This window comes from Paenibacillus sp. 01T443 (genome assembly GCF_056398325.1).
In genome coordinates, this window is the sequence record NZ_JBFTPE010000005.1 from 173,015 (window position 1) to 230,685 (window position 57,671).

Consider the following 57,671-nt stretch of genomic DNA (forward strand, 5'->3'; position numbering starts at 1 on the left):
GAGCCAGCGTGTCGGCGACGGCAATAAAGCTCGCGCGAACCCGCCCATCGGCGCCGCGCGGCGCTTTTGCATACCGCGGCGCAAGCTCCGCTGCGGCTCTGCTGTCCGTCACAGGTTCATGTGACGGGTAGGGCGCGGCTGCGCCGGCGAGCTTCGCGACGCCGGCGTAAGCCGCGCCATAACGGCGCAGTGCCAGCGAAAGGCGAAGCCGCTGGCGCTGCGCCGCAGCAATGGCCGCGGCCGCAAGCACCAGCGCGGCCGCGCCTGCGGCAGCTGCAGCGGCGGGCGATGCCGCCGCCGCGCTCTTGGCGGCGCTCTGCGCCGCTTGCGCGAGGGCGTCTGCCCCGCGCGCAACAGTTGAGGCGGCTTGCTCTGCCGCCGCCTCGGCCCATGCTGCGAGGCCCGCTATGCTCGCCTCGCTAAGCCCAAATGCATCGCTGCCGACGCCGCTCGCCAAAGCTGCTCCCGCTGCACCCATCGCGGGAGCAGCAAGCGCTCCGCCAACAGAACCGGCGGACGCAACATTCAAGACGCCTCTAATTCCCGGCGTCGGATCAAAGGGTACCCAGCCTGCGCCTGGGAAATAAACCTCAACCCAAGCATGCGCATCAGAGCCCCTCACCTCATAATTCACAAGCTTCGCGCTATCCTCATTTGAAGAATTATCCGTTTTCCCCGCGCTTAGCGCATCACTGCTCGCACTCTCACGAGTACTATCATCCGCGCTTAGCGCATCCCTGCTCGCACTCTCTCGAGCACTCTCATCCGCACTCAGCGCATCACTGCTCGCACTTTCTCGAGCACTCTCATCCGCGCTCAGCGCATCACTGCTCACTCTCTCTCGAGCACTCTCATCCACGCTCAGCGCATCACTACTCGCACTCTCTCGAGCACTCTCATCCACGCTCAGCGCATCACTACTCGCACTCTCTCGAGCACTCTCATCCGATCTCAGCGCATCACTGCTCGCACTCCCACGAGGACTCTCATCCGCGCTCAGCGTATCCGCGCCCAACGAATCATCACTGCTTAAACCATCATCACCGCTCAAGCTCTCCCCTACCGGGGTTCCGGCAGTGAAGCCCTTTACCCATCTAGCGGGGATGCCCTGCGAGCGAAGCAGGACCACCATAGCTGTCGAGAAATGAACGCAGTAGCCTTGGCGCTGCTCAAAGAGAAAGTTATCGACAAAGTCGCTGCCCTCCGGAGGCAGCGTACTGCCGTCTAACGTGTAGGAATAGCTCGTTTTCAAAAAGTCCTCAATGGCTTTGACTTGATCATAACGGCTCGTTACCCCGCCACCTGCCACCTCAGCGGCTAAAGCCACCACTCGGCTGGGCAAGGTTGAAGGCAGCTGCAGGTAAGGCTCCAGCTCCGCTTCGGTTTTCTCGGCACCGGAAGCTTCCGTGCTTCCACCGGCAGCAAGACTGCCTTCCATTCCGCTGCCCAAAGCCCGCAGCTGCGCACCGTCTGTTACCGGGAGCACGCTTTCTACGGTATACCTTTCCACCTTCGTCTTATCCGACTGGGCATACAAGGCGCTTTCAACCTCATTGTAGACGTAGCTTCCGAGCTTGCGACGAGGATCAGCCGCGATCAACTCAGTAACATGTCCATGGAAGCCCGATGAAAAGAGCGGCATTCCCGCTGTTGGCTCAGACCAGACGACCGTTTGCCAAATAATAGGGCCAGTCAGCTTGTTCCCTGCTTCCGAGGAAGCTTCAGCCGACGCTGCCGTACCTGCGCTTTGCACCGGCATCAGCACGGAGCTGCCTGCGGTATCCGCCCAGCCGCGGCCGTCATACACATGCTTGGATTCACCGCGCCAATAAGCTTTTGCCGTGGAGCTCCCCGTGAATAGGACATTGTTGTCCTTCCGTACGGGTGCCCCCAGCTGGCTGTCATCGAAGCCGTAGCCCGTAAATGCGCCGCCAAGCTGGTCAAAGCCTGTTTGTCCCATCACCGTAATTGACCCTTGTTGATTGCCAAGGGATTGAATCGTTTGTTCAAGGCGTTCATTCAGCGCTCCCGTCCAGCTCGGGGGAGTCATTGCAGCTTCACGTCCACCCGCGAACAGCAAGCCGCAGCCGAGGATCATCACCACTACAAACGCCGAGCCTGACAGCCAGCGCATATCCAGTCGCTTAAGCTTACCGACACCCGTCTCAATGATGCGCTGCACACGCGGCACGGACACCACGCTGCCCAGCAGCAGTCCTTCCGCGACTGTCCGCATTAATCCTCCCATCACATCGAGGCCAAGCCAAACATGCAGCGTAATTAAATAAACCAACGTGATGCATGCAATGCCAAGTGCAGTTTGGCGCATCCATAATAAAGCCTGGAGAGCAGGAGCAAGCATCGCCCAGCCAATAAACAACAGCAGCGTCCGCAGCTCACCCGACATCGCCCATAGCCCGTTTTGCATAAGCAGGACGAAATGCTCCTTCAGCATCGCCGGAAAACCAATCAGCCATTGCAAACTGCTCTGATCAGCGCCCTTGTAAAGCCACATAAGGCTCAAGATGCACAAAAACGTATTCATAGGAAACGTGACCGCAAGCGGCATACGAAACAAGCCAGACAGCAATACAAAGCCGATAACAAGCAGCAGAGGCTGCGGATTATAAATAATCGACCACTCTCCTGCGTTTACCCAAGGTAACAGCCACTCGGCAAGCAGGCCAAACAACAGCAAGCTTGTAATGAATCGGTAGCCCAGAGATTCTTCGGGTGCTTCGCCGTGCATCGGCCTGCGATCAGCCTGCAGACCTTTTCCCGCTCCCGTTCTTCCTGCCACATCGCTTTTATGCAAACTCATGCGCGTCGCCCCCTTCCTCGGCATAAGGAAGCGCTGTCATGCCTGCAGGAACATGCAGCCACGTCAACTTGACGCCGCCGCTTTCCAGCCATTTTTGCTGCTCACGCATGGCGAAGCTTGGCACCGTGCTGCGCGTCACAATAAACAGTTCCAGTCGGCAGCCCTGCTCGGCTGCGTATCCGGCCAGCTCGCCCCAGCTTCGTCCTCCCCGCCAATCCGCCGTGAATACAAGAATGGTACAGCCGCGGGAAAGCAGCTTCGAATCACGAATAAAACTTCCGGCCAGAGAGCCCTTTCCTTCTGCACGAATCAATGCCATCGCCCGCAGCATGCCGGATAAGCCCTCCTGCGTGCCGCCATCTATAGGGGATTGAATCACTTGCCCGCCTTGTCCAAGCAGAAGCGTTACACCGCTTCCCATCCCTGCTGCCTTCGTCACGGCTAACGCTGCCCAGCCTAAACAAGCATCAAATAACTGATCATCCCGTTCATAGGCAGAGGCCAGCGTATCGACCGCAATATACGTTTGAACAGGCTGCTCCAGATTATGAATTTTGGTCTGCAAACCGCGTCCTTTGGCTGCACTTCGCCAATCCAGATGTCGAAGCGAATCGCCTTCCCGGTATGGACGGCTATCCGGTCCGAGTCCGGCTGCTCGCACCGCCGCTTCGATTTCTTCCCGTCCCGCTTCCCCGCGGCGGTCCTGCGCTTCGCCTGTCAACGCTGAAGGCACAGCGTAAATCGCTGCCCCTCCCGCACGCTCTGCTTTTGTGCCATTCTCCAACTGCGGGAGTCCCGGCAGCACAACAAATTCCGACTTGCACTCCAGCTGCTTGTGAATAGCCGTCAGGCCTAACCAATCTCCAACCGTAATCGATACATGTTCAAAGGGATGCCTTCCGCGCCGCAATTTATGCAGTGTATAACGGTAGGTCGTCTCTTTGCGGAATGCAGGGGTGAAAACCGTGCGTATACTAATTTTACGATTCGCAGCCGAGCTCTCGTTTATCGTTTCATCATGGATCGCTATCCAAACGAAAGGAATCAGATAGGACCGCTTTAGCGTCAAGCTGATCACAAGCTGTCCGCCCTCGCGTGTCAGTTCCTGAGACAAAACCCGCGCTGCGCTTGAACCTGCTGCAGCCATAACAGGCGCTATTCCGCTGACTGCAATGATCATAGTCAGCACGGCGGCCATAAACCATTCCACAGCGCCGCCCCTCAGCAGCACGGCTGCAACGCTCCCTATCCAGCCTGCGCTGATAATGCCCCAAGCGAGCCATCTTGTTCGATAAGCCGGAGTATACCGCTCCTCAGGATGGTTCGCTGGCTCCCTTTTATTTATTGCATTTGCTGCTCTTGATTGAACGGCCGCTGATTGATTCAAAGCAGCATCGCCTTGCGGATTGATGCTGCCAGCGACAGCATCTTCCTGTGCTACGCTCTGCAATACGCCATCTTGAAACGGTGCATTCATCGGCGCTTCCCGCTTCCTGCAGCAGCCGGCATAGGACAATCGCGAATCGTCCGCTTAATGACAGCAGCCGCATCAACGCCAGTTGCGGCCGCATTGAATCGAAGCGAAAGCCGATGCGGCAGCACAGCGTCCGCTGTCGCCAGCAAGTCATCCGGCACCGCATAGCTGCGTCCTTCCATATAGGCGTTAGCCTGCGAAGCCCGCAGCCAATCGCGCAGCGCACGCGGACTTAAACCAAGCACAACCTCCGGGGCACGGCGGGTCGCGTCAGCTACCTGCACCATATATTCGAGCAGCGCGGGATGCATATGGGTCTGCCTAGCTTCCGCCTGCATTTGCAGCCATTCCTCTGTCGCGATAACGGGGCGCAGACGTTCAGGCTCGATACGGTTTCCGTCCGCGTATTGCTCCAGCATCCGCTTCTCTTCCAGCGAGCCGGGATAACCGATGGTCAGCCGCATCATAAAACGATCCAGCTGTGCTTCCGGCAGCGTATTCGTCCCCTCGAAGCTCAGCGGGTTTTGTGTCGCAATCAGCATAAAAGGAACCGGCAGCTTGCGGGTTTTACCTTCCACCGTGACTCGTCTTTCCTCCATCGCTTCAAGAAGCGCAGACTGCGTACGCGGCGATGTCCGGTTAATTTCGTCGGCCAGCACCACATTGCCCATAATGGGTCCAGGACGATACACTAGCTCGCTCGTGCGGGTATCAAGCACGACTCCGCCGACGATATCAGCCGGGAGCATATCGGATGTAAACTGTATTCTTTTGAAATCGCCGCCTACTGCTCTAGCAAATGCTTGAGCTAGCAATGTTTTACCAACGCCAGGCACATCTTCTAAGAGCACATGTCCGCCTGCCAGCAGCGCGGTTAACGTATTACGAATGACCTGCTGCTTGCCTAGCAATACGCTCTCTACCTTTACTAGCAATCGGTGCAGCAGCACCTGCGGAGCTTCCGGCCAATGACTATAACGGTCTTCTTTTGCATCCTCTGAGAATTGGGGAGAAATCATCGTATAAATCGCCTCCTGAAAAATAAATCTATCTATTTTTCAGTTTCCCCAGCTTTCTCTCTCTTTAGACCTGCTAGAAGGCCTTTCTGTTACTCCGAAAGCCATATTTCTCGTTGTTGATCGTTATAAACATATTTTGCGATCTGAATTTCGAATTTTTGCAGCGCTGCCCGCACAGGGACAATGACCTGGCCTTCACGTGAGGTATGAATTTCTTTACTGGTCAGCGACAACACTCGGTTTCCATCGTAATAAGCATCGATCAGTCCATTTTCCACATCAAGCAATAGGCTTCCGCCAACCCATTCCGTCAGCTTCCGCAGCGAAACCTCGATAGCTCCGCTCGTTATGCCGTATTCGCCTGATTTTAATACTAATTTGCCCTCTCCGCGGTGAACAATAAGCTCAGGCTCATTCTTCGCCGCTTGCGCCAGCGAGCTTTCCCTGCCAAGCTTCTCCGAGAACTTGGTCAGCTTCGTTATTTCTGTCTTTGTAACATGGGCTCTGGTCCATTTCAGCTTACCTGCTACCTTGAATTGTATCGGTGCTACCTCATCCGTTATCTTTGCAAAAGCGTAACCTTTGCTTTTGTAATATTTAATAATTGCAGGCAGCGCCTTAACCGACTCCGTATGCCCCGCGCTGTCATGCAGCAAAACGCTCAGCTTACTCGCCAGCTTAGAGCCTTTGATCGTCGTCAAAATCTCAGAAGCGGGCACGCCCTGCCTTTTCGAATCTCCGCTGTCCACATTCCAGTCATGCACCTGATAGCCTGCAGCATCCATCGCATCGAAGTAGCCCTGATCAAAGTTGGTGTATGTCCCGCCAGGCGCTCGAAAAAGTATCGTCCTGACACCTGTTGTTTGGTATATGGCCTTATCGGTTTTCATGACCTGCTCTGCAAACTCGGAAAAGCGCCCATATACACGCTCATATTTATGATCATACGTATGATTGCCGATCGCATGGCCTTCCGCTATGATTCGTTTGGCTATTTCCGGCTGCCCCAGCACATGCTCCCCCAATACAAAGAAGGTCGCCGAAATGCCTTCCTGCTTCAAAATATCAAGCACCTGCTCGGTGTTTTTGCTCGGACCGTCATCGAATGTCAAATATACGATTTTCTGATTCGCCTCTGCCTTTTCTGCCGATACGGAATCACTTGGCTTCACCTCGGTGGCGGCCGGCTGGTCTTTCCCCGACTGCTGCTTTGTTTCAATGGACGCATGCGCTGCCAAAAGTGGCTTAGCCTCATAATGAGCTGAGGTTGCGGCTTCACTTGCCTGCGCAGTCTCCCGCTCCTTTGCCGCATTGCTCTGATCACCCGTAAAGCTGCCAAGCTCTATCAAGCCAAACCACATGATCATCGCACAAATTGCCACCTTCAACATACGCCGCATTCGATGTGCCACCCTTCTCTACCTATGAATAGGAACTCTCGTGTATTCTGATAGATTATATGAGCCGCTTCTCTATTAAATGACTGCTTCTCTTAAATGATGGAATACTATCTCGTCTATCAAAATAAAGCCAAACACAGCTGCAGCTTGCCGTGTTTGGCTTAAGTCTTGTATTGGTCTAGGATTATTAATTCGCAACGCTTATGCTATAGGTATTATTGTCCTTGTCATAAGGAAATTCATTTTTGAAATAAAGAAGATCGCCTTCCCGTTTGATGAATTTAAGCATATCGCCACGGTATGGCGTATCATTATACGCTACATACTCTTGATGCTTGGCATCCAGCAGCTCCTTATATAAAATCGTAACCGAGCCGGTATCCCGGTCAACCAGCTTTAAAATACCGTTGATATTCGCCCTAAGCAGAAATACATCCTTGTCGATGTACTCGACGAAATACTCATCCGCTTCTTCGCCAATCTTCACTAAATCAATTGTTTCAAGCAATGTTCCCGTTCCATCCTCGATGATTCTCATCGTTTTTCCGTCTATTAATAACAGCTGGCTTCCCAGCTTCGTAACATTCGTTTCTAAGCGATTCCAATAATGTACGCTTGCTTGCTGAATAACCTTGCCGTCTTTCACGACAAGCGTGAAAAATTGATTATTCAAATGCGGCTCTCCGTAGAAGTCAGCCAAACGAAACACCGTCAATCCTCCTGATGTCTTCTCAGCCGTAAAAGATAAGCTCTCTTTAATGGAGGTCCCCAGTCTTGCAAACTCGCGCTGAACGCCTTTGCTGTCCGTGACATTAACAATACCGCTTCTCCCTTCAACCGTGTACTTCATTCCCTCATGGACAAAATCATATTTCTTGAAGGTTTTCAAATGGTCTGCTTTTACCGTTTTGGTACGGGCATCCCATGTCAGATTACCCCCGCCCATTGCATACACAACAAAACGAGCCGGTACGTAAAGCACTTTCTCGAACAGGAAGGGCGCTCCCTCCAGCTTCACGATTTTCCCGTCCAGCATGCCGGTTAAACTGCCTACCCGGACAGCAAACGATTTGTTCCAGCCGCCATACTGCGCCCGTTTGCCGGAGGAGTCCCAGCTTAGGTCATTCACTACATGCGTCAAAGGTACAAAAGTGACCCCATTTTTCAAAAGAGCTGTTCCACCCCCACTCCCGCCTTCTTCCCAGCTAAAATAATATTTCGCTTGAGCCGCGGCACCAGCCGCAGCCGGAAGAATAAGCAATAAGGCCAGAATGAAGATTGTTATGGTCCGTTTCACTTTCAATCATCCCCTCATCTTCTAGTAAATGGGTTTTATAATGATTAGTAACGCTTATAGGGATGGAAAAGTTGCGCACTTATCCTAAAGGATTGAAAAGCAAACAGCCGAGCAGAGATTGCTTCTCTGCTCGGCTGCTTATGGAATGATCATCGGGCGCTGCGCTTAAAACGCGGCTACGATCGCGCCTTTATACTTATCCTCAATAAACTTCTTTACTTCCGGCGAACGAAGCGCCGCTGCAAGCTTCTGCATCGCTTCGGAATCTTTGTTATCCGGACGCGCGACAAGAATGTTTACGTAAGGAGAATCATTGCCTTCAATAAACAGCGCGTCTTCCGTCGGAACAAGATCAGCCTCAAGCGCGTAGTTCGTGTTGATTAGGGCAAGATCAACCTCGCCGAGTACACGCGGAAGCGTAGCTGCTTCCACTTCTGTAATGTCGAGCTTTTTCGCGTTTTCCGTAATGTCAGCAACGGTTCCGTTAACGCCAACGCCGTCCTTAAGCTTGATCAGACCATTTTCCGCCATCAAAGCAAGTGCGCGGCCGCCATTCGACGGGTCGTTCGGAATAACGACTTTTGCGCCTTCCTTAAGCTCTTCAAGCTTTGTGATCTTTTTCGAGTAAGCGCCGAATGGCTCAATGTGAACGCCTGCTACATTTACAAGATCATAGCCTTTGTCCTTGTTAAACTGCTCTAGGTAAGGCATATGCTGAAAAAAGTTCGCATCGATTTGTTTTTCGAAGAGCTGCGTGTTTGGCTGCACATAGTCATTGAATTCGATGATTTCCAGATCAACGCCTTGCTCTTTCAGTATCGGCTTAACGAATTCCAACAGCTCCGCATGCGGTACTGGAGACGCTCCAACCTTCAGTTTAACCTCCGACGGCGTTTCGGCACCCGTGCCATTCGTGTTGTTCTCTGCATTCTTGTCTTGTCCGCAGGCTGCTAACGCAAACATCAGCATCATCGTTAAAATCAAATAGCTTGTCTTCTTCATGTTCATTCCTCCAATGTTGTCATTGCTTTCTAAGCTGTAATGCTTTCAAAAATATCTACTTCCTGCTGTAACGCCGAACCAGCGCATCGCCAATCGTCTGCAGCACCTGGACAAGCACGATAAGCAGCACCACCGTTACCAGCATCACATCGGTTTGGAACCGCTGATAGCCGTATCGCAGGGCCAAGTCACCAAGTCCGCCGCCGCCGATTACGCCTGACATTGCCGTATAAGAGACGAGTGTAACCGCCGTTATGGTGACGGCAGCAAGCAAGCTAGGGCTGGATTCACGAAGCAGCACGCGCCGCACAATGTCCCATTTCGAAGCGCCCATCGCTTGAGCGGCCTCGATAACGCCGCGGTCCACCTCGCGCAGCGACGTTTCCACTAGCCTTGCGAAGAATGGTGTTGCTGCTACGACTAGCGGCGGAATCGAGCCCTCTACACCAAGCGTCGTTCCGGTAATCAGCTTCGTAATCGGCATGATCATAATCATCAGGATAACGAAGGGAACGGAACGCAGCACGTTGACGATAAAAGAAAGCACCCCGTAAACAATCGGCTGCTGCAGCAGCTGTCTGCGAGAAGTTAGAAATAAGATAATGCCGAGCATTAAACCGAAAATAATCGTAAATACAAGCGAGGCGGACAACATATACAGGGTATCCTTCGTCGCGTCCCATATTTCCGGCCAGCGCACGTTTTCAAAGCTCATCATATCGCCTCCACCTCCAGCCCGTCCTTACGCAGAACTTCAATCACGCTCTCGATTTCAGCATCACTGCCGATCAACTCGACAATTAGCTGGCCATATGGCGTTTGCTTCATGCGTGATACCGTTCCTTGCAAAATGGCAAATTGCACAGCTGTCGGCTTCACGGCATTATAAAGAATCGGCTCATACGTCAAATCGCCGATATAGGTCATGCGCAATAGACGCCCTGTGCGCTGGCGCAGTAGCTGTCCGTTTACTCCGCTTTCTGCTACTTGATCAACAAAATCGCGGGTCACCGGATGCTCCGGCTTCAGAAAGACATGCAGCACATCGCCGATCTCGACGATTTCGCCTTGGTCTATGACGGCTACGCGGTCACAAATGGAACGAATGACATTCATCTCATGCGTAATAAGCAAGATCGTAATGCCGAGCTTCGCGTTAATATCGAGCAGCAGCGACAAAATCGAATTCGTTGTTTGCGGATCGAGCGCCGATGTCGCTTCGTCGCACAGCAATACGTCTGGATTGTTCGCAAGCGCCCTGGCAATGCCGACTCGCTGCTTCTGTCCCCCGGAGAGCTGCGCGGGATATTTATCCGCATGTCCCTCAAGCTGCACGAGCTTCAGCAGCTCGTCCACCCTTTTGTTAATCTCTGACTTAGATAGCTTGGCAAGCGCAAGCGGGAACGCAATATTATCTCTAACCGTAGACATCGACAGCAGGTTAAAATGCTGAAAAATCATCCCGATGCGTCTACGCTGCTGCTGCAGCTGCCTTTCAGACAAGCCCGTAAGCTCAACGCCGCCTACCGTTACCTTGCCCGTCGTCGGCTTCTCTAGCAAATTGACGCAGCGCAGAAGCGTGCTTTTTCCCGCACCGGAATGGCCGATAATGCCGAATATTTCACCCTTATGGACCGTTAAACTAACGTCACGGACTGCTTCTACCGAAACCGCCCCTACTCGATACGATTTTTTGATGTTGTTTAGCCTGATCAGTCTAATAACCCCCTATCGAACAAGCAAAACCATATTGTATAAATGTGTCAGCATCTCGTCAATGGATAAAATATTCCATTTCTTTCATATACCCCGTCCATAAAGTGATTAAGCGGCTTAAGTGAATTTTCTCTATTGTTTCCATAACCCAATTTATTACTCTTTCATGCACGGCCTGAGCAGCAAAGAAGCCTATTCAGCCGGTAAGCTGGATAGGCTTCTTTATGTTCGTGCATAGCTTGCCGATTAGCGAAGAGCAGCCGACTGCAACTGCTGTACGGCTTCAAGCACCTGCAGCGTATGTCCTTTGACTCTAACCTTCCGCCACTCTTGCACCAGTTTGCCCGCTGCATCGATTAAAAAGGTTGACCTAACGAGTCCCATATACTCTCTGCCATAAAGCTTCTTTAGCTGCCAGACACCGTAAAGTTCGCATACGGTATGCTCGGTATCCGCCAGCAGCAAGAAAGGCAGCTCTTTTTTGGTGATAAAATTCTGATGCGATTTTACCGTATCGATGCTGATTCCCAAAATAACCGTATTGTGTTTAAGCATTTCTGCGTTCGCATCGCGAAAGTCACAGGATTCTTGGATGCAGGCTGTCGTCATATCCTTAGGATAAAAATATAGAACGACATTTTTCCCGCGGTAATCGCTTAATGAAACGTTCTCTCCGTTTGAAGCCGGCAGGACAAAATCCGGAGCGAAAGCTCCCACTTGAAGCTGTGTCATTGCTAAACCTCCATATAGCACTCTTTTTTGCTGCCCTACACGAGCTGAATGCGAAAGCTAAGAGCCAGCTCCGCGGTAACGTTTTACGCCATGGTTCCACAGCCACAGCCCTAACGAGAATACGACAATGCCCATAACGGGCGTCAAAAGCGCGAGCTGGGATAGATCATCGGCTTTTTTCTCGAGAAAATAAGAGGCTGGAATGACGCCGACGAATGCAAACGGCAGCAGCCATGTAAGGACAAAACGAATCATCTTGTTATAAATGTTAACCGGATAGCGCCCATAGTTTTGAATGTTGTACATAAGCGGCACGATACCGGTCGGCGCATCCGAGTAAAAGGAAATCGCGCTGAGCGCGGTATAAAGTCCCGCATAAATAAGTACTGCGCCTAAGATGAGCAGCAGAAGCACGAGTACGTCGAGCACTTGAAACGGCAGATCAAGCTGCGTCCAGCAAAGCGCCATAATGATTGCACCGACGAAGGAGCCGATCAAGGACGGCGGATCTACGTTTTCTAGCAGCACTTGATAAAGACTATGCGCCGGCCTTGTAAGCACGCGGTCCATTTCACCCTTTACGATATAACGCTCGCTGAAATTCCAGATGCTGAAGAAGGTGCTGAATACGCCGTACGGAATCATGAAGAAGCCATAAACGAATACAACCTCTGCCTCCGACCAGCCGCCGAGTGACGGCGTATGCTGGAACACGATCAAGATGAAGATCAGGTTCATCCCTTGGAACAATAAATCGGACAGCACCTCGATCCAAAAATCTGCCCGGTACGTTAACCGCGTTTTCGCGTAATTTTTAATATATTCCCAAAATAAAGATGCATATCTCATGTCTGTTACCCCCCTTGCACGAACAGCCGTCTACGAGCGGCGCGCCACGTCAGCCATATCGGCACCAGCAAACCTACAAACCATAACACTTGAATGCCAAACACATGCAGCACCTCGCTGCTTGGCGTTCTCCCCGTAAAAACAGAGCTTGGCAAATAAGTGATCGCTTGGAACGGCAGCCACTGCATTACAGCTGACAGCCACCCTGGGAAGAAGGCAATCGGCACGACTACGCCGGAGAACAAATCGACCATTACCCGCTTCATTCGCATCATGCCCTCGTTGTTTTCGACAAAAAACGCGAACAAGCCGGTCAAAATATTAATTTGCGAGTTAATAAGAAAGCTAAAGAACAGCATGACTAAATAAATAAGCCATGTCATGGGATCTGTCGGAAGCTTGACCGGGAAGATGAGACAAACGATAATCATCCCCGGAATCATGAACAACAGCATGCGGAAGAGCCCTTCGCCGAACCCCTGCATCATTTTTACGAATAAATAGGAATACGGCCTTATTAATTGAACCGCCACGCTGCCGTCCCTAATCTCATTTGCAATCTCGCGATCCAAATTATTGAAATAAAAGGCACGCGCCATCCACGATACCGCCACATAGGTCGTCATCTGCGTCACCGTGAAACCGGCGAGCGTCTCCTTGTCCCCGTAAATCGCCTGCCACAGAAAATAATAGGCGCCGATGTTAATGGCGTAAATAATGATACCGCTGTAATAATTAACGCGGTAAGCAAGCATCATGATAAATCGAATCCGAATAAAATCGATATAAGCGCTCATCATGATTGAACCGACTCCTTGGAGGTTGACGCGGAACCGGAGGAGTAAATACTACGGACGATATCATCCGTATTCGTCTCAATAATTTTGATATCGCGAATTTCTACGCCGCCTACCACGCAGGATAAAGCATCGGAAACGTTAACCGCATGGGGCAGCCACATTTTTGCCGTAACCTCGTTTTCCATCGTCCATGTGACATCGAGAGATTCGGTTAGCTGCTGCAGCTTGGCTAGCTGTGTATGACCTGCGAATTGGAACTGAATTTCACGGCCCTTGCTCCAGCGGTTCTTCAGATCGTCCAGACCGCCGTCATAAATGATGCGGCCGTCATCAAGCATGATGACACGCGAGCAAAGCGCTTCGATATCCTGCAAATCGTGTGTCGTCAGCAAAATGGTCGTTCCTTGTTCTCTGTTCATTTGCATGAGGAAGTCACGGATTTCCGTCTTCACGACAATGTCGAGACCAATCGTCGGCTCATCTAGAAAAAGGATTGACGGATTATGAAGCAGCGAAGCGACAAGCTCGCAGCGCATCCGCTGGCCCAGGCTTAGCTTGCGTACCGGACGATTGAGCAAATCGCCCAGCTGCAGTCTTTCGACAAGCTCGTTCAAACGTTTGCGGAAATCAGCCTCCGACACCCGGTATACCTTGCGCAGCAGCTGGAAGGATTCGATTACTCCGATGTCCCACCACAGCTGAGAACGTTGTCCGAATACAACGCCAATCCCGTTAACGAACTTCTCGCGGTCCTTAAACGGCACGTAGCCGTTTACCTTGAGTTCACCTGACGTTGGTACCAAAATACCTGTCAGCATTTTAATCGTTGTCGATTTGCCTGCTCCGTTTTCTCCGATATAACCGCATATTTCGCCTTGCGGAATTTGAAAGGAAATATCTTTAACCGCCGTGACCTCGTTGTACTCGCGTTTAAACAAGTCCTTGAGCGCGCCGGATAAGCCTTCTCGATTTTTCTGTACGCTGAATTGCTTACGTAAATCCTTTACATCAATGGCTAGCATTTGCTTCTTTAAGCCCCTCTCGCTTCGACATTTCCTAGGAAATACCGATCTTTATTTACCTAAAACGATAAAACTTGCTTCTGCATGTCGTTCAGCTTTATAATTTTATGATATGTAATCATACATTAGTTCACGCCTAGCGTAAACGGCTGACTATGCCCCCTGGTACTGCAGCTTTCGTTCGCGGATGAAATATAAGTTATGAAAGAAGCTCATACTTATACGTTCTTATATTTCTAGCGTAAACGGCTCCGCTCGCCTTTTTATTTAGAAGCGGACCATTCGCTATGCCATCATTGTGCATGCTTACATTGAAATTTACCCTCATTGACACAAAATGATCCTGCAGCATCTGAAAGGAGCACGTCAAGCGTATGTCTAAACAGACGAACCAAGTGCCTAAAGAAAAGAACAAGAAGAAAAGATGGAAATGGTTTTTCATCAGCCTCTCCGTAATACTAGGCGCAGCAGCAGCGTTTCTTATTTACTGGAGTGTAGGCATATATAGTGCACTAGATAACTTCAGTGACCCTAAAGAAACGAAGGTACCCGTAGAGGACGCCGAAGCTACGCCTGTTCCCATTCCGGATTGGGAAGGGAAGGAACGTGTTAATATTTTGCTGCTTGGCGGTGACGCGCGCGGTTTAGACGAGGGACAGATTGCCCGTTCAGACTCCATATTAGTCGCTTCCTTTGATCCCGTAACCAAGAAAGCGCATCTGTTCTCTGTGCTCCGTGATACGTATGTCAACATTGAGGGTCATGGCAAAGGCCGTATCAATACGGCGCTTGCTCTAGGGGATTACCCGTTAGCCATGAAGACAGTCGGCGACCTCCTAGGACTCGACATTCAATATTATGTATATACAGACTTTGAAGGCTTCAAGAAGCTGATCGATACGATTGGCGGCATTTACTTTGATGTCGAGAAGGATATGCATTATACCGATAACGCAGACGGCAACCGCTACGATATCGATCTTAAAAAAGGCTACCAGCTGCTCGATGGCGACAAAGCGCTGCAATATGTCCGCTTCCGCCACGATGCAATGAGTGACTTTACGCGTACAGAGCGTCAAAGAAACTTTCTTCAAGCGGTATCCAAGGAGCTTCAATCCACTTGGAACATCGTTCGCATGAAGAAAATTCTTGAAAGCGTTCAGCCCTATGTCAGCATGAATATCAGCGTTATGGATATGCTGAAGCTCGGCCAGCTAGGTGTCAAAAGCCACGTAGCCAGCACCACGCAAATCCCGCCGATGGAGCTCATTGCGGAAGACCGCGTTGGCGGCGCATCCGTCATCGGTATCAGCGACGAAGAAGAGCTGCGCGATTTCGTGCAAATGACGCTGGAGCAGGACGATACCATCCCTACTCCTTCCGAATCGACAACACCGACAGACGGTGCAGAAGCAACGAATCAACAGCAATAACCTATACGTACACGCAACGGGCTCCAGCAAGTTGCGTGTATTTTGTTTCCCATATAACAAGCGTAAACGGCTGACGCCGTCCTTGGCGGCAAAAGCTCGTTTCGCGGTGAAATATAAGCAACGTATAAGGTTGAATTTTATACTTTCTTATAATTGAATCAAAGACGGCGATGCCGTTTACTTATGTCCAAATCCGAGCATTCATGCCCGGCTAACATTACTATTGGAGGCTGAATTCCATGACGACAAAACGACCCAATTCCGAGAAGCTTTATGAAGAAGCGCTGCAGCATATCGTCGGCGGCGTTAATAGCCCCTCCCGCTCTTATAAAGCAGTAGGCGGCGGCGCTCCGGTGTTTATGAAACGCGGGGAAGGCGCTTATTTCTGGGACGTCGACGATAACCGTTATATTGACTATTTAGCAGCTTACGGTCCCATCATTACGGGACATGCCCATCCGCATATTACAGAGGCTATCGTGCGCGCTGCCCAAAACGGTACGCTTTACGGCACGCCTACTGAGCTGGAGATTAAGCTGGCCCGCATGCTGAAAGAGGCCATTCCTTCACTCGACAAAGTCCGGTTCGTCAACTCCGGCACGGAAGCCGTCATGACGACCATTCGTGTGGCACGCGCCTATACGAAAAGATCCAAAATCATTAAATTTGCAGGCTGCTATCACGGGCATTCCGATCTCGTGCTCGTCGCAGCAGGCTCCGGTCCGTCTACGCTTGGTATTCCGGACAGCGCCGGCGTCCCGTCAAGCATCGCAAGCGAAGTCATTACGGTTCCCTTTAATGATCTTCCGGCACTAAAAGCTGCTTTGGATCGCTGGGGCGCCGAGACAGCCGCCGTCATGGTAGAGCCTATCGTTGGCAACTTTGGCATGGTAATGCCGCATGAAGGCTTTCTGGAAGGGCTGTGCAAGCTTACACGCGATGCGGGTGCTCTTGTTATATACGACGAAGTCATTAGCGCATTCCGCTTCCACTATGGCGCAGCGCAAACGTATGTTGCATTTCCCGACCATCAAGCGGTGGAGCCGGATTTAACCGCACTGGGCAAAATCATCGGCGGAGGCTTGCCGATCGGCGCATACGGCGGACGACGCGAAATCATGGAGCAGGTTGCTCCGCTCGGACCTGCTTATCAAGCAGGTACAATGGCCGGCAATCCGGCTTCAATTTCAGCAGGCATTGCATGCCTCGAACTGCTGCAGGAGCCAGGCATCTACGATCGAATGAACGCTCTCGCAACGAAGCTCGCTGCAGGTCTGCACGCCGCTGCCAAGCAGCATGGCATACCGCTTACAATCAACCAAATCCGCGGCTCGTTCTCGGCTCATTTCTGTGATCATCCAATTACTAACTATGATGAGGCGCAGGATACGGATGGCGAGCTGTTCGGCAAATTCTTCAAGCTCATGCTGAATCAAGGCATCAACCTAGCACCATCCAAATACGAGGCTTGGTTCTTCACGACCGCGCATACGGAAGCAGACATCGATGAAACGATAGTTGCAATCGACCGCGCCTTTGCGCAATTAGGCTCTGCGGACGTTATCTCTTAATTACTCTCCAGTCTTCGTATGTTTCGACAAAGCTGAGGCAAAGACAACATAAAAACGAGGAAATCTAATGGCCGTTTGGCCAGCAAGATTTCCTCGTTTTATTTTGATGCTCTTGATCGTTATTTCACGTCGTTAAGCAGCAGCAGCCGGTCATCAGTCTTCGACGGTATACCGCGTCCGTCGGTGTTGTTCGTTATGACGTAAATGCGTCCATCCTTTATTTTCACATCGCGAAGTCTGCCTTCGCCTTCAAATACAACGGACATTTTATTTACCGCCGGATCATAACGATAGAGCGCTCCGCCCATTAAAGTAGCAATCAACAGTCGATTGTTCGCGTCGATTGTCGCGCCAGAGGGGGCAATGGCCTTCTCGCCTGTATGATAGATTGGCGTTTTCATCCCTTCTTTTTCCGCATCCCCGTAAATATCAGGCCAGCCATAATTAGCGCCCGCTTCGATCATATTGATCTCATCATGTCCGCCGGGATCTCCGGATGGACCATGCTCCGTATTGAACATAATCCCTTCTTCATTCCATACCAGGCCTTGCGGATTACGATGCCCGTAAGAATAAACATACGAATCCCGTAAAGGGTTGTCCGCAGGTATTTTGCCATCAAGTGTCAGCCTTAATATTTTACCAGCTAAACTGTTAAGGTCCTGTGCGAGTTCCCGCTGCTGCGCATCACCTGTTGTCACATAAAGCAGCTTATCTGGTCCGATTGCCATTCTTCCGCCGTCATGGTTAGCTGCTCCGGGTATGCCCTCAAGCAGAGCCTGCACCTCATCCCATTGCTCGCCGTTTTGCTTCAGCAGAACGACCCGATTCCAAATCTGTCCATTCTCTTCATAGGTATGATACGCATAAGCCAGTTTCGACTTTGCAAAATCCGGCGCTAATAGGAAGCCTAGAAAACCGCCTTCTCCAAGGCCATGCACGCTTTTATTCAGATGGACCGATTGCCGTGTCATTTTCGAACCGTCCACCTTCACGATATTTCCTTCTCGTTCGCTAATGTAGATAATGTCATCATCAAATGTGATGACCCAAGGTACACGAAGCTCCTGGGCAAGCACCGTATAAGCTTCACCCACGTTTTCTGATGCTGCCGGCTTGTCGGTCTCTCCACTCGTTTCCGTTTCTGCTGGCTTCTCGGTTACTGCGTTCGTTGACGTATTTGTCGATGGCTGCGATTCAGGCGACTCGTTTTTTTCGCATGCTGCCAGCATGCCTAAGCATACGGTAGTTATGAACAAGGCGGCTATTCTTCTTTTTGCTGTCATCTCCGTTCATTCCTTCCCCTAAACAGAGAAGGACACCGCAGCTGCGAGTTTCGCAGTGCGCTGTCCTTTCCCCTTTATTCGCTTGCTTTCGCTTCAGCAAGAGCAGCAATGAGCTCCTCTTGGATATGACCGTTCGTGGCTACGACATTGCGAACACCGAGGTCGTATGGCTTGCCTAATGTATTGCTTACGATTCCGCCCGACTCCTGCACAAGCAGCGAGCCCGCTGCCAAATCCCAGCTGCTGAGCCCAATTTCCCAAAAGCCGCTTAACCTTCCTGCAGCTACATATGCCATATGCAGCGCGGCAGAGCCGGCAATACGCAGGTTACGCACTTGAGGCGCCACCGCTTGTATGCCTTGCAAATTTAATGGCAAAGCGTAATGGTGATCGGCCGGAAGGCCTGTCGCCACCAAGCTGCCGCGCAGTGTATCTTCTTTGGACACCTGCATCCGTTTTCCGTGAACATAAGCTCCCTTGCCTTTTTCCGCAACAAACAGCTCATCCTTCATCGGATCATATACAACGCCTACGATCACCTCGCCGTTATGAGCAAGCGCGATTGACACGCAGAAAAACGGAAAGCCATGTACAAAGTTCGTTGTTCCGTCAATCGGATCAACGATCCATAAATATTCCGCGTCCCGGATATTTTCAAGCGCGCGCGTTGATGCTTCCGGTCCTGGCTCCACGCCCTCTTCGCCTAAAAACGAATGATGTGGAAAATGCGTCATGACGAGATTTTTGATCAAGCGCTCTGAGCCTTTGTCTACTTCAGTAACAAGATCATGCGAGGAATACTTTATATCAAGTTTCGCGTAATTGCCAAGCTTCGTCTTAATCCATTCTCCTGCTTTAGACGCACAATTGATTGCGACAGCAGTAAAGCTTTTCCCGCCAACGACGGAAGTGTTGTTCTGGTCACTCACGATCCATCACTCTTCCCTCTATGTAAAATTACGAACATTTCTATCCACGTTATGCTCTACTACGTATGAAGCTTAAGCAAGTTTCGTATATAAGTACTCTCACCATATCAAAATGATCGCAAGCCTTCAATGATTAATTGTCCCGCAAGAAGCAGAAGCGTTACCCGAAGCAGCCATAACAAGCCTTTTCCACTCAGTTTCACTGCAATCGCCGCTCCAAGCTTTCCTCCGATCCATGCTCCAGGCACTAAAGCAAGCACGAGCAGCCAATCCGTCTCCCCCAGATAAGCATGCATGCCGCTCCCAAGTATGGATGATAAAAAAATGACGAACATGGAGGTTGCCGTAGCCATATGAGGCGGAAAACGGAATAACAGCACCATGAGCGGCACGAATAACGATCCTCCTCCAATGCCGAACAACCCTGACATCAGCCCTACGCCAAAACCGATCGCGAGCGCAGGCAGAATCCCGTAGCTATAGGTGTGCACCTCTCCCGTAGCATCGGTTATCGTACGGACGATTGGCCACTGTTTGGAAAACGGTTTCATATAGTCCCGAGCAATTAGAAGTGAGGCCATCAGCAGCATAAACACGCCGAATACCAGTTGAAACACGCCCGCTGGAAGCATGCCCGTTAGCGCTGAGCCAATCATGGCAGCTGGTCCGCTCGTTATAAAAAATAACCAGCCGCTGCGGAAATCGACAATTTTCCGTTTTGCATAGCTGAGCGTTGATGCGAGTGCCGTCACAACAAGCACAGTTAACGAAATGCCGACCGCCGTTGCATGTCCGATCTCATCGCCCGTTAACACGGGACCGATCAGCATTAGCACGGGGACAATGATAATCCCGCCGCCAAGTCCTACTATACTGCCGAACATAGCCGCTACAACCCCGAGCAGCACTAAAAGTATCCATTCCATGATGATGATCACCTTTTCAATGTGATAAAGAAGGCAATGCAGAAAGCTGCCAGCATACAATAGCACCGCCAAGATATCCCTTGGCGGTGCTATTCTGCTTCGGTTAATGAAAGGGGGCAATCTCTACGCGTCCGCCATCTAACACCTTAATGCCTTCTCCGGTTGCTTCCATCTGCTTTAAGTCTTCGCTGAGCTTGAGCAGCGCTTCATCCTTGCTTTTTGCTTCCAGCATACAGTCCAAAAACTCGCAGCTCCTTGCGGCATGGCGCAAAAACTCGACCAATGGCCCGGCTTCCACAAAATCCGCATGACCGCGCGGATCAGACAAGCTTTTGGGGCTAGAGGCATGGATTTTGGTCGGAAGCTGACTGGCGCTTGTATAGCCCAGCCGTTCCCGCTCCTTTTCCCAGGTGCGCTCTATCCGCGGCCATAACCCATCATACAGCTCGTCATCTCCAATGTCGCCGGAATTGACGGCATGATGATGAATGTCAAGAACCATGGGAACCTCCACTTGTTCCGCTACAGCGAGGGTTTCCCTAGCATTAAACGTTTTATCATCATTTTCGAGTGTAATCCGATGCTTAAGACGAGACGACAAGGCACTGAATTGACGGATGAACCGTTCTCCAGCTAAAGCCTTGTCGCCATATGCCCCACCGATATGTATGTTGCATTTGGTCGCCTCATCCAGTCCCATTGCCTCAAGCATAAGAACATGATTCATCAAATCCAGCTCGGATTTGGCGAGCACCTCCGGCCTAGGCGTGCTGAACACACAGAAATGATCCGGATGGAAGGATACTCGGATACCGTTCTTCTGCGCATATTCACCCACCTCTTGAAAAGCAGGAGCCAGCGCGGTAAAGGGGTTCCAACCCACTAATTCTTCATGCGTAGCCAGTGGAATGAGCTTAGACGAAAAACGATACATTTGAATGCCGCTTGCTTTGCAAAGCTTCAAAATACGCAGTGTGTTCCGCAGATTCTCTTCCGCAATTCTTTCAAGCTTCCGAATTCCCGCCTCGCGGTCGTCCAGCTTAGAGAAGTTTGTGAAGGTCATCGTTTTGGAGGGAGACGCATTTTCAAGCTGCAAGCTCATTGCGACAAAGCCTAATCTAACAATCATCAATTAAGCCTTCTCGCCAAAAAACATTTCAAAAGCGAGTGCCGTTTGAACTCTTGCTTCTTCCTCAGTCAACTTTCTCACGAGCTCCATCTCCACTTGTGTCACTTCTTCGCCTTGAAAATTAATCTCGGCTATAGAAGCTAAAATGCGGACAATCGCGATCGCTTCGTTAGCAGGCGTGTAGGCAATTACCTTCTGGCCAGTTGGAAAAACGCGAAAGCCGCTCTTGACCATTTTGCCCCGACCGTACTCCAACAATTCATACAGCTCCTGCTCGGACTTAAATTTGCAAACCGAATTAAACTCCGTTGCAAAACCCATAAATATTTCCCTCCTTTCTGTGAAATTTCTACCTGGCCTTCAAAGGATTGTGCAAGCCTTGAAAGGCTTACAATCAAACCTTTAAAGGAATATATCCAAACCTTTAAAGCTAACAACCAAACCTTTAAGACAAAGGATTACTTACTACCAACCTTCAAAGGCTCTTTACTACCAACCTTTAAAGGCTTTATTACTAACCTTCAAAGGCTTTACTGCCAACCTTCAAAGGCTTTTCGAACCCACCCAAACCCTCCCTTCCAAGGGAGGGCCCCAAGGGTTGCACCCTCTGGACACCCGCAACTGGACTAACGTCCGTGTAGCGGTGGCGCTTTCTTGCTGCGTTTGAGGGGGATCGCTTTCGTCCCTGGGGGACACGCTTACTTTGGGTTGTAGGGACTGATTACTTGCTTGCTTACTTACTTGATCTTACTTGATTACATAGAAGGGATATCTTTATACTTCGAGGTTTGAGTTACCTCAACACCACACCACACTACGCAACAGTACAGTGCAATGCAGTGCAGTACAGAGTGCAGTACAGTATAGCTCACTACACAACACTACACTTCGCTTAACCTTCTTGGTTTGCAATAACAGGAATTTCTCCTGCTAATTTAGCCTATTGTGCTCAATTTAAGCATTTAGAAGGAAATACTCCATCTAATTTGGAGCTTGTCCGGCATTTTTCTCTATATGTGAGTATTTAGATGGAGAAATTCCTGTTAAACAACCACTAACCCATACTCGGGAAAGAATTAACAGGAATTTCTCCTGCTAATTACTCCTTAGAAGCGTCAACATAACAAAAAGGGCTATGCCACCGATAAGCGTTGGCGAGAATTTAATACGGTCATGCAAGAAACGGATTGCGTTCCTGCATGACACGTTTATTTTGGGATTCTATGGATTGGTTACCCTACTGGTTTTCTGTCAGTGTCGTTGGAGCATACCCGCGAGTTATATGCCAGTCAAGCTATGCCAGCCACTGTAAGTAAGCTTTAATCTTATTGTGCCGCTTCACCTGTGAAATCAATACGCTGCTTGTCGGCATGGCGTGAAAGAGCCAGCGCAATCAAGCTATCCAATAGTTCTTTATATGGAATACCGGTTTCTTTCCACATGAGCGGATACATACTGAAAGGTGTAAAGCCCGGCAAGGTGTTCACTTCGTTAATAAAAATCTGGTTATCGCTTTTGCGAAGGAAAAAATCTACGCGTGACAAACCGGATCCGTCGATCGATTGGAATGCGCGAACCGCCATTTCTCGGATGGATTCCGTAATTTCCGGTGACAAAATAGCCGGAATTTGCATCGTCGATTTTCCATCGATATATTTAGCCTTATAATCATAGAACTCATTAGACGGCGCAATTTCACCCGGTACGGATGCTTTGGCGTCATCGTTGCCCAGTACGCTTACTTCGATTTCCCGCGCATCAACAAATTCCTCCACGATTACCTTACGGTCAAAACGCAGCGCGTAGTTTACCGCCGCAATGAGCTCTTCACGGTTTTTGGCTTTGGATACGCCGACGCTGGAGCCAAGGTTAGCCGGTTTGATGAAGCATGGGTAGCCGAGCGAAACCTCGCATTCCATAATAAAGAAGGAAGCATCTCTTTCCCATTGCGTCCGGTTGAAGTAACGGAAAATGCATTGCGGCAAGCCTTCTTGCGCAAATACTTTTTTCATCAGAATCTTGTCCATCCCAACGGCAGAGGCGAGAACGCCCGCTCCTACGTATGGAATGTTCGCCATTTCGAACAGTCCTTGAATCGTTCCGTCCTCGCCAAACGTCCCGTGCAGCAGCGGGAACACGACATCAATGCGCGGTTCCTCGCCTGCAGCGGAAGAGCCGGCATTTAAGCCTTCGAATAATGGAGCTAAAGCGAAGCCCTTTTGTGCCTCGCCCGCTGCAAAACGCAGCTCCTCTACCGTATTCGGACGGGCATGCAGAACAGCTCCCGTTTTCCATCCGCCTTGCTTTGTAATATAGAAAGGTTTGATTTCATATTTACTATAGTCGAATTCACCCATAACCGCGTAAGCCGTTTGCAGAGACACCTCATGCTCTCCCGATTTCCCCCCGTAAACTAAACCTACTCGAACCTTGCTCCCCATGGCATATCCTCCGGTACAATAATTTATAATAGATCAGCAATATGAAAAAAACGATATTTCGTTTGTTCCGTCCATGCATAGGAATCACGATAATCCCAATAGCGATGCCTGCTGGAAACGGTATTGGCATTCACTAGCGGCATTCCGAATGAATCAAAGGCAGTCACGATTGTGCTGTGCTGAAAGCGCTGATCGCCGTTCCAGTCATAGGTAATGACATCACCCAGCTGCAGCTCATCGGCAGATTGCACAACCTCCGCACGCATGCCGGAAGTCTTCGAACCGGTCAAATTATTGGTTAATGCATTGGATACCGCCCAGCTGTAGCTCCACCATTCGCTGCCCTTGTTTCGGCCTTTATACCACCAGCCCGTTTCTCTCTTACCAGTATAGTTCATCGGGGCATTGCCTGCAAAGATGCACTGAGACACGTAATTGGTACAATTCACCTCAAAAAGCTCATAAGCCGGGTTCCCTTCGTTCCACCAACGGTCCGCATACGCCGCAACCAAATCTCTCCTGTAACGAATACCCGAGGGACGGTGTTTGAATTGCTGTAATAGGTCATAATTTAAGTATGGTGTTGACGGTGACGATAGATCGCCAAATAGCTCCGAATGATCATCGACGGTCATCCAGTAGTCAGTTGCTGTGCCAAACCGAGGCCTGCGTTCCGAAATAATCGGCTCCACTCGCAGAATATCCCAGGCACCGCCTGACAACCCTAACCAGAGACGTTCAAATTCGGATCTTTCCTCCATGTAAAACCGACCTGACTGTTCCATCCTTCTTTTAATATGGAGCCGGACAAGCACAGAAACTTCGCTCGCCGAATCATTAACGCGAATGAGCTCAGCTTTTGTTTCGCTGCCTGCCGGAAGCGCTCCTCTGAGCAAATCACGCTCTCTAAGACGCTCTAGCCTGCAGCGGAGACGCTCGCAATGTTCGGTATCGGTTACGTAATCGGTCAACACGGCTGCGTGCTGATTGGCTTCGGCTTGGTTGTACAAGCTCACATAACGATGGACTGCTGATTTCCAGCCCTGCAGCTTCCCCTGCTGGATTTGCTGATCATAATCAGAGGAACGCAAAAGTGAGTTAAGCTTTGATGCTTGCTGTTTAACAGACTTAATTTCTTGATTCGCCCGTTCCCGGATCTGCGGTGCATGATCGCTTGGCTTTGCTTGTCGTTCCGCTTGCAACCCGGAAGGGGTCTGCTGCTTCAAGATAGCATGCGTCGCAGCCTTCTGCTGAACATTACGCGGAGAGGCGGCCTGTTTGGACGTTGCTTGCGTTTTCTTCTGACCAGTCGTTCCTTGTCCCTGGTTACCTGTTCGCGGCATAGCAATCCTCCTTGACCTTGTCGTGACTGCAAGCTTATCGCAGATTAACTGCTTCATTATATGAAGCCGCCTTCCGTTTCATGTAACATTCGTGAAGTTGTGTTTTCAAGCGATTTACAGGCTTGGAAAGACATAATTGGACTTTACGGAAGGACTATTTTAGCGATATACTATAGATATAGCGATTTTGAAATTGTGTTTCACAGAATGAAACACAAACTACATTCAAAGAGGAGAATGACGATGGCTACACAAAATCATTATTCGGTTCGCACAACGCTGGACGCTGGTGGCAAGTCTTACGCTTACTACCGTCTAGGCGGACTTGAAGAACAAGGACTAGGCGATATCTCGAAATTGCCTTTTTCCATTAAAGTATTGCTTGAGGCGGCTGTTCGCCAATTTGACGGACGCGCCATTACTTCCGAGCATGTAAAGCAGCTGGCAACTTGGGCTGACGGACGCGAAGATAAAGAAATTCCTTTCATTCCTGCACGTATCGTTTTGCAGGATTTCACGGGTGTACCGGTTGTCGTTGACCTCGCGGCAATGCGCGATACTGTAAAAAAAGCAGGCGGAGATCCGAAGAAGATCAACCCGCTCGTTCCCGTTGACCTTGTAATTGACCACTCTATCATGGTTGACGCATTCGGTTCGCCGCAAGCACTTGAATACAACACAAAGGTTGAATTCGAGCGTAACGAAGAGCGTTACCGTTTCCTTCGCTGGGCACAAACGGCATTCGATAACTTCCGCGCGGTTCCGCCGGGCACAGGTATCGTTCACCAAGTAAACCTGGAGTACCTGGCATCTGTTGCAGCTACAAAAACAATCGACGGCGAAACTGTCGTATTCCCTGATTCCCTCGTTGGTACGGATTCGCATACAACGATGATCAACGGACTTGGCGTAGTGGGCTGGGGCGTTGGCGGTATCGAGGCTGAGGCTGGTATGCTTGGTCAACCGCTATACTTCGTAATGCCTGAAGTTATCGGCTTTAAATTGACAGGCAAGCTGGCAGAAGGCTCTACAGCGACTGACCTTGCGCTTACTGTTACTCAAATTTTGCGTAAAAAAGGCGTAGTCGGCAAATTTGTCGAGTTCTTCGGCCCTGGCTTGTCGAACATCAGCCTTGCTGACCGTGCAACGGTTGCTAACATGGCACCGGAATACGGCGCGACAATCGGCTTCTTCCCTGTCGATGACGAAACTCTTGCTTATTTGAAACAAACGGGCCGTAATGATGACCTTATCGAGCTTGTTGGCTCTTACTATAAAGCGCAGGACATGTTCCGTACGGATGCTACTCCGGATCCGGTATTTACGGATGTTGTTGAGCTTGACCTTTCGACAATCGTTCCTTCCCTTGCAGGACCTAAGCGTCCACAAGACCGTGTTGAGCTAACGGCAATGAAGGAATCCTTTAACGACATCATCCGCACGCCGATCGACAAAGGCGGCTACGGACTCTCCGATGAGAAAATCGAGCAGTTCGTTACGGTTAAACACAATGATGGCCAAGTGAGCAAAATGGGCACTGGCGCAGTCGTAATTGCCGCAATTACAAGCTGCACGAACACGTCTAACCCCAGCGTAATGGTTGGTGCCGGACTTGTGGCTAAAAAAGCAGTTGCCCTTGGACTTAAAAAACCTGCTTACGTAAAAAGCTCCTTGACTCCGGGCTCGCTCGTTGTTACGGAATATTTGACAAAAGCAAACCTAATCGAGCCGCTAGAAGCGCTTGGATTCCATGTAGCGGGTTACGGCTGCGCAACTTGTATCGGTAACTCCGGTCCGCTTCCGGACGAAGTAAGCAAAGCGATCGCTGACAACGATATGACGGTTTCCGCAGTTCTTTCCGGTAACCGTAACTTCGAAGGCCGCGTTCATGCGCAAGTAAAAGCGAACTACCTGGCTTCGCCGCCGCTTGTTATCGCTTATGCGCTTGCCGGTACGACAAACATCGATTTGACAACAGAACCAATCGGTTTCACAGAAGACAACAAACCGGTATTCCTCAAAGATATCTGGCCTACGTCGAAAGAAATCAACGACGCGATGACTGCTGCGCTTAACCCGCAAATGTTCCGCGACAAATACGAGAACGTATTTACGCAAAACGAACGTTGGAATGCCATTTCGGTTCCTAAGGGCGAGAGCTACGAGTGGGATAATAAATCGACTTATATCCAAAACCCGCCGTTCTTCGAAAACCTTGGCCCTGATCTGTCCGACATTGAAGATATTCATTCCGCAAGCGTGCTTGCGCTTATGGGCGATTCCGTTACAACGGATCACATCTCTCCTGCTGGTAACATTACCGTTAACAGCCCAGGCGGCCAATACTTGATCGAAAATGGCGTTAAACGCGAAGACTTCAACTCGTACGGCTCCCGCCGTGGTAACCACGAAGTGATGATGCGCGGTACGTTCGCGAACATTCGTATTCGTAACCAAGTGGCTCCAGGCACAGAAGGCGGCGTAACTACTTACCTGCCTACGGATGAAGTGATGTCGATCTACGATGCATCGATGAAATACCAAAAAGACGGCAAAAACCTTGTCGTTCTAGCTGGTAAAGAATACGGTACTGGCAGCTCCCGTGACTGGGCGGCAAAAGGCACAATGCTTCTTGGCGTTAAAGCCGTAATCGCAGAAAGCTTTGAGCGTATTCACCGATCCAATCTGGTTGGCATGGGCGTGTTGCCACTGCAATTCCCAGAAGGTCAAGGCTGGAAGACGCTTAACATTACTGGTCGTGAAACGTTTGACATCGTTGGTTTGTCCAATGACGTTACGCCAGGCTCGCAAGTTACGGTAACCGCTACTCGCGAAGACGGCACGACTTTCGATTTCCCTGCAATCGTACGTCTTGACTCTGTCGTTGACGTAGATTACTACCGCAACGGCGGTATCCTTCAAACGGTACTTCGCCAAATGATCGCAAACATGTAATCATCGGCGCACATGCGTAAGCTGTGCGGCCGCAAGCGTAAACGGCTGTCGCCGTCCTTTGGCGGCAACAGCTCGTTTCGCGGTGAAATTTAAACTTACTTATAAATGTGAAACTTATAAATTCTTATATTTTAAGAAAAGGCATCGCCCAAGCAGTTAGTTCTGCTTGGGCGGATGCCTTTTTTTCTGGAATTGCTTCGTTCACAAGCGTAAACGGCTGGCGCAAATTTTTACTTTCTAATATTTTAACAAAGCAGCAGGTCCGAGGTTCGCCTCAGTCCTGCTGCTTTTTGTTGTTTTGGCTATATAATCATAATGCCCATCCGTTTAGCGGACTCCATCATCACAGGCGCGTATTCTCTCATCGTCTGCATGGTTAGCCTGCTTGCAGGCCCCGATACGGATAATGCCGCGATCAGCTTGCCTGTCCGGTTAAATATCGGCGCGGACAGCGCGGCTGCTCCCGGCTCGCGTTCCTCGAAGCTTGTTGCGTATCCTTGTAAACAAATCTCTTCCAGCTGCTGCTTGTACTGGTCTAGATCAATGGAATATAGCCATGACGGATCGCCAAAAATACTTTCCTGCACCATCGGGTCGGAATAAGCGATCAGCACCTTACTCGAAGCGCCTGCATAAAGCGGCAGCCTCACGCCGACCGGCGCAACCCGCCGCACAGGCTGATTGCTTTGAACGGCTTGCATGCGAATCCGCTCGGAGCCGTCCCTTACATATATGCTAACTGTTTCTCCCAACTGGTCGCGCAGCCGCTCCATCTCGGGCAGCCATATCGTTGCTTGGTCGTCTGAACGCGATAAATTGGCGGACAGCTCCCACATCTTTAATCCTAAATGATAACGGTCCGTTGAGCGGTCCCGCTCGATGAACCCCTTCTCTTCGAGCGTAGCGAGCATCCGATGTACCGTGCTTTTGTGCAGGCCGACATGTTCTGCAATTTCCGTCATCGCCCAGTCCGTTTTTAAAATAAAGCACAGCAATATATCAAGCGCGCGATCCACTGCCCGCACCGTCGATTTTCCATCTTCCATGCAGCCGCACCTCCCACATTCTTATCATTCCAAAAAGTTTCATCCAATGAAACCGATTCTCATTCAGTATAACTCATCGCTTCCAATAAGGTAAAGAAGAGTTCTTTACATTACAGTAACATTACAGATGATTAACAATACCTCGACATCGATTGACAGGCTTATAGGACCGGACTACGATGAAAGTACTAGAAATAAAAAGCGCTTACAACCATTGGAAAAACTAGTCCAATAGACGTTTGCTTACAGAGGGAGGACAACGACATGAGCACGACCATTATGACACCATTGCCGCTTGAAGGCGGGTTTCCGCAAAGCCTTCAGCCCTTCCCGCTGGGAGATTCCGATAATCCTTTCCTGCTGCGTAAAACCAGAAGCCGAGGCAAACATCTGCTGGTTGCTTCGGTTGCATCCCTTACGGCGATGTGTCTGCTTGCTGTTATTATTTTTCATGGCTATGTCGCTTGGATGCTTGCTTATCCTTACGTTGCTCCGCTTTCCTCTAATCCACAAGCGGCTATTGGCCTAGATTACGAAGATGTCATTTTCCCTAGTAAAAGCGGAAACACGACGGTCAGCGGCTGGTTTATCCCCGCTGATACCGATGCCATCGAGTCTGCTCCGTCAGCGCGAACGGTTGTATTCAGCCATGGCTATGGCGCCAATCGCGAAGAATCATGGGTCCCGATGTATGAGCTGTCCAAGCTGCTGCACGGGCTGAATTATAATATATTGTTGTTTGATTACGGCTACGCCTCCAAAGAATATAAGGCGCCGGCTACCGGAGGACTCGAGGAATCGCAGCAGCTGCTTGCTGCCGTAGACTATGCCAAATCCCGCGGTGCCGAGGATATCGTCGTTTGGGGCTTCTCCATGGGTGCGGGAACAGCTTTGCAAGCTGCCTTGCAGACCGATGAGATTGATGCCATGATACTCGACAGCTTGTTCATTCCAAGCTCAGAGGCCTTGTTCGACAACTTGAATCAGTTCGTTTCCTTGCCGCAATTTTCGCTGCCGCTTATCGAAACCATGATTCCGCTGTGGACAGGGACGAACTTTGGCTCCATTCCGGCAAGCGAAGTCATATCCAATGTCTACGATATTCCGATGTTCATTATTCATGGCACAAACGATGTAAAAGCGCCTTACGAAACGGCTGAAGCGATTGCTGAAGGACAAGGCAATGTCCTCTCCCGCTCCTGGATCGTGCAGGATGGCAAGCATGAGCTGCTGTTTCAGGTTCATCCGAGTGAATACATTCAGAGAGCCGCTCTATTTCTCAGCCAAGTCGACCAACAGCTCCAAGCAGAGCGAATATAATCAACAAGCACGACATAAGCCCGTTTCACAACGAATACATCTAACATAGATGCACTTGTTGCGACAAAGGAGGCGATGGTCGTGCTTTTTGTTTACGGAACGCTCATGCCCGTTCGCGTAATCGAGTTGATTCGTCATTGGAAGCTGCAGGAAAAAGAACATGCGGCTGTTATATTGCAAGCTTCCCCCGAAATGGAGCGTCAATATGTCCAGCTGCTCCAATCCTGGGAGCCCGTCTTCACGCATACCGCCCACTATACGAATCAATGGTTGGAAGAATGGCTGCCTTACCCCACTCGTTTGCCTTCTTATGTGGAGCAAACGATCGAAGCGCTTGTTGATACTGCGCTGGAGCAGTCACGCACGTATGTGGACCAGCTGTCGCAGCTTATCGAGCGGACCGCATCCATTTCTTCTCCCATCACAAAAACCGTCATCCTTCATTCCATCAGAGAATCGAATTATTATATCGGTTTAATGAGCGCTTACCGCCAGGCTGCGAACAGCCCTGGCAACAGTGAGCAGCGCGCTCCGCTCCAGCAAGTGCCGATCGGTGGGCATACGCTGCCTCCGCTACCTTATCCATATGATGCGCTGGAGCCTTACATTGATGAGCAGACCATGCGGATACATCATGATATCCATCATCAATCCTATGTCGATGGCTTGAATAAAGCAGAGCTCCAGCTGCAAGAGGCGCGCGATACCGGCAGCTTTGATCTCGTGAAGCACTGGGAGCGAGAGCTTGCCTTTAACGGCGCAGGACATTATTTGCATACGCTGTTCTGGAGCGTTCTCTCACCTTATGGCGGCGGAGAGCCTATCGGTCTGCTAAGTCAGCAGATCCGAAACGATTTTGGCAGCTTCACTGCCTTTAAACAACAGTTTAGCGAAGCGGCCGTGAAGGTAGAAGGCGGCGGCTGGGCCATTCTCGTATGGAGCCCGCGCAGCAGGCGGCTTGAAATTTTGACGGCTGAGAAGCATCAAAACCTATCGCAATGGGATGTTATTCCGCTGCTTCCGCTCGACGTTTGGGAGCATGCCTATTATTTGAAGCATCAGAGCAGACGGGTGGACTATGTACAGGACTGGTGGAACGTGGTTATTTGGCCGTTTGTGAATGAACGGTTCGAGGAAGCACGCAAGCTTGTGTGGGCGCCGTTCTAATTGACTGTACAAGCGTATTTGGCTGTCGCCGTCTTTTGGCAACGAAAGAAGTCGTTTCGCGGAGATCTATAAACGGATTTTTAATTGAAAACTTATAAACTCTGATCTATTAAAAAAAGTCGGACAGGAGGTTTCCCTTGTCCGACTTTCTACCGAGCATACCTGCTTATTGCTTCAATAATGTAAGAAACTCAGAACGAAGCGCTGAACTGGTGCGGAATTCGCCTCTTACGGCGGAGGTCACCGTCTTGCTGCCCGGCTTCTTCACACCTCGTGCGCACATGCATAAATGTTCGCCTTCGACAACGACCATCACGCCATGAGGCTCCAGCTCCTCAGCAAGGATATCCGCGATTTGCGATGTAATCCGCTCTTGTACCTGCAGTCGGCGTGTAACCGCCTCTACGAGTCTTGCAAGCTTGCTAAGCCCCGCGATTTTGCCGCTTGGGATATAACCGATATGCGCTTTCCCGAAGAACGGCGCCATATGATGCTCGCATTGGCTGTAATAAACAATGTCCTTCACGATAACGAGCTCCTCATGCTGCTCATCAAACGTGACACCAAGCACCTCTCTCGGATCAACCTCGTAGCCTGCAAAAATTTCTTCGTACATGCGAGTTACGCGTGCAGGCGTTTCCAGCAGTCCTTCACGCTCTACATCTTCACCAACCAGCTTCAAAATTTCTCTTATATGATGTTCAATCTGCTCCCGGTTGCTCGTTACACTCGAATTGACGTAGTCTTTCCTACCCGCCATTTCTGAACTCTCCTTCCGGCTCCGCCTCGGGCTTATGTTTATCTGCGAGGCATTTTTTGATTTTTCATCATGTGCTGCGCTTTTTGCATTTGTTGTTTATTCAGGTTATAGCCCATTTGCTTAGCCATTTTCTGAATCATTTCCGGATCGTTTTGCATTTTCTCAAGCTGCTTCCGCAGATAGAATACGCCAACAAAAAAGCCCCCTACAGCTCCTGCTAGTAATGTTACGATTGGCACTACAATGTTTACCCAAGACATACCTGTCACCCGACCCTTTCTAAATCTCCTGCTGTGTATAATGTTCCCATGATAGCATGTTCGTCCCGTGTTCGCAATGAACGGTTTACCGCCCCGCGCAACCTTTTTGTGGCAGCTTATGTTGCTTGTCTCATGCTCTCTTCTCTAAGTCTAGCAGCGCTATTTTTATCGGCAAGCCGCCGCCATACCCGATCATTTGCCCGCTTGCGCCTATAACGCGGTGGCAGGGCACAATAATGGATAACGGATTGCGGTTATTCGCCCCGCCAACAGCACGCATCGCGCCTGGCTGGCCCAGCATAACGGCAATATTCTTATAGGTTCGCGTTTCTCCATATGGGATTTGCTGCAAGGCTGCCCACACTTTCTGCTGAAACGGCGTGCCGTACATTTGAACAGGGAGCTCGAACTGTTGAAGCTGTCCGTCAAAATAAAGCTTGAGCTGCCTATCCGCTTCCTTCAGCTGAGGATGGGCGGACGACTCGATGAGCGGAATTTCCGCGGCATGCGGACCAATATGACGTGCCGCCCACTGCTGAAGGCTATCCGAGACCGCATCATATGGGGCGAAATCTAAATGGCATAAGCCTTTATCGCTCGCCGTCAGCGTCATTGTCCCGATAGGAGAATCAATCAGAGTTGCATATAGCCGTTCAATCATTTGTTCCACCTGCTTCCGTATTCTGCTCATCAACGTTTGCCGCGCGATTGATTTGTTCGAGCGCAATCGCAATCGCCTGCTGCGCTTCCTCATCGCTTTCTTTGTCTGCAGCCGCAAGCAATGCCGTCCTTGCTTGCTCACCGCCAATACGCGCAAGCGACCAAGCAGCCGTCCCGCGCAGCACCGGCCGCGTATCCTGCTCAAGCACGCGAATCAGATCCGGCACGGCGCTCGCTTCCTTGAAGTTGCCAAGTGCGATGACCGCGTTGCGCTGAATCGGCTTCTTACCGCGCCATGCCGAGGAGGTGCGCCCATACCTTGCTTGAAACTCTTTGTTCCCGATCGTCAGCAGGGGAACCAGTAATGGCTTCACGAGCTCCATATCGGGCTGCAGCTCCTGCTGATGCGTCCAGTTTTTGCCTCGGTTAACCGGACATACGGTCTGGCATGTATCGCAGCCGTAAAGCCGATTACCGATTTTGCGCATAAACTCATCCGTTAGCATTCCTTTAGTCTGAGTAACGAAAGAGATACAGCGGCTGGAATTCAATTGACCAGGCCCAACCAGCGCATCAGTCGGACAAGCATCAATACATTTTGTGCAGCTTCCGCAGCTCTCGGTAACCGGCTCATCCGGCGTAAACGGCAGGTTGGTGATCATCTCGCCAAGGTAAATCCATGATCCTAGCTCGGGCGAAATGATGGAGCAGTTTTTCGCGCTCCAGCCAATGCCTGCGCGCTCTGCCACGGCCCTATCCGACAAAGCGCCCGTATCTACCATGCTTTCTACTCGCAGCTCGGGCACACGCTCCCTCAGCCAAGCCTCCAGCTTAGCTAATCTGTCACGCAATACCTTATGGTAATCATCCCCCCAAGCCGAGCGGGACATAATGCCCCGTCTTGCCCCCGGCTCCGATTTTGGCGGGTCCTTCAGCTTCGCGGGATACGCCACCGCGATCGCGATGATCGACTGGGGATTATCGAATAATAGCGCTGGATTCGTCCGCTTCTCGATATCCGGCTCTTCGAAGCCGGATTCCCGTCCGAGCTCGCGATGCTTCAGCAAAATTTGCTTTAAGGATACGAACGGATCTGCGGAGGCGATTCCTATTTTATCTATGCCAAGGCTCTGTGCGGCCTCTTTCATCTCTGCCTTCAGCTTTTCCCATCTGTCTGTCATTCGCTATAACCTTTTTATTGCTTCACGAGCAAGCTCGTCACAGCGATTATTCCATTCATTGTCGCTATGGCCTTTTACCTTTACGTATTCTACTTTGTGCTTTTTCATGAGGTCCCAAAGCGCTTTCCACAGCTCTTGGTTCTCCACCGGCTCTTTCTTGCTGTTCTTCCATCCATTACGCAGCCAGCCGTTAATCCAGCCCTTCTGAAAGCAATTGACAACATACGCGGAATCGCTATATACCTTTACCTGACATGGCTCCTTCAACAGCCTCAGACCCTCGATTACCGCCTGAATTTCCATGCGGTTATTCGTCGTGTGCTTCTCGCCGCCTGAGATTTCCTTCTGGTGAACGCCAAAAAAGAGCACCGCTCCCCAGCCGCCCGGTCCCGGGTTGCCGGAGCAGGCTCCGTCCGTATAGATCATAACGTCCTTCATTGTCGAATCCTCCTTAAAGCGATCTTATCTCTTTGTAAGGCCATAAAATAAACTCGGCTCTGCCCCGAATCAGCTTTTCTGGAACCGCATGGAACGACCTGCTGTCAAGGCTCGCTCTCGCGTGACGGTTATCCCCCATGACAAAATAATGTCCTTCGTTAATGACTTCCGGTCCGTAGCTCATATCTTCTATGAGAGAATCCGTGTACGGCTCGTCCACCAGCTTGCCGTTTCGGTACAAGTGCTGATCATGAACCTCGATATGATCGCCCGGCAGGCCGACTATTCTTTTGACAAGAAACTTCTTCTCGCCTATACCACTGCCCGGTTCCTTCAATATAACCACATCGCCGACTTTCGGCTTGCCAACTATATATATAATCTTGTTAACGAACAGCCACTCATGTTCCGTTAAGGTCGGCTCCATGGAATGACCTTCGACTTTGGAGAGGTTAAAAACAAAAAAATGCAAAAGCAGCACAACGGCAAAAGCAAGCACGAATGTTTTGATCCAGTCCAGCAGCTCAACAAGCCAGATCGGACGATTGCTTGCGGAAGCAGTCAGCAACGGTTCAGTCTCATTCCCTGCGTTGTTATTCTCAAGCTTATGATTCGGATCTAGCTGGCTCATTTCTCCACCTCATCGCTGTGCTTCAGCCAAGCATCGTAATACGTCGTCACTAACTGATCATGGAAAGGAGTATGCCCTTGATCGATACGGAGCAATAGCGCCGCAAGACCCTCCTGCACCTTGTCGTCGACCATTTTCGGATAATGGTAGGCCGCTTTATGCATCTCATACTCATCTTGATCGACAACGAACCTTTCGCCTTCTACCGTACGGATGACATCCAAATCATAATCGATATAGGTGAGCACATCCCCTTGCAAATAAGGCGGAGAGGCAATATTACAGTAATAGCGCACGCCTCCCTCTTCTAATAAAGCAACGACGTTGAACCACTGCCCAGGTATAAAAAAGGAGACTGCGGGAACGCGGCTAACCCATATCTTACCGTCTGACTCTTGAATCGGCGTTTGGCTGTTAATGAGCACCTTTATCGCTTCCGTTTTATGCTCGCTCGCAAGCAGCTCTTCGGGAACAAGCCAATTCTGCTGCCATGTACGGTGAATGTGACCGTTATGTTTGAAGCTTTTGATGACACAGTGCCGATATGGTTCCATCCCGTTCTCCTTATAAAAGTATATAGTAATAAGAAAAGCATATCTCACCGCCAAAAGCAATGGCGATGCAGATATGCCCTGCGTACAACATACATGCAGTAAAGTTCGCGTTAACCGGCTACAATGCTCAGTTTCTGAAATGATCTGATAAAATCGTTGGCAACGTACCCCATCGACTCATACAGCGGCAAAACCGGCTCATTGTGCTCGTCCGCGGTAATTAGTATCTTTGTAACATGGCGCTGTTCGAAACGCTGGCGCAATGCCTGGATGAGCGTTTTACCGATTCCTTTCCGTTGGTGGAGAGGAGAGACGGCAATTCGATAATAATAACCTTTGTTATTATCAATCGTACCGATAATCATGCCCACAATTTCGGAATTTTCGACAGCGACTAGAACTAAATCACTATCCCATGACAACTGGCGGGCAAAAGCTTCCATCGTTTGTTCGTAGCACTCTTCGGTAAGAACATCCTCAAGCAGTGCTGTAATTGGTCGGTAATCGGACAACTGGAAGGAACGAACATTCATTTAAATTACACCTTCTATACCATGTCATAGTACTGCATTTAGAATATATTACGACAAAATTTAACGAAATCCTGCTTGTATCTTTAATATTCCTTAAAAAAATTAAACAAATCATCGATTATCTCTTGAAAACGCTTTATATTAAGCGCTTACACTCATTTAATCGTTTTTTTTGTAAATGAAGCCCTTCCATACTCCTAGTTCGTATATTTTCGTTAGGACGGAGATACCCTATTGCAGTGTAAAAGGATTTATAAGTTTTCGCTTATAAATGTTCTTCTATATCGCCACATAGCGACTGCTTTCGCAGCAGAGGACGGCGGCGGCACTCGCCTCAAAATTAAGTTAGGTTTGGCCCTTTGCCTCCTTTCGACTTTTGAAACAATAATGTTGATTTATTCGATCGGATAAGGGATAATGGACTTGGATAACTACATATAATTAGGAGGCTGTAAAAAAATGGCACATCAACTACCAGCTTTGCCTTACGCGCACAACGCTCTTGAGCCGCATATCGATGCGACAACAATGGAAATTCACCACGGCCGTCACCATAATGCTTACGTGACTAACCTTAACGCTGCTTTGGAGTCCGCTCCAGAATTGCAAAGCAAATCGATCGACGAATTGATCGCTGACCTTGCAAGCGTTCCTGAAGGTATCCGTACTGCTGTTCGCAACAATGGCGGCGGACACGCAAACCACAGCTTGTTCTGGGAAACAATCGCTCCAAACGCTGGCGGAGCACCAACTGGCGCTCTTGCAGCAGCAATCGAAAGCGAGCTTGGCGGCTTTGAAGCTTTCAAAGCAGACTTCGCAAAAGCTGCAACAACTCGTTTCGGCAGCGGCTGGGCATTCCTTGCAGTGGCTAACGGCAAATTGAAAGTATACAGCTTGCCTAACCAAGACAGCCCGATCATGGAAGGCGAAACGCCAATCCTTGGTCTTGATGTATGGGAGCACGCTTACTACCTGAACTACCAAAACAAACGCCCTGATTATATCGCAGCTTTCTGGAACGTAGTAAACTGGGATGAAGTTAGCAAACGTTACGAAGCAGCTGTAAAATAATAGGTTATAAGTACGGCGCTTGCCTCAATTATGGGGCGGCGCCATTTTTGCGTCTTAAGGCATGATTTATTTCATCCTCCTGCATCAGTACACCGGATAGGCATCTGCCGCATACGATAGATAAGGATAGATGCCTAATCTGTTTCGTAAAGGAGTATGAGTGCTTGCATGGATTATACTTACACAAACGAGCAACAATTTAACGCGAATGCGCGGCAAGCCGTTCGAGCAGGCAGCGACTGCGGCTGCGGCGGAACGCGTACCATCATGCCACCGCCTCCGCCTGGCGGCTTCGGGCCGGGTGGACCGGGTGGACCGGGGGGTCCAGGGATGTTCCCTCCCGGACCCGGACCGTTTCCTCCTGGACCAGGGCCGTTTCCTCCTGGACCAGGGCCGTTCCCGCCTGGACCAGGGCCGTTTCCTCCTGGACCCGGACCGTTCCCTCCTGGACCCGGACCGTTCCCTCCTGGACCAGGGCCTTTCCCGCCTGGACCAGGGCCGTTCCCGCCTGGACCCGGACCGTTCCCGCCTGGACCAGGGCCGTTTCCGCCTGGACCCGGACCGTTCCCTCCTGGACCAGGACCGTTTCCTCCTGGACCAGGGCCGTTTCCTCCTGGACCCGGACCGTTTCCTCCTGGACCAGGGCCGTTCCCGTTTCCGTTCCCGTTTCCATTCCCGATTCCTTTCCCGTTCCCTCCAGGGCCGCAAAATACGGTTACGGTTGTCATTAACGGCGGAAGGACGTTCCCTAACGTTACGCAAGCCTACCGTGTGCGTTTCCGTCCCGGCTTGACGATCTATCAAGCGCTTGCGGAAACAGGCGTCGTGCGCTTTAATTTTAGAGGACAAATCGTTTCCGTTAGCGGCGTTCCGATCGGCGGCAATATCAGCTATCAGCTTCAGCTTAACGGACGCGTCATTCCTGCATCGCTGCTTTACTTCCCGGTTCAACGAAATGACTCCGTCGCTCTTCAGCTCATTTATAATCCTTTTCATCGCGAGGATGAAGCCGATGAATTCATAGACGAAACGGAAACCTTCGACTCTGCGATTGAAGACTAAACTAAAAAGCAAAGATCACAAAAAAGAGCTAGAGAACGTCGTCCCCCTGGACGATTTTTTCTAGCTCTTTCTTTTTTATAAGCTTCAACGAAACCTGCATTATTTAATGGCTTTGCCTTTACCGCTAATCAGCTTTAATTGGTCATTTTCATAGCCTACCTCGTAGGTTACCTGATACTTGCTTAACACATATTTCCCCTCAACACGCTCGTCTACAGAAATAACAGCGATAACCGTTGCTCTATCTTCTTTGCTGTCCTTCACATGCATATCGTCGATAACGACATTTAACGTCCCTAAATAGCCTTCACGGAATTTCTCGTAGCTGGTTCCTTCCTTCCAATTGCCTCCGAGCAGCGAGTAAGCATAAACATAATCCGCGTTATTTAGACTGTCATAGAAATGCGTTACCAGATATCCGGCGAATTCTTCAACCTCAGCATCTTCCTCTAGTCTGGCAGGCTCGTCGGCAATCTCCAGCTCGGGCAGCTCTTTCATCGGCTCTTCTGACCAGTCTTCCGCAATCTCGATAACGTTCGAAATCGGAATACTGAAGCCGATCGAGCCTTGATCATAGCCCGCCGAGTTAATGCCGAGCACGGCGCCAGACGTCTGATCGACAAGCGGTCCTCCGCTGTTGCCAGGCGCAATCGGCGCCGAAATTTGATACAAATCGGAATATAAATACGGTTCGATTTCGAAGCTTCTGCCTAAGCCGCTGATGATGCCGGTCGTAACCGTATTTTGAAAGCCGAGCGGACTGCCTACAGCCAGCACCTCATCGCCGACCTCCGCTTTCCCGTCACGCACCACCTGCAGCGGCTCGGTGCCAGCCAAGGCTTCGACACGAACGACGGCGATATCCGTCTCCGTGCTGATACCGATGACCTCGCCGTCCAGCTCGCGTGCGTCGGCCGTTTTAATTTTCACCTTTTTGGCGCCTGCGACAACATGCGCATTCGTGATCAAATCACCTTCTTTATTATAAAGAAAGCCGGAGCCTTGGGAGCCGTCCTCCGTTTCAATCATGACGACCAGCTTCTGCGTTTCAAAAATAATATCCTTCAGTGTCTTCTTCTTTCCGATTTCCGCAACGGCTAACAACGGCTTCCCCTGCAGCTTGCCGGGCATCTCGGAATGAATGGCTAACGCGGCAGCCATTCCTCCACAAACAATAAGGGTGGATGCGATGGCGCTGATCCATGCTCGTTTACTCATCTCATCGCCCCCTTAATCCAAATACCAAGTCGCATGGTCAACGACGACGGTTGTATTCTCTACATAAACACCGTATACGGTGCTGTTAAAGGTTATTTTCTCGCCGGGCTGGGCATAATCAGGCGCGGCCGTTGCCGTGCCCGAGCCTACCTCGTTGCCTCCCGCATCATAGACAATAAATTTCACTGTGATCGAATAGATCGGACGCGTCGCTGCGTTTTTAAGCTCGCCTGCGATATTCAAGTCACCGAATTCATCAAGCGTGGAATCGATATGAACAACCTCGACAGCTGCCGTTTGGTTCTTTAAATCCTCGGCCGCCGCTTGCTGCATCGCTTGCTCCAAACGCTGCTGCTCGTCCTTCTCGTAATCTGCCTGGGCCTCCGTAATTTGTTTCTCCAGCTTCGTTAATTTTTCATTATCCTTAGCGTAGGTCAGCCCCTTCGCGGTAACCTCCAGTGCGCCCGAATAGCTTTTCTTCTTAAGAAGCGATTCCGCTTCCTTCAAGCTGATATCTACGATTTTCGCTACGATCTGCTCCTGCACCGCGGCTGCTTCTTCACCCTCTAAATGATTAGCGACATTAAGCTTTGCCGCTAGCTCATCCACTGTTTTCAGATCGGCGAGCTCTTCGGTCAGCTTCATTACGCCTAGCTTCACCGTAAAGGTGTTCAGCTGCTCCTTTACCATCGTAAAGATGGGCTCGGTATGACCGCTCAGCTCATTTCCCGCTTTCTCCAGCGTCTGCTCCGCTTCGGCAAGCTTCTGCTCCTCCAGCTGCTTGCCCGCCGCAGTAACCGAGTTCGACAAAACACCTGCAAGAGCGACAATCTCTGCATCCTTCTGCACTGCAGCAAATGACGGACGCACATCTGCAGCCTCTTGGAGCAACGCCTGAGCTTCCTCATACCTGCCTGCCAGCGCCGCCGACTTCGCTTTTGCCTGAAGCTTGATCACTCTATCATTAATTCCTGCTTGATATATATAGTAGCTAAAGACAGAACCCGCCGTAACGAGTGCTAGAATAATAGGCATCAGCCATGCCCACAGCGATCCCCTAGCGCCACGCTTCCGAGCGTTAATTGGTATAGCAGTCTGTCTGTTTCCCCTATCTGTCTCTATAGAAGCGGCAGTCTCCAAAATGACTAACGTCCGTTCAGCGCTTCCCTTTGCTGCGGCGTCCTCATCATCTGCAAGCAATCTTCCGCACTGACTGCAATAAACCGCATCATCTGTCCGCTTCTTTCCGCAATGATGGCAATACACTTCCGTTCATCCCCCAGCCCATGATTCTCTCTATACACATTTATCTATTCTATCTCAAAAAGTAAATGATCTCCATTTTTTATTAAAGGAATTTTATGGGCAATATCACCGGCTTAATTCCAATCCAAATCGTTTTCTTTTACGCTAACCGTTTACACAAGCGTAAACGGCTGACGCCGTCCTTGCGGCAAAAGCTCGTTTCGCGGTGAAATATAAGCATCGTATAAGATTGAAATTTATACTCTCTTATATTTTAAAAAATGACAGGGCTTCCTCACAAGCAGCGTCACTGCTTGGAGGAAAGTCCTGTCTTTGGCCGAGTAGGCCGCACGCTCTATAGGGAAAGCTTAAGCCTGCTCTTCCTTAATCGCTTTAAGGCGTTTCAAAACATCGTTTGAACCACGGCCATAATAGTCATGAAGCAGATTGTATTCCGCATACAGCTTCTCGTAAACCGCCACGTTCTCCGGAATCGGCTTGAACGTCTCTTCACGTACGCGAGCCATGCTTTGAGCCGCTTCAACGATGCTGTCAAAGCCGTATAGGAACTAGGAATATGCTTCCTATCGCTATCAGCGCTTACCTATAAAAAAAGAACCGCCGCCGGCGGTCCTTGATTCCCCTATGAATGAGCCTATGCCTTCGTTTCCTTCAGCCTCTCCAGCAGGTACCTTCTAACCTCATCGCCAAGATCCGCGCGTTCAAGCGCAAAATCAATGGTCGCCTGGACGAAGCCAAGCTTATCGCCCACATCATGTCTGCGGCCGTCAAAGCGAAAAGCGGTTAACGAGGCCATGCGGTTTAATTGCTGCAGGCTGTCGGTCAGCTGGATCTCACCCGCTTTTCCCGGCGCTGCTTTCTCGAGCAGGCCAAATATCGCAGGATCCAGAACGTAGCGGCCGACAACCGCATAATTAGAAGGGGCTTGTCCCGGCGCCGGCTTCTCAATGATATCGCGGACGCGGGCAATCTGCCTGCCTGGTTCAATGTCGACGATACCGTACTTATGGGTCTGATCCCACGGCACCTCCATAACGGCAACGACCGATGACTGCTCCTGCTCATAAATGTCGATCATTTGGCGCAAGCACGGCGGATCAGATTTCAGAATATCATCTCCGAGCAATACGGCAAAGGGCTCGTCCGCAATGAAGCGGCGCGCACATAGTACGGCATGTCCGAGCCCCAGCGGCTCCTTCTGCCTTACGTAATAGATGTCAGCCAGCTGCGATATTTTTTGCACCATCTCCAGCATTTCCTCGTTATGGCGCGCTTCAAGCTCCATTTCAAGCTCAGCGGATTTATCAAAATGATCCTCGATGGCCCGTTTGTTGCGACCGCTGACGATCACAATGCTTTCGATGCCGGATTGGACCGCCTCTTCTACAATATATTGAATGGCAGGCTTGTCGATGATCGGGAGCATTTCTTTCGGCTGTGCTTTAGTTGCCGGCAAAAACCTTGTCCCGAGTCCTCCTGCGGGTATGATCGCTTTGCGTATCCGCTTCTCCATTCGAGCTTCTCCCCCAGAACGTTGCATGAATTGTATAGACTGCCTCCATCATAACCGCTTTATTCTTGATTAGCCATGTTTTCATGCCTCTATGCTCCCGTCCTGCAAGATTACCGTCTATTATTGCGCCGGAGGCGTAAATGGGAGCCGTATAATAAAGCTTGCGCCCTTTAGTTGATCGGCGCAGGGATCAAGCATGATGCTGCCGCCATGGATATGGGCAATGGTTTGCGCAATAGACAACCCGAGACCGCTGCCTCCCTGGCTTCGGTCACGCGATAGGTCTCCTTTATAAAACCGTTCAAATACGCGCTCCCGATCCTCCTCGCTGATGCCGATCCCCGTATCAGAAATCCGGACCACGGCGAAGCCGTCCTGCCCGGTCAGCGAAAAAGAGATTTTACCGTCCTCAGGCGTGAATTTCATGCTGTTCGCCAGTAAATTCATCCATACCTGGTTAAGCTGATCACGATCTGCGGTAATGACCGTTTCCTCCATTAAAAGCTCAACCGTTTGCCGTTTGGCTATCCACTGCGGCTCGCAGGCGAGCACGACATCGCGCAGCTGGCGGTCGAGTCGATAAGGCTGCGGGTGAAACGGATGCTGCTGCGAATCCAGCGAAGCCAGGTTAAGCAAATTCTCGCTCAGACGCGAAAGCCGCATGCTCTCCTGCTTTATGATGCTGATATAGCGGTCCCGCTCGGATTCCGTCACTTCCTCGCTGCGGAGCGCCTCGGCAAAGCCTCCGATAGAGGTGAGCGGCGACTGGATTTCATGGGAAACGTTCGATACGAAATCCTGACGCATCATTTCAAGCTGCGACAAGCTAAGCGCCATTTTGTTCATGCCCTCAGCGAGCTCGCCAAGCTCATCTCCGTGTCTTGCAGGCAACCGCACGCTGAAATCGCCCTCCGACATTCTTTTCGCCGCGTTGGTCATCATCTTTAACGGTCTCACGAGATAACGGGCCGCAACCAAAATAAGCACGCATCCGACGACGAGCAAGGTTACGAGCAGTGTCACGGCTGTCCATATAAAGTTACTATTTTGCGGAAAACGATCCGGCTGGACAAATAAAGCCCAATTTTCACTGCCGAATTGCACCAGCTTGCCTATGGCAGGCGGCAATGGCGGGTCTCCCGCATCCCGATTGAACACTTCCATGCGCACGGTGCTGCCGCTGAATATGCTTGCCAGCTGCTGATATGTGAGCCTCTCCACCATGATGTCGCTTCTCTCGCCAACCGTCACAAGGCGGTTAGCTCTGCTGACTGCGATAATGGACATTCCCTGCTGGTTCGACATCTCCTCCAAAAACTCTTTCATTGACGCCGGCTCAGAAACCGCATAGAGCTGCTCGATGCGGTCGATGGCCCCCTCCATCTGGTTGGGAAGTTGGCCGCGTGCATCCCGTTTGAACATTTGATTCGTGAATAGAAAAGCCACGCCAATGCTAATAAGTACAATAATGAGAAAGGTAGCCGTTATGCGAACATATAGGCTGCGGATCATGACCATTCCTCCAGCCTATATCCGAGTCCTCGGATCGTTACGATTCGGAAACGATATAGCTCCTCGGGAAACCGGTCGCGCAGCCTTTTGATATGTACATCAACCGTCCGCTCGTCACCCTCGTAATCCATGCCCCAGATCTGTTCGATGAGCTGATCGCGCGCAAAGGTTTTTCCCGGGTAGCTGGCCAGCTTGAACAGCAGCTCGAATTCCTTAGGCGGCAGGGTAACCTTCTCTCCGCCCGCGGACATATGAAAGTCGGTTTGGTTCATCATAACGTCGCCGAACTCGACCGTCTGCGACGCGGTGATCCGGTATCTTTTGAGCAAAGCCTTGACCCGGACGACCAGCTCCGGCGGATCAAACGGCTTGACCATATAGTCATCCGCTCCCAGCTCAAAGCCCTTCACCTTCTGCGTCGTTTCCCCTTTGGCCGTCAGCATGAGCAGCGGGATATCATAGCTGGCACGCAGTGCGGCGCAAAGCGCAAAGCCGTCCATGCGCGGCATCATGACATCGATAATCGCCAGATCAGGGCGAACCGCCTCCAGCTTCTCTAATGCGTCTACGCCATCTATAGCTTCAATAACCTGGCAGCCTTCTCTTTTCAAGAAAAGACTGACCAGCTCGCGGATGTTCGGATCATCATCTACAACTACAATTTTGGGCATTTCATTCGTCCTCCAGTCTGGCTTATGCAATCGCTCAAATCAGCATACAATACGAACATGAACGTTACATGAACGATATTGACTTTAGCTCTAGATTGTAATAATTTTAATGTAGTATTTATTATCTGAAAAAGCATCCGAAACGGAGGAGATTATAGATGACTTACAAAACAATTATTATCGGTACAGGTCCTGCCGGTTTGACGGCTGCTATTTATTTGGCTCGCGCGAACATGGAGCCGCTCGTTATTGAAGGGTGGCAGCCTGGAGGCCAGCTTACAACGACTACAGAAGTAGAAAATTTCCCTGGATTCCCCGATGGAATTTTGGGCAGCGAGCTCATGTCCAATATGCGTAAGCAAGCTCAGCGCTTCGGCGCGAAATTCAAAACAGGCTCCGTCAAAAGCGTCGACTTCAGCAAGCGTCCTTACACGCTCGACGTGGAAGGCATTGGCGAGCTGCAAGCCGATTCGATCATCATCTCAACCGGCGCTTCGGCCAAATACCTTGGCATCCCGGGCGAGCAAGAAAATATCGGACGCGGCGTAAGCACCTGCGCAACCTGTGACGGCTTCTTCTTCCGCGGCAAAAAAATTATTGTTGTCGGCGGCGGCGACTCGGCGATGGAAGAAGCCGTGTTCCTTACCCGCTTCGCGTCGGAGGTTAGACTCGTGCACCGCCGCGATGATCTTCGCGCTTCAAAAATCATGCAGGACCGCGCCCGCGCCAATGACAAAATCGTATGGAGCTTAAACCGCACGCCGCTTGAAGTCGCTGCTACTGGCATGGGCTTGCAAGGGTTGAAAGTACGCAATAATGAAACAGGCGAAGAAGAGCTGCTGGAGTCTGACGGTCTGTTTGTAACCATCGGACATACGCCAAATACCGGCTTCCTAGGCGGACAAATCGATACCGATGAGCAAGGCTACATCATCGTGAAGCCCGGCACATCGGAAACGAATATACCAGGCGTATACGCATGCGGCGACGTGCAGGACCGCAACTACCGTCAAGCGATTACGGCAGCAGGCAGCGGATGCATGGCAGCGCTGGACTGCGAACGCTTCTTGGAATCGCAAGCGCATGAAGCGGTTCACGCGTAATTTTTTTTCACAAACGTACTAGTACAAAACGTGCAAATTATGTATAATAAATGTGTTGAGAGTTACAATAGAAAGGCAATGCTACCGCAACCATTTGTTCGCATTATGCTTCGCGTGAGCGGCGCCTGAACGTTTGATGGGAAAAGGTACAACCTCGGCTTTTATGAGCAGAGGTTGTACCTTTTTTCGCGTTTTCACCCTTTATTTATATCATCCATAAGGAGCGATTATTATGTTATTAGAAGCTGTATATCACAGGCCGAAGCAAAACTGGGCCTACGCCTACGACGGAAAAACGCTGCATCTTCGCTTGCGTACCAAGAAAAACGATGTGGCCGCGGTTGAAGCGATTGTCGGCGACAAGTATGCCTGGGAGCAAACGATCACAACGGTCCCGATGCGCATTTTGTCCTCGGATGCACGATTCGATTATTGGGAAACGGCTGTCATCCCTCCTTTCCGCCGTCTGCGTTATGCCTTCCGTTTAACCAGCGGTTCTGAGAGCATTCTGCTTACCGATAAAGGCTTCGAACTGCTGCTGCCGAATAATCCAAATTCCTTTTTCGACTTCCCTTATATTAATCCCATCGACGTGTTCGAGCCGCCGGCTTGGGTGAAGGACGCTGTCTTCTATCAAATATTTCCGGAGCGCTTCGCGAACGGCGATCCATCGCTAGATCCCGCGAATGTACTGCCTTGGGGCGGCGAGCCGACTCCTTATAATTTCTTTGGCGGCGATTTACAGGGCGTAATCGATCATTTGGACCACATTTCCGCGCTTGGCATTAATGCCGTTTATTTTACGCCGCTGTTCGAAGCGACGACGAATCATAAATATGATACACAGGATTATATGAAGGTTGATCCCCAGTTCGGAACCAACGAGAAGCTGAAGGAGTTAGTTGATGCTTGCCACGCCCGCGGCATTCGCGTCCTGCTTGATGCCGTATTCAACCACTCGGGCAAAACATTTCCTCCGTTTGTGGATGCGCAGGTAAACGGACAGCAGTCGAAATACGCGGACTGGTTCTACGTGCGGGAATGGCCGCTGCAGGTGGTTGACGGTGTTCCTTCTTACGAGACGTTTGCTTTTGAGCCGCTCATGCCAAAGCTGAACACCGAGCATCCCGAGGTGAAGCAATATTTGTTCGAGGTTGTGCGATACTGGATCGAGGAAATCGGAATCGACGGCTGGCGGCTTGACGTTGCGAATGAGGTGGACCACCAATTTTGGCGCGAATTCCGTCAGACCGTGAAAAAGGTCAATCCGGAAGCCTACATCCTGGGCGAGATTTGGCATGATTCGATGATGTGGCTGCAGGGCGATCAGTTCGATGCGGTCATGAACTACCCGTTCACGAACGCGGTGCTTGATTTCTTTGCTTACCAGACCATCGATGCTTCTGACTTCGCAAATGCCATTGGCTCGCAGCTTGCCGCTTATCCGCAGCAAGTAACCGAGGCCGCCTTCAATTTGTTAGATAGTCACGATACGCCTCGTTTGCTAACGATTTGCGGGGACAACACGGAGACCATGAAGCTTTCATCATTATTCCAGTTGACATACCCTGGGACCCCATGTATTTATTACGGCGATGAGGTAGGAATAAACGGCGCGGGCGATCCCGGCTGCCGCAAATGCATGGTGTGGGACCCGGCTGAGCAAAATAGCGAGCTCCTCGCCTTCTATACGTCGGCGATTGGGCTTCGCCACAAATACAGCGCGCTTCGCAGTGCGGATATTTCCTTCGTGCATGTCGGTCAAGCAGACGGCACTTTGGTGTATGAGCGCCGCGACGGCGATCAGCGCCTGCTTATCGCATTGAATGCGCGCGGCGAGGCTGCTAATCTTAGCTTCGCGATTGATGCTGCGCCAGTAAATCAAGGCGCGCAGCAGCATGAGATCGCGTTTACCGGGTTCTCCGGCAGAGCGGAGTTGGATGTTTCGGTTTCTAAAGACGGCGCGGCAGTAATCGAGGCTGCTGACAGCGGCCAGCTGGAAGTTGCAGGCAGCGCGGATTCAATAGCAAGCACAGAAGATGTGAACGTGCTCAGCGAATCGGCATGGTTGACGCTCCTCTCAAGTGAGGGCGAGAGCGCCACTCGACTTTCCAAGACAACTAACACGGTTGATGGCAAGCTTCAGTTTACGCTGCCGGCCTACGGCTATGTTATCCTAGAGCAAACGGCATTGTAGAACCATCACAAGCTTAATCGGCTGCCGATGCCCTCTGTGGCAAAAGCAGCCGTTTCATAGAGAGATATAAAGGGGAATGTTTAAGTAGGCCACCTGGCCGCAAACATTCCCCTTTTTGATTTGGCTGATCAGGCCCATCCCGAATCGTTGATGTCCAAAGAAAATAAAGTATTAGACTAACCTATTAATTCAAATAGGTGCATGGTTGACCTTTTTACTGGTCGACATGACTCCCAAAGCGTTCAGGCCGGAATTTCGGTTGTATAAAATCGCAAAAACGATGCTCGCTGGAATATTTCTCTACCAGTGAGCATCTTTGTTTATTGAACTTTACTGACGTGTAACTTTGTAGCCTTTCTTCTCAAGCAGCGGCACGATTCCGTCATCGCCTAACATATGCGCTGCTCCTACAACTACAAAATAGGTCGCAGATTCCTTACTCTTCAAGTATCCATCTATTTTTTCGACCATCGGTTTGTTGCGGTCGGTCAGCATTGCTTTATTCAATTCTTCATGCTCTCCCGTTTCATTCGTAATCGTTAAAAGCTTCTTCTCATCACCTGTTACCCACATGTCCGTCAGCTCTTCAATCCCTGATTCGGTTGAATAATAACTCTCAATGGAAGAGACAAGCATTTCCTCCTGTAGCTCAGACGAGAAGCCATCAAGCATTTCAAGCTGAAACTTGATTGACTCCAGCTCTACAATCGGAACCTTACGCTCGATCGCTTGCGCCAAGAAGTACATATCGATCCCAATATTGCTATCGTATCCCGACTTCATTGCTTTCAAATAATCCAAAGTAGACGATACACTCCACGGTTTAAACCCATCAAGCGCGTCTGCCTTTGAGCCATTCTCCTCTAGAATACCTTCCAGCTTCGCATACGTTTCCGCTGAAAGGTGATCCTTCAGCGTCGAGCCATCCTCATACGAGCTCATTTCAAGCACCAGTTGCTGCACAGCTGGCTCGTTAGCTTTCGTAATGTCAGCCTCTACAACCAAATAGTCGGACTCATCAAATGCAGTTGTAATTTCCGAGCGAAGCGGATACATAGCGCTGTTTGCGATATGAATGGATCCCAGTAAATAAACGACGTTACCCTCATTTTCTACCTTCCACATAAATCCGCGGCTCGGTACCTTTACTTCGACGGAAATAGCGCGTTGCTTACTATTCCACTTAACCTCGTATCCGGCAACCTCGCTGACGAAGCGTAATGGCACATAAACCGTTTTGCCAACGAGCTTAGGACCAGTCAACAATGGCAGCTCTGTGCCGTTTACAACAGCCGTTTGCTTGCCAACCTGAAAGGAGATCACTAGTTTGTCTTTCGTACCAGTAACAACCTTGCCTTTCGCGTCCCAGCTTACCTCAAAGTCAAGCTCGTCTAATATAGATTCAGCTGGAACAAGCGTCGTCCCGCGCTCGATAATTGGCGCTTCGCCGCCTAGCTGCGCCTGTTCGCCTTCCACCCATACCGATATAGGCTTCGCCTCGGCTTGAACGCTAGTAATGAATGAAAATAATAGGGCTAGAGATAGAAATAGTGCTGCGATTTTTTTCATGAATTGATTCGCTCCCTCATTGTTTTAGTGCAAACTGTGTCAAACTGCCGTTCCTAGTAATATACCTTTACTAGCCAGTGCTTGTTTCTCTTGAAATATCCCATAGCTCAAATTCGCATTATCAATAGCTAGATTCAGCTTAGCTAGCTCAAGCTGCAAATCCTCCAAATTTCTCACCGTAATACGACCATTTCGCAATAATGTTTCATAATCTTGTATATTCTGGATTAATTCTACTTTTTCTTGAGCGAGCCGCTTAGCTTCAGCAAAGAGTGAGTTTCCTTCCTGCTCTAATTGCATCAGCCTTAGCTCTAATTGCTGCTTTCTAATCGCCTTCTCTTCCTTCTTATCATTCCAAACCCTTAAATAATAGCTAGATAGAGTCAAATTTGTCTTGGATACAGAATCGTAATTATCCTTGGCAAGCTTTATGACCTCATCTGCTTGACGAAGCTCATAGTTGTCCTCAAGCTTTACCGTTAAATGCGAATAACCTTCATTCGGCAGCTTCAAATTAACTTCTTTAATGACTACTTCTTGTTTAGTATCAATTCCGAGCTCCGATTTAAACAGCTTCAATTGAAGTTCATACTGAAGCCTCATATGATTGCTTATGCTTTGCTCTTTCAGTGATTTTGATTTCGCTTGCTCCAGCTCGCTCTCCGTTATCTTCCCGTTTTTGAACAGAAGAATAGCATCCTGGACACGATTATCCAAGTATTTCGCTTCAAGCTCCGCAGATTTTAAGCTGTTACCCGTATTCAAAAGTCGGTAATATTGTTGAACCGCATAAAACTCAACAAGATTCTTCGTTTTTTCAAGCTCCAAAGACGCAATTGTCTTGTCAGACGCTAAAGCACGTATATTATCGCTTAATGAAACAAGATTAATCGTTTTTTCCTTCAGCATGGCGTTGAACTGCTCCGAATTCTGAGCATCCAGAAACTGATTGAATGAGTGATTAATCATACTCTGAATCATAATCATTTGATCAGCTTCTGCTTTTTCTTCGTCAGATAGTTGATCATAATTCGGAATTTGCTCCAAAAGCTCCTCAGGCAACGTAGGAAGATGACTTGGAGTGGGCCTTTCTCCTACTTCTGACGTCATATTTTTTTGTATTTGCGCATAATCCAGCTGCGATTCGCTAGATCGAAGCCTTAACTGAGCAAGCTTTACGTCAATATAATTTTTTAGAGCTAAATCAATGACAGACTCCTTCGACAATACCCGCACAGCAGCGACTTCATTATCACTTCCGTCTGCCTGTAAAGGCAGTACAGCACTGCTAATAAATACGCTCATAAAGAGGATGAGCCATAATTTATAACGCACACAATCCCCCTCTTTACTCTCGTAGATTGATTTTCTCAAGCACATACTGAATGATTTTCTTCGAATCGGTTATGACATACGCTTCTGCCGTCATACCGACCCGAATTTCGCCACGCTCTCCTTTTCGATTTGTTAACGGCTCGTTTGCTATGGAAGCCTCAACAACATAGTAGCTCAGCCCATCCTGTTGAACGACTGCATCGGTACTGATTGAAGTGACCACACCGGTTAATGAACCGAAGCTTTGTTTAGGAAAAGCCTGAAAATTCAACTCCACCTTATTCCCTAATGCAATCTTGCCGATTTCATGATTGGGAACGGCTATGCTTATTTTGTATTTCGTCTCATTGGATGGAATAATGGATAATAAAGCCTCACCCGCCTGAACAATCCCTCCCGTATTCATCTCCTTCAAGACATTGACCGTTCCGGAAACAGGGGATGTTAGCGTTCGTTTATCTATCGCCACCTCTAGCTGCTCTGCATTCTCGTTCAATGTGTCCAAACTTTTTTTCTTTTCTTCCATTGTCATTTGAATTTGAACCACACGATCGAGCTTATATTTCTCCAAGGCTGTAATCTCTGACTGATTTGTTAACTCTCCTTGATTCGTCAAGCTCTGCTGCTTGTCCGCCAATTGCTGCTGCTGCAGCATTAATGATTCCAGCTCCAATGCAGCAGGACTGTGCTTCTCATTTAACAGTGACAAACTGTTATTTAGCTCACCGAGTTGATATTCGTAATCAAAAATATTACTTTCTACCCCTAGCATGGCTTCTTGCTGATATTGGCTGAGCTGAAGCTTTGCGGCCTCAAGCTTTGCAAGCTCCTCCTCCAACTGCGCTTTTGGCACAAAACGCTCCCCGAGCTCCACAGAGCGTTCATATACCGCTTTGCTTTCACCCACCGCAGCATCCAATTGTTCTAACCGAAGCACATATTGCCCAAACTGTGCCGTTCTTTTTTTGTCCGAGGACGATATCTTATTTGTCTTTGATTGCATAGAAAGCTTTAGTTTTCTCTCTTGTTCCAAATCCGAAGTGAGCAGCTTGATCTTCCTATTCAATGCTTTTTTGTCCTGTAATACTTTTTGCTCGCTGGATCGCATACTTACCTTCAATGAATCTTGAGATTGGATCGTTTCTGTCTTGGCACTGATCATTTGTTGATCAGCGGACTGAAACTCCAATTCTTTCTGATGATATTCGAGGTGGAATTGCTCAACCAGATCATAGTAGAAGCTCTCCTCTGATTTTCCGGCTGCAAATAGGTTTTTTCCACTTTCGATGCTCTTCTTGTAGCGCTGAAGCAGCTCCAGATCAAGCTTAAGCTTGTTCATTTCCGCTTCGCGATTACTCAGCTCTATTTGGAGCTCCTGCTGATCTAAGCTAATGAGTACTGTTCCGGCATCAACGTGCATGCCTTCTTTTACGTAGACCTTTTCAACCTGACCTAGAGAAGAAGTCTGTATGGTGCTTACCTTTTCGTTCGGCCTAACAACACCGGGAGCCTTTGCCACCTCATCGATTTCACCGATAAAGGACCATGTTAGAGCTGATACAATTAAAACTAGAAGAATGACAATAAATGCAGTAATGGCAGGACTCGTTCGAGCCTCCATCATTTCCCTGCTATCTGACATATCCGACATATTTCGAACAATCGCTCTCATGATGCTATATGACACCTACCCCTACTGCAAACTGAGGCTGCGCAGGAAGCGCATTTTCCAGCCCTGGCAATTGGTCCTTCCACAGCTCATAATATCTGCCTCTCACCGCAAGCAGATCCAAATGTGATCCTTGTTCAATAATTCGCCCTTGATCCATAACATAAATTCGGTCACAGCGCATAATGGTGCTTAGTCGGTGGGCAATAATGATCGTCGTCATATCTTGAAAGCTATTAATGGTCTCTGACACTGCTTTCTCCGTCGTTGAATCCAAATTACTCGTCGCTTCATCCATAATAAGAATGTCAGGCTTCTTCAAAATCGCTCTGGCAATAGCTAACCGCTGCTTCTGCCCCCCAGATATGTTCGTCGCGTTCTCTTCCAGCATCGTATTGTAGCGAAGTGGAAATTGGTTGATAAAGTCATGCGCCTGTGCGGTTTTGCATGCCTCCGTAATAAGCTCCAAGTCCGTTCCTTCCTCAACGCCCAAACATAAATTATCTCGAATCGTACCGCTAAAAAAGAATGTATCCTGCGGGATATAAGCAATTCTCTCCCTTAGCGAGTCCAAATGAATATCCTTAATATTATGATCATTTATTAAAATTTCGCCTTTTTCATGGTTGTAAAATTGCATAAGCAGTTTAATCAGCGTCGTTTTTCCCGAACCGCTTTCGCCTACAAAGGCGATCTTCTCACCTTGTTTAATGGTCATAGCAATTTTTTGAAGAACTAATGCTCTTGTGCCATAACGGAAATCTACGTCAATTAATCGTATATCGCCTTTTAAGGAGCTAGGCTGCAGCTTTTTGTCCTCATCCTCGGATTTTTCCGTATCAAGATCAAGAATTTCTCCAAGACGATCCGCCGCAACTACTGCCGTCTGTAGAGTTGGCTGCAGATTAATCAGATTTTGAATTGGATCTAGAAAATAAGCCAGCAACGCATTGTATGTAATGAGTTGCCCCATCGACATGTTTCCTTTGATAACCTGAATTGCACCCACCCACAATATGACTACACCGCCAACCACTTGGACCAATCCCTTTAGGGAGCCTTGTACATTATTCATAAATCCGAACTTAAAAACCGACTTGAGAAAATCAACAAACTTTTTCTCTGTCTCGATGTTAGCTTTAGACTCGGCATGATATGCTTTCACTGTCTCAATTCCATCGATTGACTCCACAATATAAGAAGTAAGCTGTGCGTTCTTCTCCATCTGCTCACGATTCAATTTATCGAATGGTTTATGAAAGCCCCATATTAAAGCCAGATACAAAGGAATCATGAGTATTGTCACACCGAACAAGAGAGAGCTTTGCGAATAAAGAATGATACCTCCAGCAATAACCATAATGATATCAATCATAATAGTCAGTGTTGCGCTCGATATGGCATCTCGCACCTTGGAGGCGTCCATTAGTCTGGAAATAATTTCTCCCGTTTTACGTGTGCCAAAGAAATTCATAGGCAACTTGAGTACGTGATGGTAGTATCCGAGAATGAGCGATATATCTAGCTTTTGGCTTAAAAATATGAGAAGATGGCTTCGAAAGGCGTTAAGTAAAATTTGAAATAGGTATAAAACAATAATACCAATTGAAAGGATATGTAACGTCTTCTGCAACCCATAAGGAAGTATTTCATCTAATAGAAATTGGAAATAAAAAGCACCAAATATGCCTAAAATCGTATAGAGAATTGACGCTAAAAATATCCCCAGAAGCATTCTTTTCTGTGGAATTAAGAGACCGAAGAATCGCGAGAACAACCCCTTTGTGTGATCACCTTTTTGAAATTGTGGTGTGGGTACCATAAGGATAAGAATACCTGTCCATATTTCAAAAAATTTCTCCGGCGTATATTTGACAAGCCCTTTTGCCGGATCGGCAATAAGAACTTCTTTTTTCGATATTTTATGAATGACTACGTAATGAAGCAATGTTTGGTCAATAACAACGTGGGCAATTGCTGGCAGCGGGAACTCTTCAAAAAAAGCTTCTTGATTGCCTTTTACACCTTTGGCTGTAAAGCCTAGTTTCTCGGCGGCTTTAATTACTCCATAGGCGTTAGTTCCTTGGTTATCTGTTCCGGCAACCTCACGAATTTTGGAGATTGGATATTTTAATCCATATTGCTGGGTAATGGTAGCTAGACAAGCTGCACCGCAATCCTTCATATCCTGTTGCTTAATCGAGTAGAACTTTTTAAACAACGTGTCGTACCCCTTGCTACTATTATTTATACTTAATATTTAGACCACGGCGAATTAAATAACCATATATTACCACGTGTATTAACAATGAGAATTGGGATAGGCACAGTACACATCCATCTCGTGAAGCTTAAGTTTGTTGACATGCCCTAGCTTAACCTTTATTTCACACTGTTATTTATTGATGTTTTTCATTTCTATTTTATAACCAATAAAAACAATAATGAATGAGATTGTAACTACAATAAACGCTACTCCAACTGCAGGAACTTTGAAAGCAAAATAGTTAACTCCCGTCGTAATAAATCCTATAAAAGACATTAACAAAGAAAATTTAAAAGTTTTAATTTTTTTTTCCATTATCCTCATTACCTCCGATAAAATAGAGTTCCAATAACTCATGGACTAAATTAATGTTGAAAAAAATTGTGCAAGAAGGAATCATAATGAATTCCTTCTTGCATACAAAACATATCCGGATTAATAACTATCTGCTTGTTGCAATCTGAGCAGCGCCTCCACCAATAATTCCTATTCCGCTTACTATCAATCCATATCCTCCATATTTGGTTACCATTGTAGGTTCGGGAACAGCTAATAATGCTACTCCACCAACAACAGTCGCTACTCCTCCAACTACCGTAGCTATACCACCAATAACTCCCCAAATACCACCTGCATTTATTTCGGACAGTGTGAATTCATTTAATTCAATAAAACCATGGGAAATAGATAGTTCCATATTTTTCACCTCTTCTTATTTTAATTATTTTTTTGTAGCATAATCTAACATGGATGCACCTGCTGATACCATACCACTTGCCGCAGCAACGCCTGCTGCTACGCCTACAAGCGGCGTACCTACAAAGCTACCGCCAATTCCCGCAACTACGCCTACAAGTGGAGCAGCTCCAATAGCAACGGCTCCCGCTGTCGCCACAATGGCTTTCCAAAGGCCTCCACCATCTACGAACATCATTTCGTCACTTGACAATTCAATAAAATGATTATTTTTCAACATCAGTGCACTTGTCATTTTCAATTCTCCTTTATTCTTTACTTCATTTATATATTTCAACTGTAAGCCTGGCACATAGGCTAGCACTATGCAGCAAGGAATTACAACTAAAATCATCATTTATAAGATTGATGGATTCACTCCTATATAAACATCCACAATCATTTCATCCATGGATTGCCCCGGATTTAAGTCAACAACATTTACATTGTAAGCTGCTGTTATCGGTTGCAATCCCTTCTCGCTAATATACTGATTTAACTCGTTATATGTATTCTGTAACGTATTAGGATTGCCCTCATGTCTAGCATAAACTGTATTCATGAGGTGAAAGACGTCTTTAAGTTTATATTTACCAGACAATTTCGCAGGCTTGTCTATTGGAACCAAAATCTCCATATCTAATAGTGGCTGTTCAAATGATTCCTCAATTGCAAAGGTAGCAGTTACAATGGGACCATTTTTTTTAAAACTATTCTGCTCAAGGAAATTACCAATACTCATCATTTCCTGATGTATTTCTGCTTGAGTCATTTTCTTTCTCAATGACAACACATTCTCAATTTTAAACTCTTTTCCTATTTCCATTATTCTCATATGTAAATTTATTCTCCCTTCAATTAATACTCGAGTTTTGGCTAGTCATCCACTATCGAGTTCCAATAAATCTTCAAAATTAAGAAATATAAAATCCCTCTATAATTGTCATTGGACGAACACCATCGTGGAAGGACGCCACAATCGGATCAAAGCCTATCAGCGCCGTCCCTTTTCACTCGAAACCGTATCTAGCTCTTTTTGTTACTTCAAGTAACATTTTAGTTACTTCTAGGCTTTTTGTTAACTACCCCAAAGGGTAGGTTTTTAGAGTCATGTAATTGCCCGTGTGAAACATACTGCTAAACGACGTCAAGCCAGATATAGCGACCTGAAGAGTGATCTATTGAACTTCGGGATTTTTTGGAATTAGCCTGCTGTTATCAGCAGAATTTCACTTTTTGTGACTACATTTAATAAACCAATATTTGTTTATTTCTACTAGTATGTTTCTTCATGAATTAACCGTTCTCCTTGACTAGTATTTTACCTCATCATCCAAATGATGTAAGTCCTATCTTTTTTAGTTTTTTATTATTAAACTATGATTGTTACTACTTAGGTCTCCTCAATACTGGGGAGATTTTTTTTGTCTTAAAATAAGGATTTTCAGATCTGCTTGTCGAATTAGTCATTATTACCAGCGCAATGAAGGGAGCCTTGCAAATGGAAATAACTCGGGAAGAAGTCAATACCATATGCAAAGGTGATCAAGAGATTGCCCGTTTTGTTCATGCCTTACTTGAACAAAACCAGCAATTGTAGACACTGGTTGAAAAACAAGCAAAACGTTTTGAGCAATTAGAGAACCGTGTCCATGAGTTGGAACGGCAGCTTGGAAAAAATAGCAATAACAGCAGTAAGCCGCCTTCCAGTGACGGACTGCGCAAACCTATGAATTCACGGCGGATAGGCGGTAAGAAGGGCGCCCCCAAAGGGCACCAAGGTCATACC

52 protein-coding genes and 1 pseudogene (2 of these 53 running past the window's edge) are annotated in these 57,671 nt (G+C 49.0%); 10 read left to right on the plus strand and 43 right to left on the minus strand.

The window, feature by feature from the left end; genetic code table 11:
- From AC1DLI_RS08450 to AC1DLI_RS08505, 12 genes are all read right to left on the minus strand, one after another.
- Positions 1 to 2,821 carry the 5' portion of a transglutaminase domain-containing protein gene (locus AC1DLI_RS08450; protein ID WP_477601453.1) on the minus strand. Its footprint begins 263 nt before the window's first position, so the window shows 2,821 of its 3,084 coding nt (coding positions 1-2,821); it begins with the start codon at positions 2,819 to 2,821; the stop codon falls past the left edge of the window.
- Positions 2,808 to 4,298, minus strand: a complete 1,491-nt coding sequence (locus AC1DLI_RS08455; RefSeq protein WP_477601455.1) for a DUF58 domain-containing protein — start codon at positions 4,296 to 4,298, stop codon at positions 2,808 to 2,810. Before AC1DLI_RS08455 ends, AC1DLI_RS08450 begins: the two co-directional genes overlap by 14 nt.
- Entirely contained in the window at positions 4,295 to 5,314 is a 1,020-nt protein-coding gene (locus AC1DLI_RS08460) for an AAA family ATPase (RefSeq protein WP_308995035.1), read from the minus strand. Before AC1DLI_RS08460 ends, AC1DLI_RS08455 begins: the two co-directional genes overlap by 4 nt.
- An 89-nt stretch (positions 5,315 to 5,403) precedes the next feature.
- On the minus strand, positions 5,404 to 6,714 hold the full coding sequence (locus AC1DLI_RS08465; protein ID WP_477601458.1) for a polysaccharide deacetylase family protein: 1,311 nt from the start codon (positions 6,712 to 6,714) through the stop codon (positions 5,404 to 5,406).
- 187 nt (positions 6,715 to 6,901) lie between these two features.
- Positions 6,902 to 8,011 (minus strand): copper amine oxidase N-terminal domain-containing protein, encoded by a 1,110-nt coding sequence (locus tag AC1DLI_RS08470; protein WP_477601460.1) that lies wholly within the window; start codon positions 8,009 to 8,011, stop codon positions 6,902 to 6,904.
- A 165-nt stretch (positions 8,012 to 8,176) separates the two neighbouring features.
- Complete coding sequence (locus AC1DLI_RS08475) at positions 8,177 to 9,013, minus strand: MetQ/NlpA family ABC transporter substrate-binding protein (RefSeq protein WP_477601462.1); 837 nt, start codon at positions 9,011 to 9,013, stop codon at positions 8,177 to 8,179.
- Positions 9,014 to 9,068: 55 nt separating this feature from the next.
- Positions 9,069 to 9,728: a methionine ABC transporter permease gene (locus AC1DLI_RS08480; protein ID WP_477602335.1), complete on the minus strand. Its 660-nt coding sequence runs from the start codon at positions 9,726 to 9,728 to the stop codon at positions 9,069 to 9,071.
- Positions 9,728 to 10,729, minus strand: a complete 1,002-nt coding sequence (locus tag AC1DLI_RS08485) for a methionine ABC transporter ATP-binding protein (RefSeq protein WP_477602337.1) — start codon at positions 10,727 to 10,729, stop codon at positions 9,728 to 9,730. The genes AC1DLI_RS08480 and AC1DLI_RS08485 overlap by 1 nt, the downstream gene beginning before the upstream one ends.
- 246 nt (positions 10,730 to 10,975) lie before the next feature.
- A complete protein-coding gene (gene bcp / locus AC1DLI_RS08490) occupies positions 10,976 to 11,461 on the minus strand; it encodes a thioredoxin-dependent thiol peroxidase (RefSeq protein ID WP_477601464.1) in 486 nt (161 codons plus the stop codon).
- Between the two features lie 57 nt (positions 11,462 to 11,518).
- A complete protein-coding gene (locus tag AC1DLI_RS08495) occupies positions 11,519 to 12,310 on the minus strand; it encodes an ABC transporter permease (protein WP_477601466.1) in 792 nt (263 codons plus the stop codon).
- A 5-nt stretch (positions 12,311 to 12,315) separates the two neighbouring features.
- Positions 12,316 to 13,110, minus strand: a complete 795-nt coding sequence (locus tag AC1DLI_RS08500) for an ABC transporter permease (RefSeq protein ID WP_477601468.1) — start codon at positions 13,108 to 13,110, stop codon at positions 12,316 to 12,318.
- The gene (locus AC1DLI_RS08505) at positions 13,107 to 14,132 is read right to left on the minus strand and encodes an ABC transporter ATP-binding protein (protein WP_419871310.1); all 1,026 of its coding nucleotides are present in this window, start codon (positions 14,130 to 14,132) and stop codon (positions 13,107 to 13,109) included. The genes AC1DLI_RS08500 and AC1DLI_RS08505 overlap by 4 nt, the downstream gene beginning before the upstream one ends.
- A gap of 374 nt (positions 14,133 to 14,506) precedes the next feature.
- Between AC1DLI_RS08505 and AC1DLI_RS08510 the strand changes: the two genes are divergently transcribed.
- Positions 14,507 to 15,565 carry an LCP family protein gene (locus tag AC1DLI_RS08510; RefSeq protein ID WP_477601471.1) on the plus strand — a complete coding sequence of 353 codons (1,059 nt, stop codon included), beginning with the start codon at positions 14,507 to 14,509 and terminating at the stop codon, positions 15,563 to 15,565.
- 239 nt (positions 15,566 to 15,804) lie between these two features.
- A complete protein-coding gene (locus AC1DLI_RS08515; protein ID WP_477601473.1) occupies positions 15,805 to 17,136 on the plus strand; it encodes a glutamate-1-semialdehyde 2,1-aminomutase in 1,332 nt (443 codons plus the stop codon).
- Between the two features lie 119 nt (positions 17,137 to 17,255).
- On the opposite strand, the gene AC1DLI_RS08520 is transcribed toward AC1DLI_RS08515, so the two are convergent.
- The 7 genes from AC1DLI_RS08520 to AC1DLI_RS08550 all read right to left on the minus strand — a co-directional run bounded on the left by AC1DLI_RS08520 (position 17,256) and on the right by AC1DLI_RS08550 (position 25,190).
- On the minus strand, positions 17,256 to 18,422 hold the full coding sequence (locus AC1DLI_RS08520; protein ID WP_477601475.1) for a PQQ-dependent sugar dehydrogenase: 1,167 nt from the start codon (positions 18,420 to 18,422) through the stop codon (positions 17,256 to 17,258).
- Between the two features lie 74 nt (positions 18,423 to 18,496).
- A complete protein-coding gene (locus AC1DLI_RS08525; RefSeq protein WP_477601477.1) occupies positions 18,497 to 19,351 on the minus strand; it encodes an inositol monophosphatase family protein in 855 nt (284 codons plus the stop codon).
- Between the two features lie 107 nt (positions 19,352 to 19,458).
- Complete coding sequence (locus AC1DLI_RS08530) at positions 19,459 to 20,277, minus strand: sulfite exporter TauE/SafE family protein (RefSeq protein WP_477601478.1); 819 nt, start codon at positions 20,275 to 20,277, stop codon at positions 19,459 to 19,461.
- A 103-nt stretch (positions 20,278 to 20,380) separates the two neighbouring features.
- Positions 20,381 to 21,406, minus strand: a complete 1,026-nt coding sequence (uvsE, locus tag AC1DLI_RS08535; protein ID WP_477601480.1) for a UV DNA damage repair endonuclease UvsE — start codon at positions 21,404 to 21,406, stop codon at positions 20,381 to 20,383.
- A 3-nt stretch (positions 21,407 to 21,409) separates the two neighbouring features.
- Complete coding sequence (locus AC1DLI_RS08540) at positions 21,410 to 21,727, minus strand: hypothetical protein (protein WP_056643007.1); 318 nt, start codon at positions 21,725 to 21,727, stop codon at positions 21,410 to 21,412.
- 1,004 nt (positions 21,728 to 22,731) lie between these two features.
- On the minus strand, positions 22,732 to 23,847 hold the full coding sequence (locus tag AC1DLI_RS08545) for a D-alanine--D-alanine ligase (protein ID WP_477601483.1): 1,116 nt from the start codon (positions 23,845 to 23,847) through the stop codon (positions 22,732 to 22,734).
- Between the two features lie 23 nt (positions 23,848 to 23,870).
- Complete coding sequence (locus AC1DLI_RS08550; RefSeq protein ID WP_477601485.1) at positions 23,871 to 25,190, minus strand: amidase domain-containing protein; 1,320 nt, start codon at positions 25,188 to 25,190, stop codon at positions 23,871 to 23,873.
- Positions 25,191 to 25,433: 243 nt separating this feature from the next.
- Here AC1DLI_RS08550 and acnA point away from each other — a divergent pair, with 243 nt between their 5' ends.
- On the plus strand, positions 25,434 to 28,145 hold the full coding sequence (gene acnA / locus AC1DLI_RS08555; RefSeq protein ID WP_477601487.1) for an aconitate hydratase AcnA: 2,712 nt from the start codon (positions 25,434 to 25,436) through the stop codon (positions 28,143 to 28,145).
- 302 nt (positions 28,146 to 28,447) lie between these two features.
- Here acnA and AC1DLI_RS08560 read toward each other — a convergent pair whose 3' ends face one another.
- On the minus strand, positions 28,448 to 29,191 hold the full coding sequence (locus AC1DLI_RS08560) for an IclR family transcriptional regulator (protein ID WP_477601489.1): 744 nt from the start codon (positions 29,189 to 29,191) through the stop codon (positions 28,448 to 28,450).
- A gap of 264 nt (positions 29,192 to 29,455) precedes the next feature.
- Here AC1DLI_RS08560 and AC1DLI_RS08565 point away from each other — a divergent pair, with 264 nt between their 5' ends.
- Together AC1DLI_RS08565 and AC1DLI_RS08570 are read left to right on the plus strand one after the other, a co-directional pair.
- The gene (locus AC1DLI_RS08565) at positions 29,456 to 30,511 is read left to right on the plus strand and encodes an alpha/beta hydrolase (RefSeq protein ID WP_477601491.1); all 1,056 of its coding nucleotides are present in this window, start codon (positions 29,456 to 29,458) and stop codon (positions 30,509 to 30,511) included.
- An 81-nt stretch (positions 30,512 to 30,592) separates the two neighbouring features.
- Positions 30,593 to 31,678: a Fe-Mn family superoxide dismutase gene (locus AC1DLI_RS08570; protein ID WP_477601493.1), complete on the plus strand. Its 1,086-nt coding sequence runs from the start codon at positions 30,593 to 30,595 to the stop codon at positions 31,676 to 31,678.
- Between the two features lie 166 nt (positions 31,679 to 31,844).
- Here the strand turns inward: AC1DLI_RS08570 and folE are convergent, their stop codons facing one another.
- From folE to AC1DLI_RS08610, 8 genes are all read right to left on the minus strand, one after another.
- On the minus strand, positions 31,845 to 32,438 hold the full coding sequence (folE, locus tag AC1DLI_RS08575; protein WP_308995013.1) for a GTP cyclohydrolase I FolE: 594 nt from the start codon (positions 32,436 to 32,438) through the stop codon (positions 31,845 to 31,847).
- A gap of 38 nt (positions 32,439 to 32,476) precedes the next feature.
- Positions 32,477 to 32,698 carry a YneF family protein gene (locus AC1DLI_RS08580; RefSeq protein ID WP_169085972.1) on the minus strand — a complete coding sequence of 74 codons (222 nt, stop codon included), beginning with the start codon at positions 32,696 to 32,698 and terminating at the stop codon, positions 32,477 to 32,479.
- Positions 32,699 to 32,828: 130 nt separating this feature from the next.
- Positions 32,829 to 33,359: a methylated-DNA--[protein]-cysteine S-methyltransferase gene (locus AC1DLI_RS08585; RefSeq protein ID WP_477601496.1), complete on the minus strand. Its 531-nt coding sequence runs from the start codon at positions 33,357 to 33,359 to the stop codon at positions 32,829 to 32,831.
- Entirely contained in the window at positions 33,352 to 34,539 is a 1,188-nt protein-coding gene (gene queG, locus AC1DLI_RS08590; protein WP_477601498.1) for a tRNA epoxyqueuosine(34) reductase QueG, read from the minus strand. Before queG ends, AC1DLI_RS08585 begins: the two co-directional genes overlap by 8 nt.
- Before the next feature lie 3 nt (positions 34,540 to 34,542).
- A complete protein-coding gene (gene rnhA, locus AC1DLI_RS08595; protein ID WP_477601500.1) occupies positions 34,543 to 34,977 on the minus strand; it encodes a ribonuclease HI in 435 nt (144 codons plus the stop codon).
- 13 nt (positions 34,978 to 34,990) lie between these two features.
- Complete coding sequence (gene lepB, locus AC1DLI_RS08600; RefSeq protein WP_477601502.1) at positions 34,991 to 35,608, minus strand: signal peptidase I; 618 nt, start codon at positions 35,606 to 35,608, stop codon at positions 34,991 to 34,993.
- A complete protein-coding gene (locus AC1DLI_RS08605; RefSeq protein ID WP_477601504.1) occupies positions 35,605 to 36,162 on the minus strand; it encodes a DUF402 domain-containing protein in 558 nt (185 codons plus the stop codon). Before AC1DLI_RS08605 ends, lepB begins: the two co-directional genes overlap by 4 nt.
- A gap of 110 nt (positions 36,163 to 36,272) precedes the next feature.
- On the minus strand, positions 36,273 to 36,695 hold the full coding sequence (locus AC1DLI_RS08610; RefSeq protein ID WP_308995007.1) for a GNAT family N-acetyltransferase: 423 nt from the start codon (positions 36,693 to 36,695) through the stop codon (positions 36,273 to 36,275).
- Positions 36,696 to 37,154: 459 nt separating this feature from the next.
- On the opposite strand from AC1DLI_RS08610, the gene AC1DLI_RS08615 reads away from it, so the two are divergent.
- Positions 37,155 to 37,766, plus strand: a complete 612-nt coding sequence (locus AC1DLI_RS08615; protein ID WP_477601507.1) for a superoxide dismutase — start codon at positions 37,155 to 37,157, stop codon at positions 37,764 to 37,766.
- Positions 37,767 to 37,934: 168 nt separating this feature from the next.
- Positions 37,935 to 38,828, plus strand: a complete 894-nt coding sequence (locus AC1DLI_RS08620; protein WP_477601509.1) for a hypothetical protein — start codon at positions 37,935 to 37,937, stop codon at positions 38,826 to 38,828.
- A 99-nt stretch (positions 38,829 to 38,927) separates the two neighbouring features.
- Here AC1DLI_RS08620 and AC1DLI_RS08625 read toward each other — a convergent pair whose 3' ends face one another.
- The 7 genes and pseudogenes from AC1DLI_RS08625 to AC1DLI_RS08655 form a co-directional block, all read right to left on the minus strand.
- Positions 38,928 to 40,046 carry a S1C family serine protease gene (locus AC1DLI_RS08625; protein WP_477601511.1) on the minus strand — a complete coding sequence of 373 codons (1,119 nt, stop codon included), beginning with the start codon at positions 40,044 to 40,046 and terminating at the stop codon, positions 38,928 to 38,930.
- Between the two features lie 12 nt (positions 40,047 to 40,058).
- Positions 40,059 to 41,312, minus strand: a complete 1,254-nt coding sequence (locus tag AC1DLI_RS08630; protein ID WP_477601513.1) for an FxLYD domain-containing protein — start codon at positions 41,310 to 41,312, stop codon at positions 40,059 to 40,061.
- 347 nt (positions 41,313 to 41,659) lie between these two features.
- A pseudogene (locus tag AC1DLI_RS08635) lies at positions 41,660 to 41,851 on the minus strand (ribulokinase); the annotation flags it as partial.
- Positions 41,852 to 41,946: 95 nt separating this feature from the next.
- On the minus strand, positions 41,947 to 42,825 hold the full coding sequence (galU, locus tag AC1DLI_RS08640; RefSeq protein ID WP_477601515.1) for a UTP--glucose-1-phosphate uridylyltransferase GalU: 879 nt from the start codon (positions 42,823 to 42,825) through the stop codon (positions 41,947 to 41,949).
- Complete coding sequence (locus AC1DLI_RS08645; protein ID WP_477601517.1) at positions 42,755 to 42,910, minus strand: hypothetical protein; 156 nt, start codon at positions 42,908 to 42,910, stop codon at positions 42,755 to 42,757. The genes galU and AC1DLI_RS08645 overlap by 71 nt, the downstream gene beginning before the upstream one ends.
- Positions 42,911 to 42,945: 35 nt before the next feature.
- Positions 42,946 to 44,337, minus strand: coding sequence for a sensor histidine kinase (locus tag AC1DLI_RS08650; RefSeq protein WP_477601519.1), 1,392 nt, complete (start codon positions 44,335 to 44,337; stop codon positions 42,946 to 42,948).
- Positions 44,334 to 45,008: a response regulator transcription factor gene (locus AC1DLI_RS08655; protein WP_308994997.1), complete on the minus strand. Its 675-nt coding sequence runs from the start codon at positions 45,006 to 45,008 to the stop codon at positions 44,334 to 44,336. Before AC1DLI_RS08655 ends, AC1DLI_RS08650 begins: the two co-directional genes overlap by 4 nt.
- A gap of 158 nt (positions 45,009 to 45,166) precedes the next feature.
- Here AC1DLI_RS08655 and trxB point away from each other — a divergent pair, with 158 nt between their 5' ends.
- Complete coding sequence (gene trxB / locus AC1DLI_RS08660) at positions 45,167 to 46,111, plus strand: thioredoxin-disulfide reductase (protein WP_477601522.1); 945 nt, start codon at positions 45,167 to 45,169, stop codon at positions 46,109 to 46,111.
- A 232-nt stretch (positions 46,112 to 46,343) separates the two neighbouring features.
- Positions 46,344 to 48,308: a glycoside hydrolase family 13 protein gene (locus tag AC1DLI_RS08665; protein ID WP_477601524.1), complete on the plus strand. Its 1,965-nt coding sequence runs from the start codon at positions 46,344 to 46,346 to the stop codon at positions 48,306 to 48,308.
- Between the two features lie 330 nt (positions 48,309 to 48,638).
- On the opposite strand, the gene AC1DLI_RS08670 is transcribed toward AC1DLI_RS08665, so the two are convergent.
- The 8 genes from AC1DLI_RS08670 to AC1DLI_RS08705 all read right to left on the minus strand — a co-directional run bounded on the left by AC1DLI_RS08670 (position 48,639) and on the right by AC1DLI_RS08705 (position 56,717).
- Positions 48,639 to 49,877: a TraB/GumN family protein gene (locus tag AC1DLI_RS08670; RefSeq protein ID WP_477601526.1), complete on the minus strand. Its 1,239-nt coding sequence runs from the start codon at positions 49,875 to 49,877 to the stop codon at positions 48,639 to 48,641.
- 39 nt (positions 49,878 to 49,916) lie between these two features.
- A complete protein-coding gene (locus AC1DLI_RS08675; RefSeq protein ID WP_477601528.1) occupies positions 49,917 to 51,212 on the minus strand; it encodes a TolC family protein in 1,296 nt (431 codons plus the stop codon).
- Between the two features lie 13 nt (positions 51,213 to 51,225).
- Positions 51,226 to 52,884: a beta-barrel domain-containing protein gene (locus AC1DLI_RS08680; protein WP_477601530.1), complete on the minus strand. Its 1,659-nt coding sequence runs from the start codon at positions 52,882 to 52,884 to the stop codon at positions 51,226 to 51,228.
- A 4-nt stretch (positions 52,885 to 52,888) separates the two neighbouring features.
- Positions 52,889 to 55,102 (minus strand): peptidase domain-containing ABC transporter, encoded by a 2,214-nt coding sequence (locus AC1DLI_RS08685; RefSeq protein ID WP_477601532.1) that lies wholly within the window; start codon positions 55,100 to 55,102, stop codon positions 52,889 to 52,891.
- Between the two features lie 174 nt (positions 55,103 to 55,276).
- A complete protein-coding gene (locus tag AC1DLI_RS08690) occupies positions 55,277 to 55,462 on the minus strand; it encodes a hypothetical protein (protein WP_477601534.1) in 186 nt (61 codons plus the stop codon).
- A gap of 127 nt (positions 55,463 to 55,589) precedes the next feature.
- Complete coding sequence (locus AC1DLI_RS08695) at positions 55,590 to 55,844, minus strand: hypothetical protein (RefSeq protein WP_477601536.1); 255 nt, start codon at positions 55,842 to 55,844, stop codon at positions 55,590 to 55,592.
- Positions 55,845 to 55,868: 24 nt separating this feature from the next.
- The gene (locus AC1DLI_RS08700) at positions 55,869 to 56,138 is read right to left on the minus strand and encodes a hypothetical protein (RefSeq protein WP_477601538.1); all 270 of its coding nucleotides are present in this window, start codon (positions 56,136 to 56,138) and stop codon (positions 55,869 to 55,871) included.
- 102 nt (positions 56,139 to 56,240) lie between these two features.
- The gene (locus tag AC1DLI_RS08705) at positions 56,241 to 56,717 is read right to left on the minus strand and encodes a GyrI-like domain-containing protein (protein ID WP_477601539.1); all 477 of its coding nucleotides are present in this window, start codon (positions 56,715 to 56,717) and stop codon (positions 56,241 to 56,243) included.
- A gap of 768 nt (positions 56,718 to 57,485) precedes the next feature.
- Here AC1DLI_RS08705 and AC1DLI_RS08710 point away from each other — a divergent pair.
- Positions 57,486 to 57,671 carry the 5' end (the start) of a DUF6444 domain-containing protein gene (locus tag AC1DLI_RS08710; RefSeq protein ID WP_477602339.1) on the plus strand. Its footprint extends 480 nt past the window's final position, so 186 of the gene's 666 nt are visible here — the first part of the coding sequence; the start codon lies at positions 57,486 to 57,488; its stop codon lies off the right edge, out of view.

Excerpts from the sequence above, each read along its gene's own strand:
- AC1DLI_RS08455 (WP_477601455.1), bottom strand. The coding sequence starts at position 4,298 with ATGAATGCACCGTTTCAAGATGGCGTATTGCAGAGCGTAGCACAGGAA.
- AC1DLI_RS08460 (WP_308995035.1), bottom strand. The coding sequence starts at position 5,314 with ATGATTTCTCCCCAATTCTCAGAGGATGCAAAAGAAGACCGTTATAGT.
- AC1DLI_RS08465 (WP_477601458.1), bottom strand. The coding sequence starts at position 6,714 with ATGCGGCGTATGTTGAAGGTGGCAATTTGTGCGATGATCATGTGGTTT.
- AC1DLI_RS08475 (WP_477601462.1), bottom strand. The coding sequence starts at position 9,013 with ATGAAGAAGACAAGCTATTTGATTTTAACGATGATGCTGATGTTTGCG.
- AC1DLI_RS08480 (WP_477602335.1), bottom strand. The coding sequence starts at position 9,728 with ATGAGCTTTGAAAACGTGCGCTGGCCGGAAATATGGGACGCGACGAAG.
- bcp (WP_477601464.1), bottom strand. The coding sequence starts at position 11,461 with ATGACACAGCTTCAAGTGGGAGCTTTCGCTCCGGATTTTGTCCTGCCG.
- AC1DLI_RS08495 (WP_477601466.1), bottom strand. The coding sequence starts at position 12,310 with ATGAGATATGCATCTTTATTTTGGGAATATATTAAAAATTACGCGAAA.
- AC1DLI_RS08500 (WP_477601468.1), bottom strand. The coding sequence starts at position 13,110 with ATGATGAGCGCTTATATCGATTTTATTCGGATTCGATTTATCATGATG.
- AC1DLI_RS08505 (WP_419871310.1), bottom strand. The coding sequence starts at position 14,132 with ATGCTAGCCATTGATGTAAAGGATTTACGTAAGCAATTCAGCGTACAG.
- AC1DLI_RS08510 (WP_477601471.1), top strand. The coding sequence starts at position 14,507 with ATGTCTAAACAGACGAACCAAGTGCCTAAAGAAAAGAACAAGAAGAAA.
- AC1DLI_RS08515 (WP_477601473.1), top strand. The coding sequence starts at position 15,805 with ATGACGACAAAACGACCCAATTCCGAGAAGCTTTATGAAGAAGCGCTG.
- AC1DLI_RS08520 (WP_477601475.1), bottom strand. The coding sequence starts at position 18,422 with ATGACAGCAAAAAGAAGAATAGCCGCCTTGTTCATAACTACCGTATGC.
- AC1DLI_RS08530 (WP_477601478.1), bottom strand. The coding sequence starts at position 20,277 with ATGGAATGGATACTTTTAGTGCTGCTCGGGGTTGTAGCGGCTATGTTC.
- uvsE (WP_477601480.1), bottom strand. The coding sequence starts at position 21,406 with ATGATTGTTAGATTAGGCTTTGTCGCAATGAGCTTGCAGCTTGAAAAT.
- AC1DLI_RS08540 (WP_056643007.1), bottom strand. The coding sequence starts at position 21,727 with ATGGGTTTTGCAACGGAGTTTAATTCGGTTTGCAAATTTAAGTCCGAG.
- AC1DLI_RS08545 (WP_477601483.1), bottom strand. The coding sequence starts at position 23,847 with ATGGGGAGCAAGGTTCGAGTAGGTTTAGTTTACGGGGGGAAATCGGGA.
- AC1DLI_RS08550 (WP_477601485.1), bottom strand. The coding sequence starts at position 25,190 with ATGCCGCGAACAGGTAACCAGGGACAAGGAACGACTGGTCAGAAGAAA.
- acnA (WP_477601487.1), top strand. The coding sequence starts at position 25,434 with ATGGCTACACAAAATCATTATTCGGTTCGCACAACGCTGGACGCTGGT.
- AC1DLI_RS08560 (WP_477601489.1), bottom strand. The coding sequence starts at position 29,191 with ATGGAAGATGGAAAATCGACGGTGCGGGCAGTGGATCGCGCGCTTGAT.
- AC1DLI_RS08565 (WP_477601491.1), top strand. The coding sequence starts at position 29,456 with ATGAGCACGACCATTATGACACCATTGCCGCTTGAAGGCGGGTTTCCG.
- folE (WP_308995013.1), bottom strand. The coding sequence starts at position 32,438 with ATGGCGGGTAGGAAAGACTACGTCAATTCGAGTGTAACGAGCAACCGG.
- AC1DLI_RS08580 (WP_169085972.1), bottom strand. The coding sequence starts at position 32,698 with ATGTCTTGGGTAAACATTGTAGTGCCAATCGTAACATTACTAGCAGGA.
- AC1DLI_RS08585 (WP_477601496.1), bottom strand. The coding sequence starts at position 33,359 with ATGATTGAACGGCTATATGCAACTCTGATTGATTCTCCTATCGGGACA.
- queG (WP_477601498.1), bottom strand. The coding sequence starts at position 34,539 with ATGACAGACAGATGGGAAAAGCTGAAGGCAGAGATGAAAGAGGCCGCA.
- rnhA (WP_477601500.1), bottom strand. The coding sequence starts at position 34,977 with ATGAAGGACGTTATGATCTATACGGACGGAGCCTGCTCCGGCAACCCG.
- lepB (WP_477601502.1), bottom strand. The coding sequence starts at position 35,608 with ATGAGCCAGCTAGATCCGAATCATAAGCTTGAGAATAACAACGCAGGG.
- AC1DLI_RS08605 (WP_477601504.1), bottom strand. The coding sequence starts at position 36,162 with ATGGAACCATATCGGCACTGTGTCATCAAAAGCTTCAAACATAACGGT.
- AC1DLI_RS08610 (WP_308995007.1), bottom strand. The coding sequence starts at position 36,695 with ATGAATGTTCGTTCCTTCCAGTTGTCCGATTACCGACCAATTACAGCA.
- AC1DLI_RS08615 (WP_477601507.1), top strand. The coding sequence starts at position 37,155 with ATGGCACATCAACTACCAGCTTTGCCTTACGCGCACAACGCTCTTGAG.
- AC1DLI_RS08620 (WP_477601509.1), top strand. The coding sequence starts at position 37,935 with ATGGATTATACTTACACAAACGAGCAACAATTTAACGCGAATGCGCGG.
- AC1DLI_RS08625 (WP_477601511.1), bottom strand. The coding sequence starts at position 40,046 with ATGAGTAAACGAGCATGGATCAGCGCCATCGCATCCACCCTTATTGTT.
- galU (WP_477601515.1), bottom strand. The coding sequence starts at position 42,825 with ATGGAGAAGCGGATACGCAAAGCGATCATACCCGCAGGAGGACTCGGG.
- AC1DLI_RS08645 (WP_477601517.1), bottom strand. The coding sequence starts at position 42,910 with ATGAAAACATGGCTAATCAAGAATAAAGCGGTTATGATGGAGGCAGTC.
- AC1DLI_RS08650 (WP_477601519.1), bottom strand. The coding sequence starts at position 44,337 with ATGATCCGCAGCCTATATGTTCGCATAACGGCTACCTTTCTCATTATT.
- AC1DLI_RS08655 (WP_308994997.1), bottom strand. The coding sequence starts at position 45,008 with ATGCCCAAAATTGTAGTTGTAGATGATGATCCGAACATCCGCGAGCTG.
- trxB (WP_477601522.1), top strand. The coding sequence starts at position 45,167 with ATGACTTACAAAACAATTATTATCGGTACAGGTCCTGCCGGTTTGACG.
- AC1DLI_RS08665 (WP_477601524.1), top strand. The coding sequence starts at position 46,344 with ATGTTATTAGAAGCTGTATATCACAGGCCGAAGCAAAACTGGGCCTAC.
- AC1DLI_RS08670 (WP_477601526.1), bottom strand. The coding sequence starts at position 49,877 with ATGAAAAAAATCGCAGCACTATTTCTATCTCTAGCCCTATTATTTTCA.
- AC1DLI_RS08680 (WP_477601530.1), bottom strand. The coding sequence starts at position 52,884 with ATGAGAGCGATTGTTCGAAATATGTCGGATATGTCAGATAGCAGGGAA.
- AC1DLI_RS08690 (WP_477601534.1), bottom strand. The coding sequence starts at position 55,462 with ATGGAAAAAAAAATTAAAACTTTTAAATTTTCTTTGTTAATGTCTTTT.
- AC1DLI_RS08695 (WP_477601536.1), bottom strand. The coding sequence starts at position 55,844 with ATGGAACTATCTATTTCCCATGGTTTTATTGAATTAAATGAATTCACA.
- AC1DLI_RS08700 (WP_477601538.1), bottom strand. The coding sequence starts at position 56,138 with ATGACAAGTGCACTGATGTTGAAAAATAATCATTTTATTGAATTGTCA.
- AC1DLI_RS08705 (WP_477601539.1), bottom strand. The coding sequence starts at position 56,717 with ATGAGAATAATGGAAATAGGAAAAGAGTTTAAAATTGAGAATGTGTTG.